Source organism: Nocardioides panacisoli (assembly GCF_019448235.1).
GTDB lineage: Bacteria > Actinomycetota > Actinomycetes > Propionibacteriales > Nocardioidaceae > Nocardioides > Nocardioides panacisoli_A.
In genome coordinates this window covers 511,699-565,931 of sequence record NZ_CP080409.1, presented here as the reverse complement: position 1 = coordinate 565,931, position 54,233 = coordinate 511,699, and the positions used below count along the sequence as shown (strand labels likewise).

Below are 54,233 nucleotides of genomic sequence, written 5' to 3'. Positions count from 1 at the left end.
TGACAGCTGTCCCAGTGGCGCCCGCCGTAGAGTCGGTCGCGGCCCGCGTGTCCCCGCAGCCAATCCTTGTCGGCGCCACCACGGAGCGTGTCATGGCCCTTGCCACCCCGGAGGTCGTCCTTGTCCTCGTGGCCCTTGAGCACATCGCGCCCCCGGCCGCCGATGAGGTCGTCACGGCCGCGATGGCCCTTCAGGACATCGTGCCCGTCGTCGCCGCGCAGGGTGTCGTGGCCGCCGTGACCAGTGATGCGGTCACGGCCGGCACCGCCCCGCAGCCGGTCGTTCCCGGCGTACCCGCGCAGCACGTCGTTGCCGGGGCCGCCACGCATGCGGTCCTCGTCGCGACCACCGATGATCGTGTCGTCGCCCGTGCCACCCTCACCGCGATCACCGTCGAAGGTGCCCGCCGGAGCTGAACCCAGCCGCAGGTGATCATCCCCTGCGTCGCCACAGACGCGGTCCTGACCGCCGCGGGAGCTGACCCGGTCGGCACCGCCGAGACCGACGACGACGTCGTCGGCGCCGGTGCCCGTGAGCACGTCAGGACCCGACGTGCCGATCAGGGTCGGCTGCAGGCCTTGGCAACGGCGGATCCGTGCCACGGGACGCCAGGAGACAGACATCGTTGCGGCGCGTGATCCGGCGAGGTGCCGCCAGCGCGCGCCATCGTTGGTGCCGATCGCCTTGACGGTGGGACCCCGGTGGTCCCACGTCTGGCTCACGACGACATCTGCGCCCGCGGGGGCCCACGCAAGGTCCGTGACCGCGCCGGGGCCGGCCACCTCCTTCACATGCCCGGAGGCGAGGTCGGCGATGCGGACCCCGCGTTCGTTCGTCACCCAAGCCAGTTCAGTTCCGTCCGGGGACCAGAACGGACCTGACGTCACGTAGCCGGCGAACTCCTCCACGACTGCTCCCTGCGGGTCGGTGACCACCACACCCTCGGCACCGACGCGGGCGATCCGGTCCGATGCGGGCGACCAGGTGGGCGACGATGCGCGGTCGCTGGTGCCCTCGACCCGTCGCACCTCGGTGCCGTCGACCCGCGCGGCGTAGAGACCGGTCTCGATCACGTCGCAGTTCCGATAGCAGGATCGGTTCCAAGCGATGCGGGAGCCGTCAGGCGACCACGTCGGTCCCAGATCGTTTGCGTCGCCCTGGATCACCGCACGGGCGTCGCCACCGTCGACGTCGGCGACCCAGAGGTCGCCTTCGCTCTGCCACACGACTCGGTCGCCACTCGGGGACCACGCGGGATCGCTGTCGGTGCGTGACCGGTCGCCGAGCTCCACGACGGTGGAGCCGTCAATCGCGGCGATGATGATCCTCGACCGCGCCTCGCCACCGTCGACCCAGAGCAGATGCCGCCCGTCGGGACTCCAGGACAACGACCCGTGGAGCACCTCGGCGTCGCGGAACTTGCTCCAGCCGCGGCCCTTCGGCTCGCCGAGGTAGATCGCGTCCTCACTCGCCCACGCGACCACTCCATCACGCATGCCGGGCGACGGGGCCGATGACGCGATCGCAGGAACTGCGGGCGAACCCAGCGTCGAGGTGAGGAGCAGCAGGACGAGAGCGCCGAGAACCGGCATCCGAGACAACACTGTGGCGGCCTTCCCCCCAGATCGATGGCCACGTGGTCGGTGGAGCTGAGGGGACTCGAACCCCTAACCCCCTGCATGCCATGCAGGTGCGCTACCAATTGCGCCACAGCCCCGAGTGGGACGTTGCCCCGTGGGCAACGCCGGAAATACTAGCGGCCGCCTCGATCTCGGGTGAAATCGGGGTGGCTCACGCCGTGCGGTTGTACGCCGCGAGCGTCCAGCCGCGCTCGGGGTGCTCGGAGAGCACCGCCCAGCCACAGTTGTCCATCCCGCGCAACGCCCCGATGCGACTCGCGTCCCAGCCGACGAGGCGTGCGATCGCGATGCGGATCGCTGCACCGTGGGCGACCGCCACGCCGGTCTCCCCCGGCCCCAGCTCGCCGGCCAGCTCTCCGAGCGCGGCACCGATCCGGTCGGCGACCTCCGTCGATGTCTCCGCGCCCGGGATCTCGTCCCATTCGCCGCGCAGGAAGCGCTGGAACTCCTCGGGTGCGTGGGCGGCGTACTCCTCGTGGGTCAGGCCCTGCCGCTCCCCCAGCATCGTCTCCCGCAGGCGGGCGTCGTGTCGGACGGCCAGGCCGGTGGCCGCCGCGACCTCGGCGGCGGTCCGACGGGCGCGGGCGAGGTCGCTGGCCCACAGCACGGTCGGCTCGAGCTTGGCGATCTCCGGCGCCACCTCGGCTGCCTGCGCCAGCCCCGCCTCGTCCAGCTCGGGGTCGAGCTGGCCCTGGATCCGCTTGGCGGCGTTCCAGGTGGTGCGACCGTGGCGCAGCAGGACCAGGGTGCGCGGCTGCGGCATGCTCAGGCCTCGGTGGCCGGGCCGTGGACCTCGGCGGGGAGCTCGACGGTCGGGCAGTCGCGCCACAACCGCTCCAGGGCGTAGAACTGGCGGTCCTCGGCGTGCTGGATGTGGACGACGACGTCGCCGTAGTCGATGAGTACCCAGCGGGCGTCGCGCTCGCCCTCGCGTCGCAGCGGCTTCTCACCGAGGTCGCGGAGGCGCTCCTCCACCGCGTCGACGATCGCCTTGACCTGGCGGTCCGAGCCGCCGGAGGCGAGGAGGAAGACGTCGGTGATCGCGAGCTGCTCGCTGACGTCGAAGGCGATGATGTCGCTGGCGAGCTTGTCCGAGGCGGCCAGGGCCGCCGCGTGGACGATCTCGAGTGCGTGGTCAGTGGCTGTCATGGTCTCCGTCACTGGGATAGAGGTCGTGCTTGGTGATGTACTGCACCACGCCGTCGGGCACGAGGTACCAGATCGGCTGGCCGGCCCGCTGCCGCTCGCGGCAGTCGGTGGAGGAGATCGCCAGCGCCGGCACCTCCACCAACGTCACGCGGTCCGACGGGATCTCCGCCACCGTCTCCGGGTCGATCTCCGCGCCCGGCCGAGTGCAGCCCACGAAGTGGGCATGGTCGAACATCTGGTGCGCGTCACGCCAACTGAAGATGTTGGTCAGCGCGTCGGCGCCGGTGATGAAGTACAGGTCGGCATCGGGCATCTCGTCGTTGAGGTCGCGCAACGTGTCGACGGTGTAGGTGGGGCCGTCCCGGTCGATGTCGACGCGGGAGACCCGGAACCGCGGGTTGGCCGCGGTTGCGATGACCGTCATCAGGTAGCGGTGCTCGGCGGCAGACACCGCGCGACCGGACTTCTGCCACGGGTTGCCCGTCGGCACGAAGACGACCTCGTCGAGGCCGAACCAGCCCTGGGCCTCCGACGCCGCCACGAGGTGGCCGTGGTGGATCGGGTCGAACGTGCCGCCCATCACCCCGACACGACGGCGAGGGGCGTCAGTCACAGGCGCCTCAGCTGTGGTCGCGGCCGCCACCGAACGCGACCAGACCCACCAGGAGCAGCAGCAGGAGCGCGAGGGTGCCACCCCCGACCAACCACGGGTTCAGGGCGTGCTCGCCGCCCTCCTCGGCGGCCCGGACCAGGGCCGTCATCGGCACGACGAGGGACTCACTGAACGACATGGCGCGATCCTATCCAACGCCGGCCGGGGCGCCGAAGCCACCGGTCAGTGCAGTGCGAAGTCCACGCCCAGGAAGAGGGCGGTGAAGCGCACCGTGCGGCCCACGAACACCGTCGGCACGAAGACCCACATCGGCATCTTGAGCAGTCCACCGACCGCCGCCATCACCAACAGCGGTGGTACGCCGACCGAGGCGGCGACGAACATCACGCCCGCGGCGTACCAGGGGCGGCCGTGGGTGCGCTCCACCCACCGCTCGTAGCCGGCGCGGACCTTGGGGCGGGAGAGCTTCTTCTGCGCCCAGGAGGACTCGACGCCACGACGGGCGGCCTCGTACCAGATGATCTTGCCGACGGTGGCGCCCGCGCCCGCGGCGACACCGAGGGCGACCGCGGTGCTCGTGCCCGCCGAGATCGCGCCGGCCCCGAGGATGTAGGCCTCGATGGGCAGGAACGGCACCAGCGCCGAGACCAGGCTCAGCGCGAAGGTCGTCAGCCACAGGATCATCCCGCCGCCGACTCCGCGCGCTCCGGCACCGGCAGGCCGAGGTCGAGCAGCCACTTCAGCGAGACGCACTTGAGCACCAGCAGCGCGATCGCGATCGCCAGGGCGACCCACACCCACCCGGTCACCAGCAGCAGCACCGCGAACAATCCCGAGTTCGCCGCCTTGCCGAGCCGGGACCAGTTCCAGGCGTAGATGCGCCGGTCGACGACGTAGAAGTAGTTGGGGCTGCGGATCGGCCACGCGAGGAACGCGAGCGAGAGATACATGTCGACGACCATGAACTCGAACAGGTAGACCGCGACCGGAATCCAGACCAGCGTCATCGGCTCCTCGCCCAGGAACGGCGCCGGCTGCAGCCAGGCCAGACCCACGTAGAAGGCGCCGCAGCTGAGGCGGTCGCAGATCATGTCGATCGTCCCACCCATGCGGGTCTCGCAGTCGAACCGTCGAGCCCACGCACCGTCCAGGGTGTCCCCCACCCAGTAGACGACCAGGCCCGCGACGAGGAACGCCAGGCTGGCGTCGTACGCCGCCCACGCGGTGAGCGCGAGTGTCGCCAGGGTGCGCACGAAGGTGATGACGGTCGCGCCCGTCGCCAACCGCTCCGCGGCGGCGTCGGCGTAGATCCGGTCCGGGCGCCCTGTCATGGGGGGAACCTATCCGCCACCGGCACGGCCGGCGCGACACACCCCGGCCGTGTCCGCACAGTTCACCTGCCGGCCACGCGTGCCGCCTAGCGTCCGCGGCGTGACCTGGGCGGTGATCTTCGCGCTGGCGAGCGCCACGACGACGGCACTGTCGACCGCGACCCAGCACCGCGCCGCCGACGCGGCGCCCCGGGAGACCGGCGTCGCCGCCCTGATGCGCCACCTCGCACAACGGCCCGACTGGGTGCTCGCCCTGTTGCTCGGGCCCGTCGGCTTCACCCTGCACGCCCTGGCGCTGCACTTCGGGCCGATCGCCCTGGTGCAGCCGTTGGCGATCACCGGCATCGTGCTCGCGGTGCCGATCCGGGCCGCCTGGGCACGCCGGTGGCCGCACGCGGCCGAGATGCGCGCGGTCACCGTCACCGCCGCGGCCATCGCGGTGCTGCTCCTCGCCTCACGGCCCGACGTCGGGCACCGCCCCGTCGACGGGCGGGTGCTGCTGGTCGCGGTGGTGGGGTGCGCGGCCGGTGCCGTGGTGCTGCTCGCCGCATCGGGCGGCGTACGCCGTCCCACCGGCCGGGCCTTCCTGCTCGGCAGTGCAGCCGGCATCCTCTTCGGGCTGATGGCCGTGTTGATGGCGGCCAGCGCCGAGCACGTGGCCGCCCACGGCGTCGTGTCACTCGCCCCCACCTGGCTCCCCTGGGCGCTGGTGGCGTGCGGGCTGAGTGGCGTCACGATCAATCAGGTCGCCTACCGGACCGCGCGCTTGTCGGCGTCGATGCCGGCCCTCAACGTGGTCAACTGCCTGCTCGCCCTCGGGTTCGGCTACCTGGTGCTGCACGAGACGCCGGGGCATCCGGCGCTCGCGGTGGCCGGAGCGGCCGTGGCCCTGCCCGCAATGGCGTGGGGCCTGTGGCAGCTCAGCCGCTGGGACGTGGCCGCGACGCAGCGGCGCGACCTTCAGCGGGTGTGACCGTCGCCGATGACGACGTACTTGGTCGACGTCATCTCGGGCAGGCCCATCGGTCCGCGCGCGTGCAGCTTCTGGGTGCTGATGCCGATCTCGGCGCCGAACCCGAACTCACCGCCGTCGGTGAAGCGGGTCGAGGCATTGACCAGCACCGCGGCCGAGTCCACCTCGGCGACGAACCGCCGCGCGGCGGCCTGGTCCTCGGTCACGATGGCGTCGGTGTGGCCGCTGGAGTGGCGGCGCACGTGGGCGACGGCCGCGGTGAGGTCCGGCACCACGGCGGCCGACATCTCCAGCGCGAGGTACTCGGTGTCGTGGTCCTCCTCGGTGGCGGGCTCGACACCGTCGTGGGCGGCGAAGGCCGGGTCCCCGTGCAGCGTGACCCCGGCGTCCTGCAGCGCGGCGACGACCCGCGGCACGAACTCGTCGGCGATCGCGGCGTGGACCAGCAGGGACTCCGCGGAGTTGCACACGCTGGTGCGGTGGGTCTTGGAGTTCAGGACGAGCGCGAGGGCCTTGTCCTGGTCGGCCGCGGCGTCAACGTAGACGTGGCAGTTGCCGACGCCGGTCTCGATGACGGGGACGACCGACTCGGTGACGACGGCGTTGATCAGGCCGGCGCCCCCGCGCGGGATGAGTACGTCGACCAGCCCGCGTGCCTGCATCAGTGCCTTCACCGAGTCGTGGCTCTCGGCGGGCACGAGCTGCACGGCGTCGGCGGGCAGACCGGACTGCTCGACGGCACCGCGCAGTGCCTCGACGACGGCCGCGTTGCTGCGGGCCGCGCTGGAGGAGCCGCGCAGGAGGACGGCGTTGCCCGACTTCAGGCAGATGCCGGCGGCGTCGGCGGTCACGTTGGGCCGGGCCTCGTAGATCATGCCGACGACACCGAACGGCACCCGCACCTGGCGCAGCTCGAGACCGTTGGCGAGTACGCCGCCCCGCACGACCTCGCCCACGGGGTCGGCGAGTCCGGCGACCTCGCGCAGGCCCTGCGCCATGCCGGCGAGCCGGTCGGGGTCGAGCCGGAGACGGTCGACCACACCGGCCGGCGTACCGGCTGCCTCGGCGGCTGCCACGTCCTGGGCGTTGGCGGCGAGGATCGGCTCCTGTGCTGCCCCGAGCCCCTCGGCCATCGCGTGCAGCGCGGCGTCCTTCTGGGCGCGGGTGGCCACCGCGAGGTCGTAGGACGCCTCGCGCGCCCGGATCGCCAGCTCCCTGACCTGCTCCGCGGTGCTCATGGCCCGATCCTAGGCCGCGGGTCGAGTGCTCACTTGTTGCCGGTTGAGTCGTGAGAAGTTCTCGCCGCGGCCCGCGCCCGCGGGTGGCGCGGCCGGGAAAAACGACGTCGGCGGCAGCGATCGCTCGCTGCCGCCGACGTGTGGTCGGAACCTCCGGTCAAGAAGTCACGACTCGACCGGAAAGAAGTGCCGACTCAACCCTTCACTTGCGCTTCTCGATCTCCTCGGTCGCGGCCGGGAGGACGGCGTGGAGGTCGCCCACGACGCCGAAGTCGACCAGCTCGAAGATCGGGGCCTCGTCGTCCTTGTTGACGGCCACGATGGTCTTCGAGGTCTGCATGCCCGCACGGTGCTGGATCGCACCGGAGATGCCGTTGGCGACGTAGAGCTGCGGCGAGACCGTCTTGCCGGTCTGGCCGACCTGGAAGCTGTGCGGCTTCCAGCCCGAGTCGACGGCGGCACGCGAGGCACCGACAGCCGCACCGAGCGCGTCGGCGAGGCCCTCGACCGCGTCGAAGTCGCCGCCGGTGCCACGACCACCGGAGACCACGATGGCGGCCTCGGTGAGCTCGGGACGGCCGGTGGACTGGCGCGGCTGCGAGGCCACGATCTGCGCCGCCTTGGCGGCGTCGGAGATCGTCGCGGAGAACTGCTCGACCGTGCCGGCACCCGCGCCCTCCTCCGGGGAGGCCGAGTTGGGCTTGACGGTGATGATCGGCGTGCCCTGCGTGACCTTGGACTTGGTGGTGTAGCTGCCGGCGAAGACCGACTGCGTGGTCGCGCCCTCGCCGTCGATGTCCACCGCGTCGGTGATCAGGCCCGACTCGATCTTGATCGCGAGCCGGCCCGCGATCTCCTTGCCCTCGGCCGAGGACGGCACGAGGATCGCGGCAGGCGAGGCCTTCTCGGCCAGCTGCTGCAGCACCTCGGCCTTGGGGGCCACGAGGTAGCCCTTGATGTCGGCGTCGTCGACGACGTAGACCTTCTCCGCGCCGTAGGCCTTGACCTTCTCGGCGGCGGCGTCGCCCTTGTCGCCGGGGCCGACGAACACCGCGGACGGCTCGCCCAGACGCTTGGCGAGCGCGAGGAGCTCGTAGGTCGGCTTCTTCACCTCTCCGTCGACGTGGTCGACGAGAACCAGAACTTCAGACATGTTCGAACGCTCCTCAGATGAACTTCTTCGAGGCGAGGAACTCCACGAGCGCCGGAGCGCCCGAGCCGTCCTCGTCCTTGACGATCTCGCCGGCCTCGCGCGGCGGCCGCTCGGCGGTCTCCTCGACGGTGGTCCACGCGGCGTCGAGGCCGACCTGGCCGGCGTCCACACCGAGGTCGGACAGCGCGTAGGTCTCCAGCGGCTTCTTCTTCGCCGCCATGATGCCCTTGAACGACGGGTAGCGCGCCTCGCCGGACTGGTCGGTGACCGAGAGCACCAGCGGCAGCGTGCCACCGACGACCTCGGTCGCGTCGTCACCGTCGCGCTTGATGCGGACCTGGTCGCCCTGGAGCTCCACGACCGAGGCCTGGGTGACCTGCGGCAGGCCGAGGCGCTCGGCGAGCATGGCCGGGACGACGCTCATCGCGGCGTCGGTGGAGGCCATGCCACACATCACGACGTCGGGCTGGCCGATCTTCTCCACGGCCTTGGCCAGCACCAGCGAGGTCGCGATCGCGTCCGAACCGGCGATCGCGTCGTCCTGGACGTGGACGCCCTCGTCGGCGCCCATCTGCAGGGCCTTGCGGACCGCGTCGACGGCGCCCTCGGGGCCGATGGTCAGCGCGGTGACCGTGACGTCCTCGGGGTTGTCGGCCTTCTCCTTGATCTGGAGGGCCTGCTCGACGGCGTACTCGTCGAGCTCGGACAGCAGACCGTCGACACCGACACGGTCCACGGTGTTGTCGGACTCGAAACGCCGGTCGGCGGTCGCGTCAGGAACGTGCTTCACACAGACGACAATGTTCATGGTTGTGGCCGGATCGGCCCCTTCCTGTGCTTCGTGGGTCCCCTGGACAGGGACGGATGTGGTCCTTGCGGACAGCGCTGGCAGGTTACCGCTCAGTTGGGAGCGGTTGAACCCCGGCTCCCGTGTGGTCCCTCACACCGAGACGACCGCCGCCGGGCAGCCGCTGGCGACGTGAGGAGCGTCACGGTCGGACGATGCGCTCCAGCAGGCGTCCGGCGACGATGTAGCACACCGCACCGAGGCCGTAGTTGGTCAACGCGGTCTTGGTCAGCGCCACCGAGGGCTCGTCCTCGTCGACGAAGGCCTTGATCGGGTTGTCCAGGTCGAAGATGCCCAGGTCCACCGCGTTGGCGAGGTCCCGCACGAAGCTCACCAGCGGGTTCTCGTCACGCAGCTCGAGGGCGTAGCTGAAGGCGGCGACCGCGAGCACGAGCGCGAGCACCGCGCAGACCGTCCAGACGATGCGTGCGGCGACGGTGCGTGCCTTCGCCACCGTGAGTGATCGGCTGTCGACGCCGTCGGTGTGGGTCCCCATGTCCTTCACTTCCCCTTGAACTCGGCCTTGCCCGGGCCGTTCTCCACGAACGATGCCATGCCCACGGCACGGTCCTCGGTGGCGAACACGCCGGCGAAGTGCTGCCGCTCGATGGCCAGGCCCGTCTCCAGGTCCGCCTCCAGCCCCCGGTCGACGGCGTCCTTGATCGCCCGGAGCGCGTACGGCGCGCCGGTCGCGAACTGCGCGGCCCAGGTCACGGCGGCGTCGTACACCTCGGCGGCAGGCACGACGCGGTCGACCAGGCCGATGGCCAGGGCCTCCTCGGCCTTGACGAAGCGGCCGGTGTACATCAGGTCCTTGGCCCGCGCCGGTCCCACGAGGCGCGCCAGCCGCTGGGTGCCGCCCGCGCCGGGGATGATGCCGAGCAGCGACTCCGGCTGCCCGAGAGCGGCGTCCTCGGCGGCGAACCGCACGTCGGCGGCGAGAGCCAGCTCGCACCCACCGCCGAGGGCATAGCCGTTGACGGCGGCCACGACCGGCTTGGGGATGCGCGCGACCGCGGTCACCGCACCCTGCAGCGCCTCGACGCGGTCGACCATGTCCGTGTAGGACATGTCGGCCATCTCCTTGACGTCGTTGCCGGCGGCGAAGACGCGCTCACCACCCCACACCACGACTGCTCGTACGTCGTCCCGCTCGGTGGCCTCGGCAGCGACCGCGGTCAGCTCGTCCTGCACCTGCAGGCTGATCGCGTTCATCTTCGGCCGGTCGAGCCGGATGGTGCCGACCCCGTCGGCGACCTCCAGGCGGACGTACTCGGCTGCCATGTGTCCTCTCCTAGTCCGTTGGTGGGTCCATCGATGGCCGCGCGGCGGTGCCGCGGCTCAGGTTTCCCGTCCGCATTCTCGCGCCACATGCGACACGTTGACAACGCGGGTGGGGCACCGTCTCACGGCTCGGAGGTCGCCGAGGACGCCGCATGTGACCGCCGCGTAACCCGGGGCCGGACAACAGCGTTGATCACCATGACGTGCGGCTCGGGCGGTTTTGGGGGCCGCCCGGGCCGTGCTCCGCCACCATTGCGGGGGGCATGCCCTCCTCGCCGGGACCTAGGCTGGTGCCGTGTCCGACCTGCGCACGGTGAGCGATCACCAACACCTCGTGGCCTCGCTCCTGGCCGTCACGGCCGCGGAGACCGTCGACCTCGACCACGCCCGCGGGCGCATCCTGGCCGAGCCCGTCACCGCACCCGAGGCACTGCCCTCCTTCGACAACTCCGGCATGGACGGGTACGCCGTCCGGTCGGCCGACATCGCCGGCGCCAGTGAGCAGCACCCGGTCCGGCTGCCGGTGGCGGCCGACATCCCCGCCGGTGCGCCCGTCGGCAACCTGGCGCCCGGCTCGGCGCACCGGATCATGACCGGCGCACCGGTGCCGGTCGGGGCGGACACGATCGTCGAGGTGGAGGCGACCGACGGCGGCACCGACACGGTGGGCATCCACGCCGAGCGCGAGCCGGGGCGGTTCGTGCGCACAGCCGGCGTCGACGTCGCCCCGGGCACCGTCGTCCTCTCCCCCGGTGCACGACTCGGCCCCGCACAGCTCGGTCTGCTGGTGGCGCTGGGGATCCGCGAGGTGGCGGTCCACGCCCGGCCCCGCGTGCTGGTGTGCTCCACCGGCTCCGAGCTGGCCGAGCACCCCGAGCCCGGGTCCGGACAGATCCGTGACGCCAACGGCCCGCTGCTCGCGGCCGCTGTGGAGGATGCGGGTGCCGAGGCGATCCGGCGGCTGTGGGTCGCCGACGAGGTCGACACCTTCCTCTCCCTCCTCGACGCCGAGCTGGACGGCATCGACCTGCTGATCACCTCCGGCGGTGTGAGCGCCGGGGCCTACGAGGTCGTCAAGGACGCCCTGGCGCCGCGCGGGGTCACCTTCACCAAGGTGGCCATGCAGCCCGGGATGCCCCAGGGCTTGGGCACCTACCGTGACGTGCCGGTCGTCTGCCTGCCCGGCAACCCGGTCAGCACGCTGGCCTCGTTCGAGGTGTTCGTCCGGCCGGCCCTGCGGCGGGCCGTCGGCCATCCGCGGCCGGACCGCCCCGTGGTCCGGGCACGCCTCACCGAGAACCTGACGTGCCCGCCGGGCAAGCGCCAGTTCCGCCGCGGCCGCCTCGACCCGGCCGCCGGCACGGTGGCGCCGTGCGGCCCCGCCGGCTCGGGATTCCTCGGCTGGTACGCCCGTGCCGACTGCCTCATCGACCTGCCCGCCGAGGTCACCGAGGTGCACGCCGGCGACCTCGTCGACGTGTGGGACCTAGGCTGACGGCGTGCCCGAGACCCTGTTGGACACCGTCGAGGACGGCGTCGCCCGCATCACCTGGACCGACGAACTGACCGCCCGCGGCTGGCAGGCCGCCGTGGACGTCGTACGCCGCGAGGTGGCCAACGCGCTGGTCGACCACGACCGCGTCGAGGCCAAGGTGGCCGCCGACGACACCGACGGGCAACGCATCGCGACCTGGTCGGGGCTGCGCCGCGAGGGCGTGCAGCGCGGCACGCACTCCAACGTGGTCGTCTACGCCCGCCTGGCCGGCGACACCCCGGTCAACGAGCCGGGCGGGTTCCGTGCGCTGCTCAACGCCTTCCTGCCCCGCAAGCGCGCGATCAGCCAGATGCTGATCCGCGACACGTCTGCCGAACCGCGCGTGCTGCTGTGCGAGCTCACCTACAAGGCCGACTGGGACCTGCCCGGCGGCGTGGTGGAGGTCGGCGAGTCCCCCCACGTCGCGGTCGCCCGGGAGGTGGCCGAGGAGCTCGCCCTGGAGATCGACACCGGTGCGCTGCTGCTCACGGACTGGCTGCCGCCGTGGAGCGGGTGGGACGACGCGCTGTGCCTGGTCTTCGACGGTGGCGCGCATCCCCCCGAGCTCGTCGACCGGATCGTGAAGCAGCAGCGCGAGATCGCCTCCGCGGCGTTCTGCACGCTCGGTGAGGTCGAGGAGCGGGCGGCTCCCTTCACCGCCCGTCGGGTGCGGTCGGCGCTGGCCAACCTCGCTGGAGGCGGCCCGTCCTACACCGAGTCCGGTCGCTGAACCGCGCCTGCGGCCGACCGGTCCAGCACCTCGCGAGCGAGCATCGTCGCTCCGGCCACGGCGGCCGGCATCATCAGCACCGCACCGAAGGGCACCAGGAAGCACAGCTGCACGGCCGCCCCGAAGCCCAGCGTGGCGCCCCGGTGGTCGGCCAGCAGGGCCCCCTGCTCCCGGCGGTCCAGGCCGCGGGCGCCCAAGGGGCGCGAGAGCAGCTCGCGGGCAACGAGCCGGCCGGCGAGGAGTACGCCGATGACCGGCCCGGCCACGGTGCCCACCAACGGCACCAGGCCGACCACGAAGACGACCACCGTGGTGGCCAGGCCGAGGAGCACCAGCACGAGCCCGTCGGCGACCGAGCGCCACCACCCCGGCCCCGCGTCGGGCACCGGACCGCCCAGGTCGGTCTCGGTGGCACGCCAGATCCGTTCGTAGACCGGGTCGCCGACGGTGAGGGTGATCGCGGTGAAGCTCACCACGGCGAGGACCCCGGCGCCGAGCACGACCACCAGGCCGAGGGCCACGCGCAGCGCCTGCCGTGCGGTGTCGACCCAGCCGTCGGCGAAGGGCGTCGCCCACCCGACGAGGTCGTCGATGCGCACCAGCAGGACCACGAACGCCGCGGCCAGCACGAGCAGCACCAGCAGCGCCGGGAGGATCCCGCCGAGCATGCGGCGCGGGTGGGCCCGCCACTCCGCGACGCCGCGGAGGAAGCAGGCGACTCCGTCGCCGGCACCCATCGGTGTCCTCAGAACAGCGCGGACGCGAGGGACTGGCGTCCCTTGATGACCCGCTCGTCCTCGTTGCCCACCGCGGCGAAGAGGCCCAGCAGGTGCTCGCGCACGCGGTTGCGGTCGTCGTCGGTGGTGCGCTTGACCAGGTCGATCAGCCGCACGAACGCGTCCTCGACGTGGCCGCCGACCATGTCGAGGTCGGCGACCATGACCTGGGCGTCGATGTCGTCGGGTGCCGACGCCGCCGCCTCCCGCGCCCGGGTGAGGTCGACGCCCTGGGTGCGCTGCAGGACCTTGGCCATCGCGAGGCCGGCGGCCGCCTCCCCGTCAGCAGGGTTGCCGTCGACGAGCTTCTGGTACTCCGCGACCGCGGCGTCGATGTCACCCGCGGCGAGCGCGTCCTGGGCCGGGGCGTAGCGGGGGTCCAGCTCGGGCTCGTCCTCGCCGTCGGCAGGAGCAGCCCCCTGGGGCTGGTGGCGCCCGGAGATGCCCTGGGCGGTCAGCTGCTGCGCGAGCTGGTCGAAGACCGTGGTGAGCTCCTCGCGGCTCAGCGCACCGGGGATCGGCTGCGTGGCCGGGCGGCCGTCGAGGAAGACCATCATCAACGGCACGGGCAGCTGCTGCATCTGCGAGGCCTGGGCGATCGCCTGCGCGATCTGGGGCGAGGCGTCCACGTCGACGAGACCGGCCAGGAACCGGCCGTCGTACCCCTCGACGACCGCCGCCACGTCGTCGGCCATGGTCTGGCTCTCCGGCGCCTGCGCGGCAGAGTGGAAGACGAGCACCACCGGCGCCGTCGTCGAGGCCTGCAGGACGGTCTGGAAGCTCTCCTCGGTGACCGTGACCGCGTAGGAACCAGCGGGGGCACCACCGCCCGCGCCACCGGGCGCGGGAGCGCCGCCACCGGCGGCCGGTGGCTGCTGCGCCAGTCCGGAGAGGTCGATCGCACCGGGACGGGAGAACGGCTGCTGCGTCATGGCGCCATCGTAGGCGGGACGGCTCACGCCGACCGGCGGGGCCCGTCGGCCCGGGGCCACCGGCGCCGGGGACGTCAGTCGTCGAAGTCGCCGGCGCCCGCGCGCACCGGCTGCAGCAGTGCCGAGAGCTCGCGCAGCTGGGCCTCGTCCAGGTGGCCGATCGCGAAGTCCGCGCCGACGAGGTCGGCGGTGGCGACCTCGACGAGCTCACGGCCCTCGGGGGTGATCTCGGCGAGCACGGCCCGGCCGTCCTCGGGGTGGGGCACCCGGCGGACCAGTCCCGTCTCCTCCAGGCGGCGCACGATCGAGGTGACCGAGGTGGGGTGCACCTGCAGCCGCTCCCCCATCTTGCCCAGCGGCAAGGAGCCCCGGGAGGAGAAGGTCAGCAGGACGAGCGCCTCGTAGCGGGCAAAGGTGAGCCCGTGCGGCCGCAGGATCGCGTCCAACCGTCCCAGGACCAGTTGGTGCACCCGCATCAGTGAGGTGACGGCGTGCATCGCCGGCACCGCCTCCCAGCGTTCGCCCCACTGCCGGGCGGCCTCGTCGATCGGGTCGAAGGGGAGCATCAGTTCGGGATCCTCGGGCCACGCAGGCCGGAACGCTGGACCACGCGCTGGATCGACAGGTCCCGCTCGTCGGCGCGGCCGACGTAGCGGATGTCGCGCAGGCCCTGCTCCTGGGCGGCCGACTCGAAGCAGAAGTGGCCGAACCCGAAGACCCGGCCCAGCAGCGGCTTCTGCACCGAGATGTCGAGGATGCGCGCGAGCGGCATGGTGGCGTGGTGCTGGTTGAGCACGCCGTGGACGCGGAAGACCCGCATGTTGGTGATCACGAACCGGTCGCGGCGCTCACGGACCGCGCACCAGAGCGCGTGCACGGCCAACAAGAACGCGGCGAGGAGCAGCAGCCACGCGATGGTGACCGAGACGACCGCACTGGCGACCAGCAGCCCCACCGCGAGGCAGGCCTCCAGGGCAGGCCGGACGTAGACGATCCAGTGGTGGCAGACCTCGTCCACCACCACCTCGCCCTCCTCGCGCAGCAGGTGGCGACCGATGCCCGGGTCACCGACCCATCGCCAGAAGCCCACGGTGAGCCGCTCAGAAGGAGGTGACGAAGTCGATGATCCCGGCGAAGAGCTGGGTGGTGAGGTCCCACCCCTGGTCGCCGGTGGTCTTCGCGATGTCGGCGAGCCCGGACGGGTCGTTGAACATCCAGTAGCCCAGGAACACGACGATCGCGATCACGGCGATCTTCTTGACGTCCATGGGTATCTCCATCCTGACCGACGGCGCGCACCGGATCGTGGCCGACCGCGTGGGCATGACTCCCCACATTGGTACCAGCCTCGCCCCAGTTCGCGTGGGAGGCACGCGGGCCCCGACACCGACGCCTAGGCTCGGTGCCGTGCAGCACACCCGTGGGCAGGTCGTCGTCGTGGAGTCACTCGCCGAACTGGACCGGCGCCTCGCCGCCGGCGCGCGCCACCTGACGGGGTGGCGGCTGACCGGCGTGGACCTGCGAGAGCGTTCGCGCGAACTGGCCAACTGCGACACCACACGCACGACCTTCGCCGGCTGCACCTTCGCCCCGGGCGACGACCACCTCCACAGGGTCCGCGGGGCCCTCGTGCTGCCCGCGGTGCACCAGGCGCCGATCGACCCCCACCGCAGCGAGCTCTACGGCGTCGCCGAGCTCTACGACGCCCCGGCGTGGCGCGACAGCCTCGACGGCCGCGCCTACGCGTGGCTCCAGACCGCGCACGAGCGCGACGCCGTGCTCGCCCGGGTGCTGCACGACCAGGGCATCGACACCGCGTTGCGGCGGTGGACCGACGGGCGTGACGTCGTGGGCGTCATGGGCGGGCACGCCTGGGCGCGGGACCGGGCGGCGTACGCCGACGCCGCGCGGCTGGGCAGGTTGCTCGGCCGGACCCACACCGTGGCCACCGGCGGCGGACCCGGCGCGATGGAGGCGGCGAACCTCGGTGCACGGCTGGGCACGGCACCCGAGGGTGCGCTCGCGGACGCGCTCGCCACGCTGGCGCGGGTGCCGTCCTTCCACCCCGACGTCGACGCCTGGGTGGCGAGCGCCGCAGCGGTCCGGGACGGCCTCGACGCCACCGCCGAGACCCTCGGGGTGCCCACCTGGCACTACGGCCACGAGCCGCCGAACCTGTTCGCCACGTCGGTGGCGAAGTACTTCCGCAACGCGCTGCGCGAGTCGATCCTGCTGCAGGTCTGCAACGCCGGCATCGTCTTCCTGCCCGGGGCAGCGGGCACCGTGCAGGAGGTGTTCCAGGACGCCTGCGAGAACTACTACGCCTCCGAGGACGCGGTCGCTCCCATGGTGCTCGTAGGTCGGGCCCACTGGACCGAGGAGCTGCCCGCGTGGCCACTGCTGGAGTCACTGGCACGCGGGCGGGCGATGGCCGACCACGTCCACCTCGTCGACACCGTCGAGGAGGCCGCGGCGCTGTTCGAGTGATCGCGGGCGGCGGTCTCAGGCGGCGAGCAGCGCCGACTCGCGGGCGATGACCTCGCGGTAGTGGGCGACGAGCAGGTCGTTCAGCGCCCCCCAGGAGCGGTCCTGCACGCTGGCGACCGCGGCGTCGGCCATCGCCGCACGCCGCTGCCGATCGCGCGCGAGCGCGTCCACGTGGGCCGCCATCTCGCCCCCGTCGCCGGGCCGGTAGAGCAGCCCCGCGACGCCGTCGTCGACCACGTCGACCGGTCCTCCCTGCCGGGGGGCCACGACGGGGACCCCGGATGCGAGCGCCTCCTGCGCTGACTGGCAGTAGGTCTCGTGGCGCCCCGTGTGCACGAACAGGTCGAGCGAGGCGTAGGCACTGCTCAGGTCGGCGCCGTGCTGCACCCCGAGGAAGTGCGCCCGCGGCAACAGGGAGCGGAGCCGCTGCTCCTCCGGACCGCCGCCCACCAGCACGAGCGCATAGCGGGGGTCGTCGTGGAGGTGGCTGAGCAGGTCCAGCTCCTTCTCCGCGGCGAGGCGACCGACGTAGCCGACGAGCAGCTGTCCCTGCGGCGCGAGCCGTCGCCGCAGCTGCTCGTCGCGGTGCCGCGGGTGGAACGACGCGAGGTCCACGCCGCGCCCCCACCGGGCGAGACCGGGTACGCCGAGGCCCCGGAGCTGCTCCAGGCTCGCCGTGGACGGCGCGAGCGTGCGGTCGACGTGGGTGTGGATCCGGCGCGTCATCCGGGCCGCGGCGCGCACGCCGCCGGGGACGTCGTACCGCTCGGCGAAGCCGATCAGGTCGGTCTGGTAGATCGCGACCGTGGGGATCTGCAGCTCGCGGGCCGCCCGCGCCGCCTGGTGGCCGAGCAGCGCGGGCGAGGCGAGGTGGACCACGTCGGGACGGAACCGGGCCATCGCGGACCGCAGGCGGCGGCGGGACTCCAGGCCGATCCGGAAGTCGCGGTAGAACGGCAGCGCCGCGCCGCGGGCGTGGCGGACGCGGTGGCCGGCGTAGATGTCGGGTCCGGTGGGAGCGATCAGTTCGGCGCGGTGGCCCTGGTCGGCGAGGTGCTCCAGGACGCGGCGCACCGAGTTGGTGACACCGTTGACCTGGGGAAGGAAGGACTCGGCCACGACCTGCACCCGGAGAGCATCCATGCCACGGACGCTAGGGAGGCGTCCGGAACGGACTCCGACCGACACGAGAGCCCAACGTGTCGGGCCAGTGAACGATGGCGACGCCGCGCCTCAGCCGCCGTCCGGGGAGGCTGCCAGTTGGCCACAGGCGCCGTCGATGTCCTGGCCCCGGGTGTCACGCACGGTCGTCGGGACACCCTTGGCCTCGAGGCGGCGTACGAACTCGCGCTCGTCCTCCGGGTCCGACGCGGTCCACTTCGAACCCGGCGTCGGGTTGAGCGGGATCAGGTTGACGTGCACCCAGCCCCAGTCGCCGTAGGAGGTGAGGACGTCGGCCAGCAGGTCGGCGCGCCACGCCTGGTCGTTGATGTCGCGCATCATGGCGTACTCGATCGAGACGCGACGCTTGGTGCGCTCGGCGTAGTGCCAGGCCGCCTCGACGGATTCGTGCACCGAGTAGCGGGTGTTGATCGGCACCAGCTCGTCGCGCAGCTCGTCGTCGGGGGCGTGCAGGCTCAGTGCCAGCGTGACCGGGATGCCCTCCTCGGTCAGCTGGTTGATGCGCGGCACGAGGCCGACCGTGGAGACGGTGATGCCGCGAGCGGACATGCCAAGGCCGTCGGGCGTGGGGTCGGTGAGGCGGCGTACGGCGCCCATGACGGCCTTGTAGTTCGCCAACGGCTCGCCCATGCCCATGAAGACCACGTTGGAGACGCGACCCTCACCGCCGGCGACGTCGCCGCGGGCGAGGGCCCGGGCGCCGGCGACGACCTGCTCCACGATCTCCCCGGCCGACATGTTGCGCTGCAGGCCGCCCTGGCCGGTCGCGCAGAAGGGACAGGCCATGCCGCAGCCGGCCTGGCTGGAGACGCACATGGTCACGCGGCCCGGATAGCGCATCAGGACCGACTCGACCATCGCACCGTCGAACAGCTTCCACAGCGTCTTGACCGTGGCGCCCTTGTCGGCCTCGAGCGTGCGCAGCGGCGTCATCAGCTCCGGCAGCAGCGCCCGCACGAGGTCGGCGCGCTGCCCCGCCGGCAGGTCGGTCATCTGCTCGGGGTCGTCCACGAGCCGCGCGAAGTAGTGGGCGGAGAGCTGGTTGGCCCGGAACCCGGGGACGCCGAGCTCGGCCGCGCGCTCCTTGCGCTCGGCCGGCGTGAGGTCCGCGAGGTGGCGGGGCGGCTTCTTGCGCCCTCGGGGTTCGTCGAAGACGAGCGGCAGCGGGGATCGATCGGTCATGACGTGGCCCAGTGTCCCATCCGCCCGGCCGGGGCGACTAACCGTCGCGCTTGAGCAGGATCCACAGCACGATCGCCGCGACCCCGCCGGCGACGACCAGGGTCATCACGGTGCCGAAAAGCATGTAGCGCCCGAACCGTCGGGTCCGCGTGGGGACGAGCAGGCCGATGGGCACCGCGAGGGCGATCACGACGAAGGGGAAGAGCTCCTCGGCCCGCTCGTCACTGACCAGCGCCGACACGATCGCGGTGTAGATGCCCGGCACGATGATGATGTAGAGCATCCCGGTGAAGAACCCGGCGAGCGGGAAGAAGACGGGGTGCTCGCGGTGGAACCAGTCGGGTCGTCGCGTGGACGGCTCGACCTGCGAGGTCTCCGCTCCCGACTGCATGCCCGGATCGTAGCCGCCAGCGGTCCATCGAGGTGAAGCCGTGTCTGCCACAGTGACCCCATGGCCGAGCAGCACCCCGCCCTCACCTACCGCAGCTATCTGGCACTGGACGAGGTGCTGACCGCACAGCACCCGCGGTCCTCCGAGCACGACGAGATGCTCTTCATCGTGATCCACCAAGTCTACGAGCTGTGGTTCAAGGAACTGCTCCACGAGTTCGCCCACCTCCAACGACGGTTGGAACAGGGCGAGTCCGCGCCCGCCCTGCACACGTTGCGGCGCATCCTGACGGTGCTGAAGGTGGCCGTGGCGCAGGTGGACGTGCTGGAGACGATGACGCCGCGCCAGTTCACCAGCTTCCGCGGTCGGCTGGACTCCAGCAGTGGTTTCCAGTCCGAGCAGTTCCGCGAGCTGGAGGCGGTCCTCGGGCGGCGCGACGGCGGGATGACGAGGCACTACCCCACCCAGAGTCCCGGTCGCGCACGGATCGAGGATGCGATGGCGCGCCCGTCGGTCCACGACTCCTTCGTGCGCTACCTCCGCGCCAGCGGGTACGACGTCTCCGACGCCGACCTGCACCGCGACGTGACGCGGCCGCTGCACCCGTCCGCGGACCTGCAGCGCGTGCTGCTCGAGGTCTACGCCGACGACGCCCAGCCCGCGCACGTCGCCGAGCGCCTCATCGACGTCGACGAGGGACTCCAGGAGTGGCGCTACCGCCACGTGAAGATGGTCGAGCGAACCATCGGCAGCAAGCCCGGCACCGGCGGCTCCGAGGGAGCCGGTTACCTCCACACCACGCTGCACCGACAGGTCTTCCCCGACCTGTGGGCGATCCGGAGCCAGATGTGAACGCCGTGGCATCGGCGACCGACCTCGCCGCCTCCCCCAACCCGCTCGCCCGGCACTACTCCCGCTTCGGCGTCGCCGACCGGCTGCTGCTCAGCGGGCACTCGCACCAGGCGTGGCCGGACGTCGCACGCGAGGGCCTGGTGGCGGCGTACGACGACGCGGCAGCGGACGTGGACCAGAAGTGGGAGCGCGCCTTCGCGCAGGCCGAGGCCGTCCGCGCCGGCCTGCGCACCTGGCTCGACGAGCCCGACGGGCAGCTCGCACTCGGCGCCAGCACCCATGACCTGCTGCTGCGGTTCCTCTCCGCGGTCGACCTGCCGGCACGTCCTCGGCTGGTGACCACCGACGGCGAGTTCCACGCGCTGCGCCGTCAGCTCGACCGCCTCGGCGAGGAGGGCGTGACGGTCGTGCGGGTGCCGGTCGAACCGCTCGACACGCTCACGGCGCGCATGGCCGATGAGCTCCGGACCCCGACCGCCGCCGCGTTGGTGTCATCGGTGCTCTTCGAGACCTCCCGCATCGTCCCTCACCTGGATCACCTCGCCACCGCGTGCGCCGCGGCCGGCAGCGAGCTGCTGGTCGACGCCTACCACCAGCTGGGCGTGATGCCGCTGCCGATCGAGCGGACCGGACTGGCCGACGCCTGGGTCGTCGGGGGCGGCTACAAGTACCTCCAGCTCGGCGAGGGCAACTGCTTCCTCCGGCTGCCCGCCCACGCCGCGGACCTCCGCCCGGTCGTCACCGGCTGGTTCGCCGAGTTCGGGGACCTCGCCGAGGACACCACGCCTGACCGGGTCGCGTACGCCGCCGGCGCCGACCGGTTCGCAGGTGCGACCTACGACCCCAGCAGCCACTACCGGGGCGCCCGTGTGCTGCGATTCTTCGCCGACCAGGGACTGACGCCGACGCTGCTGGAGGCCTCCTACGCGCGGCAGCGCTCGGTGCTCGCCCGTGCGTTCGACGCCCTGGACGCGCCCCCGCAGCTGATCACGCGCGACCGTGCCACCCCCGACGCGGCACACGCCGGCTTCCTCGCGCTGACCAGCCCCCACGCGGCCGACCTCGCCAGCGGGCTGAGCGCCCGCGGGGTCCGGGTCGACAGTCGCGGCGACCACCTCCGGTTCGGCCCGGCCCCCTACCTCTCCGACGCGCAGCTCGAGACCGCGATCGGCGTGCTCGGCGCGGTCGTGGCCGAGATCCCCTGACGGTGCCCCCTTCGTCCTCGTTCTGCGGGGCTCGCCTCCGCTGGCGACCCCGCAAGCTCGTCGCCACCGACGGCTCACTCCTCAGACGAAGACGGTGCCCCCTTCGTCCTCGTCCTGCGGGGCTCGCCTCCGGTGGCGACCTCGCAAGCTCGTCGCCCCCGACGGCTCACTCCTCAGACGAAGACGGCGTAGTGCAGCAGGAGCCAGATCGGGGCGATCGTCGCCAGCAATGAGTCGAGCCGGTCCATCAGGCCGCCGTGGCCCGGGATCACCTGGCTCATGTCCTTGATGCCGAGGTCGCGCTTCATCACCGACTCGCACAGGTCGCCGAGCGTGGCCATCACCACGGCGATGAGACCGAGCACCACACCGACCCACCACTCGCCCTCGAGCAGGTGGACCACCAGCACCCATCCGGCCGCGACCGTCGCCACGGTGGATCCGGCGAAGCCCTCCCAGGACTTCTTCGGCGAGATCACCGGCGCCATCGGGTGCTTGCCGAAGAGCACGCCGGCGGCGTACCCACCGATGTCGGAGGCGATGGTCACCAGGATGAAGGTGAGGATCCCTCGCACCCCGAAGTCATCCAGCCCTCCCCCGGTGCGACCGCCCTCGGCGAGCATGAGCGCGACGAAGGATCCCAGGAACGGGACGTAGACGAGCGTGAACACCGAGGCGGTCGCGTTGCCGACGTAGCCGTCGACGCCGCGCCGCAGCAGCCACAGCATGATGATCAGCGCCGTCACCGCTGTCGCGGTGACCAGCGCCTCGGCGCCCCACAGGTACGCGACGACCACCATCGTGACGCCGCCGACCATCAGTGGCTGCTCAGGCAGGTCGATGCCGCGGGCCTGCATCCCCTGGTGCAGCTCCCAGATCGCCACGACGACGGCCGCCGCGACGATCAGCATGAAGGCCGGCTTCCAGAACAGCAGCGACGCACCGATCGCTGCCAGGAGCACCACCGCCGATCCGACGGCCGCCTTCAGGTCTCGTCCCGCACGCCCATGGTCAGTCGGCGGCTGCGCGTCCTCCGGGGAGGTGTTCGCTTCCGTCATGTCGTGGGGTTCCGGCGCCTCACAGCTCGAGGAGCTCGGTCTCCTTCTTCTTCAGCATCTCGTCGATCTCGTCGGTGTGCTTCTTGGTGATGCCGTCGAGGCGCTTCTCCCCGCCGGCGACGTCGTCCTTGCCGACCTCGCCGTCCTTCTCCAGCTTCTCCAGGCCCTGCTTCGCCTTCTGACGGACCTGGCGCACCGCGACGCGACCGTCCTCGGCCTTGGACCTGGCCAGCTTGATGAACTCCTTGCGGCGCTCCTCGGTGAGCTCGGGGAAGACACACCGCAGCACCTTGCCGTCGTTCGCCGGGTTCACGCCCAGGTCGGAGTCGCGGATCGCCCGCTCGACGTCGCCGATCGCGTTGATGTCGAAGGGCTGCACCATGATGATGCGCGGCTCGGGCGAGGTGAAGGACGCCAGTTGCTGCAGCGGCGTCGACGAGCCGTAGTAGTCGACCATGATCTTGTTGAACATCGCCGGGTTGGCGCGCCCGGCCCGGATCGTCGCGAACTCCTCACGGGTGGCGCCGACCGACTTGTCCATCTTGTCATCGGCCTCGTCGAGGATCTCGTTGATCACACCTGGTCCCTTCGTCTGGTCCGTCCGGAGCCCCGGACGACTGCGCTGATCATGGGGCCGTCACCCGGCGGTGACGAGCGTCCCGATTCTCTCACCCTGCACGACGCGGAGGATGTTGCCCTCGGGCTGGAGTCCGAACACGACCATGGGCAGCTTGTTCTCGCCCGAGAGGGAGAACGCCGTCTGGTCCATGATCCTCAGGTCCCGCGCCATGGCCTCGTCGTAGGTGATGGCGTCGATCTTCTCGGCGGTGTCGTCCTTGCGCGGGTCGGCGGTGTACATCCCGTCGACGCCGTTCTTGGTCACCAGCACGGCGTCGCACCGGGTCTCGAGTGCCCGCTGCACCGAGACGGTGTCGGTGGTGAAGAACGGCAGGCCCATGCCCGCTCCGAAGATCACCACGCGTCCCTTCTCCATGTGGCGGATGGCGCGCAGGGGGATGTAGGGCTCGGCGACCTGACCCATCGTGATGGCGGTCTGGACCCGGGTCTCCACGCCGGCGCGCTCGATGAAGTCCTGCAGTGCCAGGCAGTTCATGACCGTGCCGAGCATGCCCATGTAGTCGGCACGCACGCCGTCCATCCCACGCTGCCGCAGCTCGGCGCCACGGAAGAAGTTGCCGCCGCCGGTCACGATGCAGATCTGGACACCTGCGCGCGCGACCTCGACGATCTCGTTGGCGATCATCTGGACCACGTCGGGATCGATGCCGACCTTGCCGCCACCGAACTCCTCACCGGACAGCTTCAGCAGAACTCGCTCGTAACCCGTCACGGGGAGGACACTACCGGTCAGCGCAGTCGCTGCACGCGTCGCCGGTGGTGGCCGCTGTTGTCACCGGAGATCCCGGACTTGCGGGTCTTCGCGATGTGACCGGTCCGCTCCTCGCTGCCGCGCACCGGATCCGCCTCGATGATCGTGTCGCGTTCGTAGGCGTGGGACTTGTCGGTGTTGCGGTAGTAGCGATGGATCAGCCAGTACGTCGCCGCGCCACCGATCGGACCGCCCAGCAGGAGCACCCACGGGGAGTCGTCCTCGCTCGCGGCGACCATCAGCTCGAGCATCATGCGCTGGCCACCAGGATCGCGCCGGCGATGCCCTCGAGGAAGGTGCCGACCGTGAGCGCTGCGAGGAAGAGCCGGGGGTGGGACACCGGCACGCTGCCCATCGTCTCCCCGGTGCGGGCGTTGACCGCGATGTAGTGGAGCAGCTGCTTGTCCTCCTGGAAGTAGGAGTAGAGCCACACCGGGAGGTACATCGCGACCCACCGGGACCCACCCACGTCCACGCCCTCGGCCTCCCAGCGCACCCCACGGTCGAACTGGCGCAGCGATGCCTGCACCTCCGAACGGCCGATCGAGAGCAGTTGGTCCTCCAGCACCGGGTGCAGGTCGGCGACGTTGAGGTCGCGCTTCTCGCTGCTGAAGCCGGTGAGGTAGCTGGCGTTCCACTGCACCGCGTTCTTCGTGTCGAACGGCAGGATGGTGTTGACGATGTTGTTGGTGTTGCCGGGCCCCATCGTCGCCCGCTCGGAGGACCCCTCGAGCGTCAGGTCGTCGACGACGAAGGACACCTCCCGGTCGACCCGGTAGACGTCGGCGGCGTAGTAGGTGACGCTGTCGTCCCCGCGCTTCTCGGTCCACCGACGCGTCTGGACCTCGCCCTCCCCGCGGTAGGTCGCGTCGGCGTGCGCGTCCACCACGAGGTAGGGCAGGTAGACGCCCATCACGTTCTCGGGGACGAACTCCTCCTTGAACCGGGGATGGGCGAACAACCGGCGACGACCGGCGAACTCACGGATCCTCGCGACCCCCTCGTCCTTGGTCAGCTTGAAGGGGAGGACGGCGTCGGGCACGGCACCGTTGGGGATCTGGCTGTTGACGTTGAGCGTGTGCCGGCACCAGTGGCAGCGCGCGTTCAGGGACTCGGCGGTGTCGACGACGACCTCGGCGCCACAGCCCTCGCACTTGAACGTCACCGTGTCCTGGGCGTCAGCGGCGATGTCCTCGGCACCGCTGGCGATGACCGTGCCGTCCAGGTCCCGGATCCCCTCCCCCAGCCCGAACCTCTCCTCGACCCGGGTCTCCTGCCACTCGTTGCGGCAGAACAGGCACATCAGCATGCCGCTGGACCCGCGGAGGCGGACATCGGTCGACCCGCACTTGGGGCAACGGTTGATGCCGTCCCGCAGGGACTCGTTGACGGTCTCGATGCTCGGTGGCGACTCGGGCTCGGCCCGGGCAGCCTCGAGCTCCTCGGCCAGCGACGGTGCCGGCTCCTCCGGCGACGGCGGCGGTGGCAGCTCCTGGGTCATCTCAGAGCCCGAGCGCCTTCGCCTTCGCCGCGTCGTAGTCCTCCTGGCTGATGAGGCCGGCGTCGAGCATCTTCTTCGCCCGGGTCAGGACCGCGACCGGGTCCTCCGCCGCGCCGCCTCCACCGGCCGCTGCCGGCGCGGGAGCCGCCGGCTGCGCAGGTGGCGCGGGCTGCTGTGCGGGCGCACCCGTGGGCTGCTGGAGGCCGCCGAGGCCGGTGGTGCCGGCGGCCATGCCCATGCCCAGCATGCCGCCCGGTCCCGCGTTCTCGCCGGCCGACTCGAACCCGGCGGCCACCGAGGCCTGCAGGTTGGAGTTGCCCCGCGAACCCGAGAGCGCGTCGGCGCGCTGCACGTTCTTCAGCAGCTCACGGGTGGTGGCGTCGTACTCGATGGAGACGATCGCGGTCTTCACGATCTCCAGCCCACGGTCCGAGCGCCACTGGTAGTTCTCCTCGACCGCGGCGGAGAGCGACTGGGCGAATCCGATCGAGTCCTGCTGGATCCGGCTGATCCGGTTCCCCTTGGCGGGGTCGTTGGTGTACTTGGAGAACGCCGGCGCGAGCGAGCCGACGACCTCGTTGAACAGCTGCTCCCCCGCGGGGTTGTCCATGTCGGTGAAGTCGAAGACGCCACCGCCGCCGATCACCTCGGCGGGCACGAAGTTCCGCACGAAGATCAGCGGGTCGTGGATCCGGAGGGTGTACGTGCCGCGCGTGATGGCGCCGACCTGGGTGTTGAGGAACGCGTCGTCCCAGTAGATCTCCGACTGGGTCCCGAACTTGTTGTTGGGCAGCTCCTTGAGCGCCACGAACACCGCGTTCTGCTGGGTGCCGGGTCGCCCGCCGAACTTGAAGCGCTCCCAGCTCTGCTTCAGGACCGACTCGACCAGGCCCCCGCCGGTGAAGACCGACTGGGATGCGGAGTCCTCGGAGTCCCAGACGTAGGCTCCCGGCTCCGCCACGAGACCGGTGAAACCGCCGTCCTGGAGCAGCACGAGCCCGTACCCCTCGGGAACGACGAACTTCGAGCCGTTGGTGATGACAGCACTCGAGCCCGAGGTGTTCGCACCGCGGCCGGCGTTCTGGCCCCGCGGCACCGCCGGGAAGAGCGCCGCCGTGGGCGGCAGACCGTCCGGGACGGTGTAGAAGTCGCGCCACTGGTCGCCGAGCGTGCCGCCGACGGCACCGGTCGCAGCCTGAATGAACCCCATCTACCGCTCTCCTCCATCCGCACCCACGGTCCCCGTGTACGCACGGAGCACCGGCCACGCCAGTCCCGAGATCGGCAGGCTCAACATACAACAGGCGGTGGGTGGTGCAGCCGGCTTCGACGGACCGTCCCACGTACGGTGCCCGACGGATGCCCGAGCACCGCGTGTGCGCAGACCACCAGAACGTCGCGGCGGCCCCCGCCCCTGTTGTGAGGGACGAGGGCCGCCGCGTGTGGTCGGACCGGACGGTGCCTCAGGCACCCACCTCGAACCGCTCGAACCGGCTCAGCGACGTGCCGGCCTCGTCGAGCAGCTGCTTGACGGTCTTCTTGTTCTCCATGACCGAGGGCTGCTCGAGCAGCACGTGATCCTTGAAGTAGGCGTTGACGCGCCCCTCGGCGATCTTGCCCACGACCTGGTCGGGCTTGCCCTCCTCGCGCGCGGTCGCCTCGGCGATCTCCCGCTCCTTCGCGACGACGTCCTCGGGGACCTCGTCACGGGTGAGGAAGTTCGGACGCATCGCGGCGGCCTGCATCGCTGCGCCGCGGGCGGCCTCCTGGTCGCCGTCGTACTGCACCATGACACCGACCGCAGGCGGCAGGTCCGCCGCACGGCGGTGCAGGTAGGTGACGATCTGGCCGTCGAAGTAGGTCGCGCGACCGAGCTCGATCTTCTCACCGATGGTGATGGCCAGGCCCTCGACGAACTCCGCAACGGTCTTGCCGTCGACCTCGGCCGACTTCAGCGCCTCGGCGTCCGCCGCGCGGGCGGTCTCGGCCGCCTCGGCGATCTTCTGGGCCGCAGCGACGAAGTCGTCGTTCTTGGCCACGAAGTCGGTCTCGCACTTGAGCTCGACCATGGCGCCGCCGGAAGTGGCGACGAGGCCGTTGGCGGCCTCCCGCTCGGCGCCGCGCTTGGCTGCCTTGGCGGCACCCTTGACGCGAAGTACCTCGACCGCGGCGTCGATGTCGCCGTCGGACTCCTCGAGCGCCTTCTTGCAGTCCATCATCCCGGCACCGGTGAGCTCACGGAGCTTCTTCACGTCGGCAGCGGTGAATGCCATCGATCCTCCTGGATCTTCGAAAGTGGATGGGGTGGTGGTCGCCGGGGCGACTCAGGCCTCGGTGGTGGCGTCGGCGGTGTCGCCGGCCGGCTGCTCCGACGACTCGTCGCCCTCGGCCTCGCCAGCAGCCGCGGCCGGAGTGCCAGCGGCGGCCTTCTCGGCGGCGATCTCGCCGTCCTCGGCCTTCGCCACCAGGGGGTCCTCGGCGGCGGCCCGCTCGGTCTTGGCCTCCTGGCTCTCCGACGGGTCGGGGGCGCCCTCGGGCTTGGCGGCGTCGAGCTTGTCGGCGTCCGCGTCACCCTTCTCGAGCAGCTCGCGCTCCCACTCGGCCAGCGGCTCCTCGGCCCCGGCGTCCTCGCCCTTGCCGCCGGAGCGCTCGATGAGGCCCTCGGCGACCGCGTCGGCGACGACGCGCGTCAGCAGGCCGACGGCGCGGATCGCGTCGTCGTTGCCCGGGATCGGGAAGTCGACCTGGTCGGGGTCGCAGTTGGAGTCCAGGATGCCGATGATCGGGATCCGCAGCTTGCGGGCCTCCTCGACGGCGAGGTGCTCCTTGTTGGTGTCGACGATCCACATCGCGGCCGGGGTACGGCCCATCTCGCGGATACCGCCGAGGGTCTTCTGGAGCTTGTCGCGCTCACGCTTGAGCTGCAGCAGCTCCTTCTTGGTCCGACCCGAACCCGCGACGTCGTCGTAGTCGATCTCGTCGAGTTCCTTCAGGCGGTTGATCCGCTGGTGCACGGTGGCGAAGTTCGTGAGCATGCCGCCCAGCCAGCGCTGGTTGACGTAGGGCATCCCGACGCGGGTCGCCTGCTCGGCGATGGCCTCCTGGGCCTGCTTCTTGGTGCCGACGAAGAGCACCGACCCGCCCTTGGCCACGGTCTCCTTGATGAAGGCGTAACTGCGGTCGATGTAGGCCAGCGACTGCTGCAGGTCGATGATGTAGATGCCGTTGCGATCGGTGAGGATGAACCGCCGCATCTTGGGGTTCCAGCGCCGGGTCTGGTGCCCGAAGTGGACGCCGCTCTCGAGGAGCTGGCGCATGGTCACGACTGCCATGATGTCTCCTTGTGGAGCCGCCGTCGTACCGCGCGCCCTTGCAGGTGAGAGCGCGCCCGACGGTGGATCTCCGGTTGTGTTGTCAGTTGCTGTGACGCCGCGCACGGGACGAGGTGCCACCCTGATGCCCACGCGGGACCCCACCGTCCGGCGAGCCGGACGGACCGAGGATCCGCGCCCACGGGCGGTCGGTGCCGGAGCGACACCGTCGTGGTCTGTGGGCATGCGAATTCCGGCTCCTGGGAGCCGGTCGTCACAGAATACGTCGTCCTCGGTCCCGCCGCGAATCACCGCGTGCGGTCACCTGCGCCGCGTCAGGGGCCCGGTCGCCTCCACAGCCCCGCCCGGCCGTCCACCAACACCGCTCGCGCGCCACGACCGTCGCGGCGCGAGACGGCCCGCCCCGGCAGGCTCCTCGCATGCGACGCCTGCTGCTCCTCACCATGCTCCTGGCCCTGGTGCTCGCGACCGGGACCGCACCGGCCCGTGCCGAGGTCGACCCGACCGGACGGTGGCCGCTGCGGCCCCGTCCCACCGTGGTCGGCGACTTCGCGCCGCCGGCATCGACCTACGGATCCGGGCATCGCGGCGTGGACGTCCTCGGCCGCGTCGGGCAGCCCGTCGGGGCCGCGCTGCCCGGGCGGGTGACCTTTGCCGCTCCCCTCGCCGGGCGAGGCGTCGTGGTGGTGTCCCACGGCGACACGCGCACCACCTACGAGCCGGTCTCCGCCACGGTGGACGTCGGGGACCGCGTGGCTGCCGGCGACCTGCTCGGCCGGCTGCAGCGGCCGGGTTCGCACTGCTTCCCCGACGCGTGCCTCCACTGGGGGTGGCGCCGTGGCGAGACCTACCTGGACCCCCTGCGCCTGGTCGGGGCGGACCGTCCGGTGCGACTGCTCCCGTTGTGGCGGGAGCCAGCGAGGTCAGGCTCTGGGGTGGGCCTGCTGGTAGGCGCGGCGCAACCGGTCGGACGTGACGTGGGTGTAGCGCTGCGTGGTCGCGAGCGAGGCGTGGCCCAGCAGTTCCTGGACCGACCGCAGGTCCGCCCCACCCTCGAGCAGGTGGGTCGCAGCAGTGTGCCGTAGGCCGTGCGGGCCGAGGTCCGGTGCTCCCGGCACCTCGGCGAGCCGGCGATGGACCATCGTGCGCACGGCGCGCTGGTCGAGCCGGCCGCCACGGGCCCCCAGGAACAGGGCCGGTCCGGACCCCGCACGCGCCAACTGCGGTCGCCCCCGACCCAACCAGTCGTCCAACGCCCGAGCGGCGGGGACACCGAAGGGCACCGTGCGCTCCTTGCGTCCCTTGCCGAACACCCGGACGACGTTCCGGTCCCGATCGAGGTCGTCGACGTCGATGCCGACCAACTCCCCCACCCGCATCCCGGTCGCGTAGAGCAGCTCCAGGCACGCCACGTCCCGCAGGCCCACAGCGCTGCCGTCGTCGGCGGCCTCGGCTGCCGCGGCAATGACCGCACGGGCCTCGGGCACTCGCAACACCTCGGGCAGCACCTGGTGGGGACGCGGTGACCCCAGCGCGGAGCCGGCGTCATGGGACGCGCGCCCGGTGCGGGCCAGCCATCCGGTGAAGACCCGCGCGGCGGTGGCACGCCGCGCGATGGTGGTGCGTGACTTCCCCAGGGACTGCTGTTGGGCCAGCCAGCTGCGCAGCGTCCGCAGGTCGAGCTGCTGCGGGTCGGTGAGTCCCAGCCGGTGGGCGTGTTCGAGCAGGCCGGCGACATCGGCGAGATAGGCACGCACCGTCGACGGCGCCAGGTCGCGTTCGCGCGCGAGGTGTCGCTCGTAGTCGGCGAGCACGACCGCGAACGCCTCGGGAGGCTCCCGCTCGGGCTCGACATCGTCCACGTTCGCGATCACGTGACGACTCTAGGAGTGGCGGGCGTCATCTCCGGGGAGGTCGCGCGTGGTGGCGCCGGCGGGGACGGCCCGTCACACGCCCAGGACCGCCGAGAGGTACACATCACCGAAGTGGTGGGCTCCCAGGATCGAGGTCCACGCCCCCAGCACCAGGAACGGTCCGAACGGCACCGCACTCCGTCGGTCGGCACGACCACCGGCGAGCAACATCACGCCGGCCAGGGCGCCGAGCAGGAATCCGCCGAAGACGCCGACGAGGAGCGTCCCCCAGGACAGGTACGCCGTCATGCCCCCGATCAGCCCCGCCAGCTTCACGTCGCCGAAGCCGAGTCCGCCCGGAACCAGCATCGCGAGGAGGAAGAACGCAGCGAACACACCCCCGGCCCCCAGGAGCGCCCGTAGCAGGGCATCGCTGTCCCAGCCGACCGCGAGCAGCACCGCCAACGCCGGATAGGTCGGCAGCACGATCACGTTCGGGAGCCGGCGCACGTCCAGGTCGATGGCGGTCAGGACGATGCCGACCGCAGCGAAGTCCAGGAACGCCGGCAGCACCGCGAGGTCGTCGCGGAACCGGAGCGCGACGACGACGAAGGCCGCGGCGGTCCCCACTTCCACCAGCGGGTAGCGCACGCTGATGGGGGTGGCACAGTCGGCACAGGCGCCGCGGAGCAGCAGCCATCCGAGGACGGGGATGTTGTGCCGGGCACGGATCACGGTGCCGCACTCCGGACAGGCCGACGGCGGCCGCACGACCGACTCCCCTGCCGGCACACGGTGGATGACCACGTTGAGGAACGACCCGATCACCAACCCGACGACCGCGGCGAGTGGGACGAGGGCGGCCGATGGGACGTCGTTCAGCGCTGCTGGCTCCAACTCAGCACCTTCATCCGTCGTCGGCCGGGCTCGGCCGGCTGGTCGGTCGGATCGGTGATCAGCACCCGCGAGGTGAGTGCGGGCTCCCCCGTTGCGCTCGAACAGGTCGCCTGATCCGCACAGACGTAGACCCTCAGGTCCACGGCCGTGACGTTGCTGCCGAAGCCGGGCCCGTCTTCCGGGATCGACACCACCGGATGCGCGAAGGGGTACTGCGGAAGGCCGCGGATCACGGCTTCGCGCGCCACCAGCCCCCACCGGAAGCCGACCACCGCGTTCTGGTTGCCGATGTCGAGGTCGATCCCACCCTCGGGGACGTAGGTGCTCCCCTGGACGACGAAGGATCCCTTCCAGCTCGAGCCGCTGGACCCGGTCAGGAACGTGATGTCCGCTGCCTGGGCGCGCAACGACGGCGGACGGTACTCGAGTTCCAGCTCGACGGCATCGATGTCGACGACGGCGTCGCTCCCCGCGGCGGTGACCTCCACGGTCGGCAGGTCCCCTCCCACGCCCCCGTCGTGGACTGCGGGCGCCAGCAGCTCAGTCACGTCCAGCTCGTCCTCGCGCCACGTGTCGCTCGTGGCCCAGGTCTGCTCGGAACTGGCCGAGTCCACGGTGACCTCCACGGCGAGGTCCTCGACGTCGTCACCGTCCTCCCGGTGGCGCACGACCAGCGTGGCGTCGGTCAGCAGCGCGCCATCCGGCACGGCATCTGACGGGGCGAACCCGGTAAGTGTCACGACGCCCGCGCCGTCGGAGCTCCCGCCACCGCCGTTGCCGTTCCCGTTGCCATTCCCGTTGCCGTTGCCATTCCCGTTGCCGTTGCCATTCCCGTTGCCGTTGCCGTCGTCGGCGTCGGTGTCCTCGATCGTCCAGGTGATGACCTGGCCATCGACCTCGTCGAGTTGTCCCGTCGCCGTGGCGGGACTGAAGCCGGCGCCCGGGCCGCTGCTCTCCAGGTCGACGACGTCGGCGGTCAGGGTCGCCTGCTCCGGCGGTGCGGCGTCGCCGTCGCGCAGGCCGAACAGGACGACGGGGGCGGTTCCCCCGAGATGGTCGCCGCACAACTCCACCTCGGCGTCCTTGCCGAGCACGATGCGGCTGTCGTGGCCGAACACGAACTGGACGCCTTCGGCGCTGGCGGAGTCGATCGGGCTGACGCAGGCCCCCGGTGGCGTGGCGGTGTCTCCGAGCTGACCACCGACCACCGTGGTGTTGATGGTCCACTCGTTGGGGCCGTCGGGCATTGCCCCGTTGTTGTCGGGGTCATCGTTGCGGAAGTCGAAGTAGTAGTCGCCGGGCAGGAAGTGGGTCGTGCTGCAGGCGTTGGTCGCGGAGGTCAGCGCCACGGCATCGTCGTAGTGGCCCGGCTGGAAGGTGCAGCCGGTCGGCTTCCGGAGGGCAGGGACGTCGACCAGGTTCGCTGCCACGCCAGCAGCGGGGTCGGGGACGGGCGGATGGCTGCACTGCACGTCACCGACCTCGCTGACGATGTCGCCGGGGTGGCAGCTGGTGCTCCACACGTAGCTGTTGGTGTAGAGGTTCCCGTGCGTCACGGCGATCCCACCGTTGGCAGCGATCCCACCGCGGACCAGGAAGTCGTTGTCGTTACCCCCGCCCAGCGGATCGACGGTGAGTCCGTCCTGGAGAACGGTGAGCGCTCGCCCATCACCTTCCGCGCCGACGCCGACGCCGGTGCCGAAGATGCCCGTCCCCGCAACGCGATCGCACGTGACGGCTGCCGACACACGTACCGCGTTGGCGTCGCCGTCCGGGTCGATGTCGCTGAGCTGGATCTCGTCGCGCGGGCTGCCGTCACCGTCGATGCCGAAGCAGCCCGCGCCGTCGAGACTGTCGTTGAAGACCCACGGGGAGGGCGGGTAGGACGCACCCGGGTCGTGGGCGTCGGACCCCTGTTCGAGGTGGTTGATCGCCACGTTCGCCGCCGCGTCCGCCGCGTACGAGGTCGAGGCCACATCGCGCAGCTTGGTGGTGGCGATGAAGTTCCCTCCGCTCTGGCTGAGGACGGCGCCGGTAACGAGGGCAACCGTGGTGACCACGATGATTGCGATCACCAGGATGGCGCCGTCGTCGCGGCGCCAGGCGTTGAGAGCCACGCGCCTCATCCCTGCCTCCGTTCCGCCGTCAGGGTGGTGCTGTAGGTCGTCGTTCCGGGCCCGTCCTGCACGCCGACGTCGATGGTGAGCGTGACCGTGGCCGGCAACGGACTGGCCGAGGTGCAGGGGGTGAGGGCCCCCACGGAGTCGTGGCACGCCACGGTCGGCGCCGCCGTCAGGTGACGGGCCACAACGTGGGTGTCGGTCACCGAGCCGCCGAGGCACCGCACACGGGTCAGCCGGGTCTGGCCGTCGGTCGTGGTGGCGACGTACTTCGCCACGTGGCTGACCGTCGCGGTCCACGCCTGGTCCGGGTCGTTCTCGGCGGAGGGGTAGTCCTGCCATCCGAAGCCGATGACCACCGTGCCCACCGGCCCGCCGCACCCCGGAGGCGAGGACCCCACCCAGACCGAGGACTGACTCGGGAACGGATCGGCAGCAGCCGGCGCGTAGCCACGGCGACCGAGGCTGCTCACGTCCTGCTGCCAGTAGGTGGAGACGAACTGCTGGTCGACGGACTCGGTGAGCCGCGCCTGGGTGGTTCCGGCGGTCTTGAGGTACTGGATGACCACGCCGGAGAGTCCTGCGACGACGATGCCGAGAATCGCCACGGTCATGACCAGTTCCACGAGCGTGAATCCGTCCTCGGCCCGCATGCGCTCGCGCCCCCGCGTCAACACGGGTTCCCGACCGGTCCGTCGCAGGGTCGACGGAGGACGACGTACATCGTTTCCGCTGCGCTGTGCTGCGCATCGCCGGGGCTGGTGACCGAGAGCCGTACCCGCTGAATGCCGTCGTCGCCGCCGCTGCAGCCGACCCACGCCGTGCCGTTCCAGCTCTGCGCCGCCGACTGGCTCGTGGTGTAGCCGGCCGGGAGCGTGCCGAGCGACACCTGGCCGGTGTAGTGGTCAGCACCGGCGCAGTCCTGGTAGTGACCGGACCCGACGTGGTCCTGCACGGCCTCCGCCAGGCTTCGGACGTAGGCACCGCCGGTGGCCTGCTTGCGGTGGACGTCGGAGGACCTGATGCTGAACTCGATGCCCCCCAGGATCGCCACGGCGGCGAGTCCTAGGATCGTCAGCGCCACGACCGTCTCGACGAGGGTCGCGCCGGCGTCGTCGCGCACCGCTCTGCTGCGCATCGTCAGATCTCCACGGCGTTGAAGATCCCGTACATGGCCGAGATCAGGGCCACGGCCACGAACCCGACGATGAGGCCCATGGTCACGATGACGATCGGTTCGAACAGCGCGGTCAGCTTGTTGATCTTGTAGTCCAGCTCGACCTCGTAGTACTGCGCCGTCACGTCGAGTTGCCCGTCCAGCGACCCGGTCTCCTCACCGACGCGCAGCATCTGCGTCGCGGTGCCGGGGAACAGCTCGGTGCGCGCGAGCGGGGTGGCGATGCCGTCGCCCTCCAGCATCGCCTCTGCGACACCGTGGAGCCGCCGGACGTAGACCCGGTTGCGGAGCGACTCCGTGGTGACGGCGAGCGCCTCCGGAAGGTTGACACCCGCACTGACCATGGATCCGAGGACCCGGCAGAACCGCTCGACCAGGGCGTACTGGATGGCCTCGCCGAGCACCGGGATCCTCAGCAACAGCGCGTCGCGTGCGTACTTGCCCCGCCGGAAGCGCAGCGCGACGACTCCGACCACGACGGCCCCTCCGAGGCACGCCAGGATCGCCCACCACCACTCACCCAGGAAGCCGGTGAAGCCCATGAGCATCCGCGTGGCCAGCGGCAGTTCGGCGTCCAGGCTGGCGAAGAAGTCGGAGAACTTGGGCAGCACGTAGACCGCCAGCACGAGGACCGTGACGATGGACATCGCCGCCACCACCGCCGGGTACATCAGTGCCGACTTGATCTTGCGCCGGGCCTCCAGATCGCGCTCGAGGTAGAGCGCCAACCGTGCGAGGACGTCGTCGAGCTCGCCGGTCAGCTCGGCCGACCGCACGATCCCTCGATAGAACGCGGGAAAGACCTTCGGGTAGCGCTCCAGGGTGTCGGAGAACCGCTCACCGGCGCGCAGGCCGTCCTCGATGTCGTTCATCATCCGTCGCACCGAGGAGTTGTCACTTTCGACTCCGATGGAGTGCACGGCGTCGAGGATCGGCAGCCCGGCACGCAGGAAGGCAGCGACCTGGCGTGAGAGGTGCATGACCTCCTCACGCTTGATCCGCGGCCCGGAGATCTCGTACTGGAGGAGGCTCTTCTTCTCGTGGACGCGGAGGTCGCGGACGTGGAGCCCGTGGAGCGCGATCTCCGCCTCCACCCGGCTCACCGCCCGGTGGGTCCCCTTGACCGGTTCCCCGTCGACGTCGACGCCGACGTAGGCGAACTTGGGCATCGCTCACACCCCCGCTACGTAGATGGATCGCATGACCTCGGCGACCGTCGTGGTGCCGTCCTCGACGAGGCGGACCGCCTGCTCCTGCAGCGTCCGCATGCCCTGGGTCCGCGCCAGCTTCCGCACCTGGTCGTGCGGCGCGCGGTCGATGATGAGCTCGCGGACCTCGTCGGTGACCGCGAGCATCTCGTAGACGCCGATCCGTTCGAGGTACCCGGTGTGGGCGCAGAACCGACAACCGGCGCCGCGGACGAAGCCGCCGCTTGGTTGGGTGCCGCCGTACGCCGCGAAGAAACCGCGCTCCTCGGGTGAGGGGTCGTAGGGCGCCAGGCAGGACACGCAACTGCGACGCACCAGGCGTTGCGCGACGACGGCGGTGACCGACGAGGCGATCAGGAACGCCTCGATGCCCATGTCCAGCAGCCGGTAGAGCGCCGAGACCGCCTCGGTGGCGTGCAGAGAAGACAGCACGAAGTGCCCGGTCAGGGCGGACTGGACGGCGATGCGGGCCGTGTCGACGTCGCGGACCTCGCCGACGAGGATGACGTCGGGGTCCTGCCGGAGGATGGACTTCAATCCGCCGGCGAAGGTGATGCCGGCCGGTTCGTTGATCTGGATCTGGTTGATCGAGTCGAAGGTGTACTCGACCGGGTCCTCGATGGTCATCAGGTTGCGCTCGGGCGTGTTGAGTTCCCCGAGGGAGGCGTACAGCGTGGTGGTCTTCCCACCTCCGGTGGGACCCGCACAGATCACCATCCCGAACGGCGACTGGAGCAGCGCGGAGTACCGCTCGACAGTGTCCGGGGGCATGCCGAGCTGGGCGAGCCGGAAGAGCGGGCGACTCTTGTCCAGCAGCCGCATCACGACCTTCTCACCGCCGACCACCGCGGTGGTGGAGACCCGGATGTCGACGTCGCGGCCCTCCACGTCCATGCTGATCTGCCCGTCCTGCGGGCGGCGGCGCTCGACGATGTTCATGCCGCCCAGGATCTTCACGCGGCTGACCAGCGCGGGGCCGATGGACCCCGGCAGGTCGAGGACGTCGACCAGGGCGCCGTCGATGCGGTACCGCACCCGCACCCGGTCGCCGATGGGCTCGATGTGGATGTCCGAGGCGCGATCGCGCAAGCCCTGCGTAATGACCTTCTGCACGACCCGCACCACCGGTGCGTCGTCGCTGGCGCTGACGGCCTCGAGGTCGGCGGCCTCCTGGCGCAGCGAGTCGCGCGCCTCGAAGGATTCGACGTGGCTGCCGATGTCCCGGGTGGCGCGGTAGGCATCGTCGAGGGCCAGCCCGAGGTCACGATGGGTCGCCACCACGGGGGTGACGGTGCGGCCGAGCATGTCGGCCAGGACGAGCATCCGCTCCGGTGCCGGGTCGAGGACGGCGACGGTGACGTCGTCCTCGGTGGCGGCGAGGGGCACGGCGCGCATCCTCCGGGCCTCGTCGGCGTCGAGGAGGTCGAGCGCGTGCCGGTCCAGTTCCACCGCACTGAGGTCCACGACCGGCGCGCCGTGGTGTGCCGCCACCAGCGACGCGAGTCGGTCATCGGCCACGACGTCCGAGGCGATCAGCTGCTCGGCGAGGGAACGCGGCCCCCGGGCGGACCGAGCAGCGTCGAGGTGGTGCGGCTCGACGGTGCGAGAGGTGATGAGCAGGCGGGCGAGCCGATCATCGTCCTCCTCCGCCGCGGGGACGGGGAGTGGCTCGGACTCGCGCTCCTTGCGTCGGGTGAGCTTCATGACGCGACCTCAGGTCGTCATCGGGACGGGCCGGCGGGCAAAGGGGTCGATGTCCCTCGGATGGAGACTGCGCGCCACCGCGTCCTCCTCGCTGATGACCCCCTGCTGCACCAGCTGGGACAGCGATTGCTCGAGAGTCACCATGCCTTCTCGCGATCCGGTCACGATCGAGTTGCGCAACTGGTGGGTCTTGCCCTCCTTGATGAGGTTGCGCACGGCGGAGTTGGCGACCAGCACCTCGTAGACGCCGACCATGCCGCCCCCGATGCGCGGGACCAAGCGCTGGTAGACGACACAGCTCAGCGCCGCCGCGAGCTGGACGCGGATCTGCGCCTGCTGCTCGGCCGGGAACACGTCGATCATCCGCCCCAGCGACTGGGCGGTGTCGTTGGTGTGGAGTGTCGCGAACACCAGGTGTCCGGTCTCGGCCACGGTGAGGGCGAAGGCGATCGACTCCAGGTCCCGCATCTCTCCCACCAGCAGCACGTCGGGATCCTCGCGGAGGACCGATCGCAACGCCTCGTGGAAGGTGCCGGTGTCGGTGCCGACCTCCCGTTGGTTCACCGCGGCCAGCTTGTGGTCGTGGACGTACTCGATCGGATCCTCGACGGTGATGATGTGGCAGCCGCGATTCGTGTTGATCACGTCAACCAAGGACGCCAGTGTGGTCGACTTGCCCGAGCCCGTCGGACCGGTCATCAGGATCAGGCCCTGGTGGCGCAGCGAGAGCTCCCGCAGCACCGGCGGCAGGCCCAGCGCGTCCGGGGACGGGATCGCGCGCGGGATCATCCGCAGCGCCACCGCGGTCATCCCGCGTTGGGTGAAGGCATTGCCCCGGACGCGGGCGTGGTCGCGCCAGGAGAAGGAGAAGTCGTACTCGTGACTGCGTTGCCAGGCGTGACGCTGCTCATTGGTGAGCACCTCCGACAGCAGCGCAGTGGTGTCGTCGGCCGTCAGGGCAGCACGCCCGGGCAGCGGGGCGAGCGTGCCGTCGACGCGGACCATCGGCGGCAGCCCGACCGTCAGCATCAGGTCGGTGCCGCCGGCCCGCCAGAGCGCGTCGAGCAACCCGTCGATGCGGTCACCGATGCAACGGTGTGCGTGGGACATGGGACCCTCCCGGTCACTGGTGCAGGTGGGGCCGCCGACGAGCGACGGCCCCACTCGCACCGATCGCAGATCAGCCAGCAGCGCAGGGCGCGCCGGCGACCATCGTCAGGCTTCCGTCGCCGGCGGAGGCCGACGCGACGTACTCGGTGTCCGCGTCCCGCAGGAAGCCGTTCGTGGCCAGGTCCGAGAGCGAGCCGTAGCTCCCCCGGTCCGCGTAGTGCGCCTCCTCGGCCGTGGCCACGGTCTGGACCTCGGCCTCGCAGGCGGCGGTGTCACCGGTGTCGGTGATGCCGCTGACCGAGAAGACGACGATCGCGGCGAGCACCCCGAGGATGACGATGACGATGAGCAGCTCGATGAGCGTGAAGCCGGCGTCGTCGCGACGGACACGACGGGCGCGGGTGATGGCGTTGTGCAACATGTTTCCCCCGTGAGGTCTGGTGTCGGGGCAACATGACCAGCAGAGCTCGGTCCGCGACATCCGCCGACAGTCGACGAACACCGCCCCCCAATGAACGGAACCTTTGCGTGAAACTGCCGCCTCGGGGACCCGGACACCTCGTGCGGCCGAGAGCAACGGTAGAGCGGTCCCGGCCGCGGGGGCGTCCCCCAAAATGGTGAGGTTCGCGCCTCGGACGTGCCGCCCTTCAGGCGCGGCCGGCGTCGGTCAGCCACCAGCCGGTCGGGGATCTGTCGACGAGCCCGTGACCCTGGAGCGCCTGCAGGATGCGTCCCACCTGGACCACCGCGAGACCTGCGACGGAGGCGATCGAGGCCGTGCCGGCGGTGCCACCGACGGGCACGGCGTCGAGGACCTGCCGCTGCCGCACCGGGAGTAGGTCACGGGCGTGCTCGGGGCCCCGCGGCTCCTCGATCAGGTGCTCGCCCGCGGCACCGATCACCTCCAGCACGTCCTCTCCCCCGGTAACCAGCATCGCCGCGCCGGTGCGGACCTGGTGGTGCACGCCCACCGATGCGGCACTGGTGACGGGGCCGGGTACGCCCATCACGGGGCGGTGCAACCGCTGGGCCCAGTTGGCGGTGTTGAGGGCGCCGCTGCGCGCGGCTGCCTCGACCACGACGGTCCCCCGGCTCAGCGCCGCGATGATGCGATTGCGCGCAAGGAACCGGACCCGGTGCGGCGCCGCCCCGATCGGCGCCTCGGAGATGACGGCGTGCTCGCGGGCGAGGTAGTCCAGCAGGTCACGATGGGCGGTGGGATAGACGCGGTCGGCGCCGCAGGCGAGGACCGCCGCCGTGGGCGCTCCGGCGCTGACCGATCCGCGGTGGGCGGCACGGTCGATGCCGAACGCGGCGCCGGAGATCACCGGCACCCCCTCCTGCCCGAGCCGCGCGCTGATCTCGCCCGCCACGTGGTCGCCGTACGTCGTGGCCGACCGCGAGCCGACCACGGCGACCGATGCCGTCAGTCGGTCCAGTCGCATCGGGCCCCGCACCCACAACCCGACCGGCGGGCCGCCGCGTTCCTGCACCGCTCCGGCCGCGGCCAGGTCCTCGAGCGGCGCCGGCCACTCCTCGTCCCCCGGCATCACGAAACGGACGCCGAGTCGTGCGGCCTGGTCCAGTGCCCGGTCCGGGTCGACCTCGGTCAGTCGGGCGGAGGCCGCGGCGAGCTCCTCGTGGCGGTCGGCGTCCTCCCGCAGGGCCGCCAGGAACACCGCACCGCCGAGCTCGTGGGTGAGCCCTGCGAAGACCGGGTCCCCCGGCTCGGCCACCAGACTGATCGTGACGCGGGCCAGCCGCTCCGCATCCTCGCGCCGCGCGACGGACCCCGTCCCGTCACCCGGCGTCATCCCGCGTCCTCCAAGGGGCGCGCCATCGCCCGTAGGTCCACGGGGTCGCCGGACCTCAGCCGCAGGGCGGTCCGCACCTCGTCCTCACCGGGGACGAGGTCGCTCCCGGTCACGCCGGCCCGCAGGTCGGCGATCGTCCACGCCAGCCGGAGCACGCGGACCGCTCCGCGGGCACTGAGGCGACCCTGGTGGGTCTCGTCGTCGACCAACCGTTGCGCCTCCTGGGTCGGTGGCCACTCGCGCTTGAGCTGCGGCCCCGGCAGATGGGCGTTGAGCCGCCAGCTGCGCCCGGCGAACCGGTCCCGCTGTCGCGCTCGAGCGGCCGCAACGCGGGCGCGGACGGTCGCGGAGGCCTCGGGCGGCGCGAACGGATCGATCTCGCAGGCGCGCGCCGGATGGACGTGGCGGGTGATGTCGATCCGGTCGGCGATCGGGCCCGACATCTTGCGGCGGTACTCCCGGCGGAGCCGTTCCAGACAACGGCACCGATCGGCTCCCGGGTCGTTGCTGTACTCCCCGCACGGACAGGGGTTGCAGGCCAGCACGAGCATGCCGCGCGCCGGGAGCGTGACCGACTCCTCGCGACGCGCCACGGTGATGTCACCGCTCTCCAGCGGTTGGCGCAGTGCTTCGATGATGTCGCTGCGGAACAGCGGGAACTCGTCGAGGAAGAGCACGCCGGCATGGGCCCGACTGACCTCGCCGGGCCGCACCTGGCCCTGTCCACCACCGATCAGGCTCGCCTTGCTGGCGTCGTGGTGGGGCGCGGCGAACGGCGGGCGGCTGAGCATGCCCACGGAGGGGTCGAGGACGCCGGCCAGGGAGTGCACGGCCGTGAGCTCCAGGGACTCCTCCCGCTCGAGGTCGGGCAGGAGCGTGGGGATCCGCTCGGCGATGCTCGTCTTGCCGGCGCCCTTGGGACCGCTGAGCAGGATCGGGTGACCACCTGCCGCCGCGACCTCCACGGCGTACTTGGTGTCGGCGAGCCCGTGCAGGTCGGCCAGGTCGAGCTCCTCCAGCCGTTCCTCGCCGCGCCAGGACACCAGCGAGGAGCCGGACGCCGCGGCGACCGGCGGCGCCTCGGGGATCTCCTCCCCCCGGATCTGGGCCACCACCTGGGCCAGGGACCGGACGCCGTACACCGCCACGCCGGGCACCAAGGATGCCTCCTCGACCTGCGGCTCGGGCACGAACACCGTGGTGATGCCACGGTCGGCGGCGGCGAGGACCATCGGGAGGACGCCGGTCGCCGGGCGCAGGCCACCGGCGAGCGTCAGCTCACCGACGAACACGACCCGCTCCCCGACCTCGGCCGGGAGCGCGCCGTTGGCCGCCAGGATCGCAATGGCGAGCCCGAGGTCGAAGTGCGTGCCCGACTTGTGCACGTCGGCCGGGGAGAGCAGCACGGTGATCCGCTTCGTGGCCGGCCACCCGAGTCGGCTGTTGTGGATGGCCATGCGCACCCGGTCGACACCTTCCCGGACCCCGGTGTCGGCGCGGCCGACGACGGCCGTGCCGACCTGTCCCGGCGACACGTCGGCCTGGACGTCGATGAGGTGGCCGACCGCCCCGTTGAGCGCGAGCGTGTGGGTCGTCGCGACCGGCATCTACACCAGCCCCCGGACGTGGTCGACCGCCGCCGGGCCACGTCGCGGCTTCACCACCGCCACGAGGTCGATGCGCATCTCCGGGGGCCGTACGCCGCGTTCCCGGGTCCATCGCTCCCCCAGGCGCACGAGACGGGCGAGCTTGTCCTCATCGATGGCCTCGTGCGGCGTGCCGCCGGTGTCGCCGGTGCGGGTCTTGACCTCGCACACCACCAGGGTCGGTCCCTCGCGCAGCAGCAGGTCCACCTCCCCCTCGTCGCAGGACCAGTTGCGTTCCAGCACGGCCATGCCCTGTCGCACCAGGTGGCGCTCGGCGACGTGCTCGCCGTAGGTGCCGAGTGCCTGTCGCTGCGCGGCGGTCGTGCCGCTCGTCGTTGTCTGAGTCATGTCCAACCTCCTGCCAGCAGCGTCGGGGCGGGAGGCGACATCGACGACCCGGGACGTCACCGGGTGTGGACAAGTGACCCCGGAGACGTGGCTGTGGATCGGGAGTGGGCCGGAGCGTGGCGGCCGTGGCGCCGGTTCAGCCGCGCAGCGCGGGCTGCTGGCAGGTCGGCGTCGGGAGGCCGAAGAAGTCCGCTCCGGCGGTGGAGAGCCCGATGCCGGTGCTCAGCGGACCGACGATGCCGTTGAGCTTGTCGATGAGCGGGTTCACGATGACGAACTCGGACCGGATCGTGCCCATCAGCCCGTCCAGGACCCCATCGACCAGCGGCTCGAGCACGTCCACGGGGATGCTGATCGGTCCCACCTTCACCGGGTCCAGGTCGAGGCTCCCGTCGACGCGATTGACCGTGACGTAGGGCAGGGCGAGGTCCTCGCCACCGACCTTCACGGGGTCGCCCCAGGCCTGCGGTGGATAGCTCACCGGGCCCACGTGGGCGGGAGTGCCGGCGGCCCGGCTGCCGTCGGCCTCCAGATCGAGCTCGAAGCGCACGGGGACCTCGACCAGCTTCGGCAGACCCAGGACGCTGACCGACACCCCACCCTCGACCACGACGTTCCCCGAGAGCCGCAACGTGACCAGGTCACGCCACACGTCCGCCTCGAACGTGGCGGGGTCGCAGGAGTAGTCGGTCAGGGTGCCCTGGGCACCGGCCAGGTCGATGTCGATCGCGAGGTCGATGGTGTTGTCGACCAGCTTCAGGTCGACCAGCTTGTTGATCTTCAACAGGCTGGTGCTCATGGCCAGCTTGGCGAGCGCGTCGAGCTTGACCTGGGCGGTCTCCGCGGTGTCCTGGTTGCAGGCGCGGCGCGGGTTCTCGATGATCGAGAGCTCGGCGGAGGTGACACCGACGTGCGGGATCGCCGCCTGGAGCGGCTTGAGCGCGAAGAAGTTCTCCCCGTTGGCGAGGAAGGCCGTGCCGATGAGGAGGTCGAGCGCGTTGAACTCGGTCGCGAGCGCGGCGTCGGTGGCGGTGGACAACGCGAACAGCTCGCCGGCGTCGATCACCACGTCGCCGATGGCGCTGACCGCCGCCGCGTCGAGGACGTCTGCCTGGGCGATCGCGCCGTCGGCCCGGAGGACGTCGGCCATCGCCAGGTAGACCTCGCCGGCCGTCAGGCCGGGCAGGGACAACAGGCCGTCGACGGTGCCGACCGAGATCGAGTCCGCGGCGATGATGTCGGCCAGTGCGAGGTTCGAGGTCGCGAGACCGTCCCATCCGCCCGCCTTCACCACCGACTTGCCGAGCACCTGCCCGAGGAGGTCCTCGAACAGCGGCGCTGCCCCCGGTTCGAGGGTCGCCGCCCAGGATCCCAACTGGAAGCAGGCGGCCGAGTCCGAGACACCGACGGCCGACCGGGACGCCGTCCCGGATCCCTGACCGGTCATGCCCGCGAACGCGAAGTCGACCCCGGTGTCCGCGACCACCTGCACCGCGGTCGGGATACCGCTGGCCATGGGGCTGAAGTCCCCGTCCGCGTCGAGTGCCCCCAGCCGGACGTCGAGCACGGGTGTGTGGTCGTCGCCGCCGACGACCGAGCCGTTGCGGGCCAGGGAGACGGCGGCTGCGGCCTCCATGGCGGACTGGTACGCCGGGCTGATCTCACGGCCGTCGAGCTCGCGGGCGAGGTCCAGCGCGACGATGTCGGCCAGTGCCTGGGCGTCCGCGCGCGCCACACGCTGCAGCCCCAGGTCCACGACGAAGGCGCACGCCAGCAGCAGGACAGGGAGCAGGAACGCCGTCATCACCGCGACAGCTCCCCGCTCGTCCCGCTCTCGGGATGCTGGGCCCGTGCCCTTCACGCGTACTCCTATCGCCACAGCCGCCCTCGCCCGAGAGCACGACGACCGTCACGGTAGCGGCAGCACCGCCCGGGAGGATCGGGCATCGGGTGCGCGCTCCTGGTCCCAACGGACCAGTCGACGTGGCCCAGCGCCTACCGGTCGGGCGGCTCGAAGTCCTGAGATGCGAGCTCCTCCACGTTGACGTCCTTGAACGTCAGCACCTTGATGTTCTTCGCGAATCGCGCGGGACGATAGATGTCCCACACCCACGCGTCGGTGATGGTGACCTCGAAGAACACCTCACCGGCCTCGGTGCGTGCCTTCACGTCGACGGAGTTGCACAGGTAGAAGCGCCGGTCGGTCTCGACGACGTACTTGAAGATCCCGACGACGTCGCGGTACTCCCGGTAGAGCCGCAACTCCTGCTCGGTCTCGTACTTCTCGAGATCCTCCGCACTCATCCGCACTCCTCACTGGCGCTGGCCGACTCAGGGGCGTCTCGACACGCTCGACGAACGCCCTCCGACTCTAACCCTGCGGCCCGCCGGACGTTGATGAACCGCATGCGGTGGATCGGTGTCGGCCCCCGCTCGGCGAGGACCTGCCGGTGCGTGGGGGTGATGTAGCCCTTGTGGGTGGCGAAGTCGTACGCCGGCCACTCACCGTGGAGCTCGGTCATGATCCGGTCGCGGGTCACCTTCGCGATGACCGACGCGGCCGCCACGCACGCCGCCACGCGGTCGCCCTTCCACACCGCCAGGCCCGGGACGCCGAGGCCGTCGACGCCGAACCCGTCGGTGAGCACGTAGGCGGGGGGCACGTCGAGCTTGGCCACGGCGCGCCGCAGCGCCTCGACGTTGGCCACGTGCATCCCGAGCCGGTCGCACTCCCCCGCCTCGATGACGACCACGGACCAGGCGAGTGCCTTGCGGACGATCCGGTCGTAACAGCGCTCCCGGGCGGCGGCGGTCAGCAGCTTGGAGTCGGCGAGCTCGGGGATGATGCCCGGGCGCCCCGCAGGCAGGATCGCCGCCCCGGCGACCAGCGGCCCCGCACAGGCACCGCGTCCGGCCTCGTCGACGCCGGCGATGGGGTCCAGCCCTCGGCGACGCAGGGCCCGTTCGTAGCCGTACAGACCGGCATCGCGGCGGATGGTCGCACCCTTGGGAAACGTGGACATGGCGCGGCTACTGGGCGGCGGGAGCGCCGTCCGGGACGTCGGCGAACGGTGCCGGTCGGCTGACCCACGACCACCGGTCGGTGGGCCACACCAGGGCGAACACCTTGCCGACGACGCGGTCCTGGTCCACCCAAGGGCTCTCGGTGCACGGGTCGGCGTTGACCGCACACAGGTGGGCCCGGGAGTCGGCGGAGTGCTGGCGGTTGTCGCCGAGCACGAAGAGCTTCCCGGGCGCGACGGTGATCGTCCAGTCGCACCGCCGGTGGAAGTCGGTGCCGCGTTCGGTGATCGACCCGTCGACCGGGGCGTTGCACTGGTCCTGGGTGGTGGTGAGGTAGTCCGACTCGTCGATCGGCTCCCCGTTGACCTTCAGGCGCCCCTGGCCGTCACAGCACTCGATGACGTCGCCGGGCGTGCCGATCACCCGCTTCACCAGGTGCCCACCGGTGGGGTAGAGACCCACGTAGGACAGGCCCTTGGCCAGGCCGGTGGGGCCGGGGGTGTCCGCGGTGGACAGCCAGCCGCCGGGGTCCTCGAAGACGACGACGTCGCCGCGCTCCGGCTCGCCGCCGAACCAGTAGGAGACCTTCTGGACCAGGATCCGGTCGTTGCGGATCAGGCCCGGCTCCATCGACTCCGAGGGGATGTAGAACGCCTGGAGCAGGACGGCCTTGATGACCACGGCGAGGCCGAGGGCCAGCACCAACAGCAGCAGGGTTTCCTGCCAGACCGGCAGGTGCTTGCGTTCGCGCTGGCGCGATCCGTCCGCGTCACGCCCCCCGTCCGGGGACTGCGGGTTCCCGGCGTCGGAGGAGTCGGCTGTCACGGCTGCGAGTGTAGGAGGTGGGTCGGAACGACCTGCCTCAGGACTCGCGGCGCTCCGGGATCTTGGCGGCCTTGCCGCGCAGGTTGCGCAGGTAGTACAGCTTGGCGCGACGCACGTCACCGCGCACGGCGACCTCGATCTTCTCAAAGATCGGCGAGTGCATCGGGAAGGTCCGCTCCACGCCGACACCGAAGGAGATCTTGCGGACGGTGAAGGTGCGGCCGATGCCGCTGCCCTGGATGCCGATCACGACGCCCTGGAAGACCTGGACACGGCTCCGGTTGCCCTCGGTGACCTTGACGTGCACCTTGACGGTGTCGCCGGCACGGAACTCGGGGATGTCGTCACGCTTGTGGGCGTTGCCGATCTCGGCGACGACGCCGGGGTGGGCCTGGGAGGACACGGTCTTGCTCATGGTTTCTCCTCGCGAGTGCCACAGGTCATCCGCGGTATCGGGGGTCGTGATCTCGAGCGCGCGTCGGACGACGGTTCCCCTGTGGCAGAAGCGTCCACGGCACGCGACGAAGAATCTTCCCACATCGGCCACCCGGGCGAGAAATCAACGACCGGGTGGGCAAGGATGGTCGGGTGGCCGAGCCGACCGTCGACTGGGAACCCCACCGCAGCGAGGTGCGGCCCTGGCGCCAGCGTATCCGCCGCGGACCGCGGGCGGATCGTCAGTTGCGCGAGGTCACGGTCTCGCTCCCCCCGATGATCCGCGACCTCGACTATCCGCTGGACCGCACGCTCTCGGCGATGACGACGGCGACCGCCGGCGGCCTGAGCCATCTGGACCTGGTGCACGGCCGCACCCTGGAGGCGCTCAACCACCTCCAACTGCGCACCGAGTCGGTGGACTCGTCCAAGATCGAGAACGTCGACGCCAGCCTCGCCGACTACGGACGTGCGCTGCTCGGCGTCGGCGCCAACGCCTCGGCGACCTCGATGGCATCGGCGACGGCGGCCCTGACCCGCATGGTCGAGGACGCCGAACGGACCCGGTCGATTCGGCGCGAGGCGATCAGTCGTGCCCACCACGACCTGTTCCGCCGCAATCCCGACGAGTCGCACCGCGCCGGGCACTTCCGCAGCACGCAGAACTGGGTCGGCGGCAGCGACTGGTCGCCCCGGGACGCCCTCCACGTCCCGCCGCCACCGGAGACGGTGTCCGCCTATCTCGACGACCTGTTCGCCTTCGCCGACCGCCTCGACGTCCCGCCGGTCGTGCAAGCCGCCGTCGTGCACGCGCAGTTCGAGTCCATCCACCCCTTCATCGACGGCAACGGCCGGATCGGCCGCACGCTGATCCACGCCGTGCTGCGTCGACGGCGGGTCACCCGACACCTCACGGTGCCGATCGCCTCCGGGCTGGTCACGCACCGGGACAGCTACTTCGACGCCCTCAACGACTACCGCGCCGGCCACGCGAGGAGCATCATCGCGCTGCTCTCCGCGGCGATCGGGAGCGCGACGACGGAGTCCTGGCGCACGGCGACCACGCTCGGCGAGATCCGGAGCCGTTGGCACGACGCCGTCGGTGGCACTCGCCCCGGTACGCCGCTGCACCGACTGCTGGACCTGCTCACCGAGGAGCCGATCGTCAACGTCGAGCTGGTTGCCCGTCACGTCGGCGGCACCACCGAGGAGGTCGAGGCGGCCATGGCGACCGCCGTGGCCGCCGGGGTGCTCGACCGGGCGCCCCGATCCCGCCGAGCGCCGGTGTGGCTGGCCTCGGACATCCTCGCCGAGGTGCACGACCTCAGCCAGCGCATCCGCGCCGCGACCCACCGCCACCGCGACTGAGCCCCCCCCCCCCCCAGGCGGTACGCACGCGACAGGCCCGCCCCGGGAGACCGGGACGGGCCTGTCGACGACCAGCGGAGGGATCAGTCGAGGGCGTAGCCCTCGCTGCCGTGGAGGACCTGGTCGATACCGGCGACCTCGTCCTCCTCCTTGGCCCGCAGGCCGATGGTCTTCTCGATCACCGTGCCGGCGACGTACGCCACGGCGAACGCCCAGGCGATCATGATGACCGACGAGGAGAACTGCGACCACAACTGGCCGGCGCCACCGCCGTAGAAGAGACCCTCGGCGTCGTACTTGGCGATGAAGCCGAGCGAGATGCAGCCGACGAAGCCGGCGACCAGGTGGATGCCCACCACGTCGAGGGTGTCGTCGAAGCCCCACTTGAACTTCAGGTCGACCGCGAAGGCGCAGATGGCACCGGCGATCGCGCCCAGGCCGATGGCCCACAGCGGGGTGATGTGCGCACAGGCCGGGGTGATGGCCACGAGGCCGGCCACGATGCCCGAGGCACCGCCCACGGCGGTCGCCTTGCCCTCCTTGAAGTGCTCGACCACGAGCCATCCGAGCATGGCGGCGGCGGGAGCGATCAAGGTGTTGATGAAGATGAGGCTGGTCTGCGCCTCGTCAGCGCCGTAGGCACCGGTGTTGAAGCCGAACCAACCGAACCACAGGATCGACGCGCCGATGAGCACCAGCGGGACGTTGTGCGGAGCGGACTCCTCCTTGGAGAAGCCGACCTTGCGGCGACCGAGCACCAGCGCGAGCGCCAGGGCAGCAGCACCGGAGGCCTGGTGCACCACGGTGCCGCCGGCCCAGTCGAGGGCGGGGACGCCGTTGAGGATGCCGTCACCGCTGCCGATCCAGCCGCCGCCCCACACCCAGGCCTGGCCGGGGAAGTAGACCAGCGTCGCCCAGATGCCCGCGAAGAGCAGCCACGGGAAGAACCGGGCGCGGTCGGCGATGGCGCCGGAGATCAGCGCGACGGTGATGATCGCGAAGGAGGCACCGAACGCGATGCCGCCCAGCGTGCCGTCGTCGGCGGTCACCGATTCGGTGAGGCCGAAGTCCTGGAACGGGTTGCCGAAGAACTGGCTGATCGGACCGTCACCCAGGGCGCCGATGCCGGTGGCGCCGTAGAGCACCCACAGGACAGTGACCAGGCCGAGCGACCCGAAGCTCAGCATCATCATCGAGACTACGGACTTGGACTTCACCAGCCCGCCGTAGAAGAAGGCCAGGCCCGGCGTCATGAAGATCACCAGTGCCGTGCACAGCAACAGCCATGCGAGATCGAGAGACATACGTACCTCATTTGCTCGGGAGTTGGGTCGCGGGCCGCGGCACTGCGGCCATCACGTTCGACCGAGATCTTGCTGTCGAGGTGTTGCGGGCAGCCCCTCGTGAGGTTTCGGCCAGGTAACAGGTGGCCGGTTCGTGTTTCGATCTCGTGCTCCCGCGTCCAGATGGCGGGAGTGCGGCGCAGCGGTGCCGGTGGACTAGTCCGGCGGCAGCAGGTCCGGGCGCCGCTCGGCGGTACGCCGTCGCGCCTGGTCGGTGCGCCACTGCGCGATGCGGCCGTGGTCACCGGAGAGCAGCACCTCGGGGACGTCGCGACCCCGCCAGGTGGCCGGCTTGGTGTAGGTGGGGTACTCCAGGAGGCCGGTCGCGTGGGACTCCTCCACCAACGAGTCGGCGTTGCCCATGAAGCCGGGCAGCAGCCGCACCACCGCCTCGGTCATGGCCAGCGCCGCGACCTCGCCGCCGTTGAGGACGTAGTCACCCAGCGACAGCTCCTCGACGTGGGCGATCTCGCGGGCATGCTCCACCACGCGCTGGTCGATGCCCTCGTAGCGGCCGCAGGCGAAGACCAGGCGGGGACGGGCCGAGAGTTCCTCCGCCTTGCGCTGGTCGAAACGCTCGCCGGCCGGCGTCGGGAAGACGATCGTGTCCTGCTCCGCGATCGCGAGGTCATCGAGCGCCTCGCCCCACGGCTCGGGCTTCATGACCATGCCGGCGCCACCGCCGTAGGGAGTGTCGTCGACCGTGCGATGGCGGTCGTGGGTCCAGTCGCGCAGGTCGTGGACCGCGACCTCCAGCAGGCCGCCGGCGACCGCGCGTCCCGGCAGGCTCAGCTGCAGCGGGGCGAGGTAGTCGGGAAAGATCGTGACGTAGTCGAGTCTCACTGGTCGTCCTCGAACCGGGACACCAGTCCCGGCCGGTCCGCGACCACGAGCCGACCGCCGGCGACGTCGACCTCGGGCACCAGCGCCGCCACGAACGGCACGAGTGCGCGGCGACGGTCGGGGGTGGTCACCTCGAGGAGGTCCTGGGCACCCTGCAGCAGCCCGGTCACCTCGCCCAGGCGGGTGCCGTCGGTGTCGTGCACGGTGAGACCGACCAGCTCGTGCAGGTAGAACTCGTCGGGGTCCTGGGGCGTCTCGGCTGCGGGGACGCTCGCGGAGAGCACCACGCCGCGAGCTGTCTCGGCGGCGGTGCGGTCGCCGATCTCGGCGAAGGTGAGCAGCAACCTGGTCTGGTGCCACCGCGCCCCCGTGACGGTGAGGGTCGCGTGGGCGAACTCCCCGTCACGGGGGGCAGCGGCATCGAGTCGAGCGCCGACGGCGAGCCGGCGGTCGGGCTCGTCGGTGCGCACCTCGACGGTCACCTCACCGCGGATGCCGTGGGGTTTCCCGATCCGGGCGACCACGACCTCGAGGTGCTCGGCGCCGTCGCTCACGACCTAGCGCTGGCCCTGACGGTCGACGTCGACGAAGTCGATGCGGGCGTTGTTGCCGCCGTCGAGCGCCGAGATGACGGTGCGGAACGCGGTGGCCGTGCGGCCACCGCGACCGATCACCTTGCCGAGGTCGTCGGGGTGGACCCGGACCTCGAGCAGCGACCCCCGGCGCAACTGCTTGTCGCGCACGGTGACCTCGTCGGGGTTGTCGACGATGCCCCGCACCAGGTGGTCGAGCGCGTCGGCGAGCATCAGGACTTGTCCTCGGCCTCGGCGACCGGCTCGTCAGCGACCTCGGGCTCGGCGGCCTTGTCCTCGACCTTCGCCTCGACCTCGGTGTCGGCCTTCTCGGCGTCGGTCTCGGCGGCGGGCTCCTGCTCGGTCTTGGTGGCCTTCGGCTCGTCCTTCTTCTTCGGAGCGGTCACGGCCTCGGCCTTGGGCTCGCTCTCGGCCTCCTTGAGGGCCTCGTTGAAGATGTCGAGCTTGTCGCGCCGCGCAGCAGCGGACTTCACGGTGCTCTCGGCGCCGTCGATGCCCTTGAACTTCTGCCAGTCGCCGGTGAGCTCCAGGATGCGGGTCACGGTCTCGGACGGCTGTGCGCCGACACCGAGCCAGTACTGCGCGCGCTCGGAGAGCACGTCGATGTGCGACGGCTCCTCCTTGGGGCGGTAGTGACCGATCTCCTCGATCACCTGGCCGTCGCGCTTCTTGCGCGAGTCGACGACGACGATGCGGTACTGCGGCACCCGGACCTTGCCCAGGCGCTTGAGACGAATCTTGACGGCCACGTTTGTGGTGTCTCCTCGAAAATCGTGGTGGGTGGAGGTGAACCGACCGGAGTGGGGACCGGCTGGTCACATCGGTGGGCGCTGTGGCGGACGGTTGAGAGGGTCCGACCGACACAGAACTCAGCGGCAGAGTCTGCCAGAGATCGGCACGCGTCGAAAATCGGGCCGGTGACCACCGCATGGCGCCAGACTGTGGCCATGAGCCAGCCCCCAGCCCACGACGCTCCGCCACCGCCGCCCCGGCCTGCTCGCCCGCGTCCCGGCCTGCGCGGGGTGTGGCTGGGCGTCCTCCTCATGGTGCTCGGCGTCGTGGTGCTGGTGGTCGGGATGGTCGCGACCTGGAAGCCCCTCTTCGACGCCGACGCCGTCGTCGCGGCCGACGGCCGCGAGCACGTGGTGTCGTTGCCCGCCGGTGAGGAGCGCGGCCTGTGGCTGCGCGAGGGCGAGCCCGCCACCTGCACCGCCGTGGACGCCGACGGTGACGCCGTCCGCTTCGAGCGACCCGGTGGTGAGTACACGGTCAACGAGTGGCGGGCGAGCAACCGATTCGGCACCGGCGCCGGCGACGTGGTCCTGACCTGCGACTCCCCCGTCCCGGGGACCGAGGTCCGGATCAGCGCCCTGCCCGGCGTCGCCACCGTGATCGTCGCGATGCTGCTCTCCTGCGGCATCGGCATCGCGCTGGGGCTCGGCGGCCTGGTGCTGCTGGTGGTCACCCTGGTCCGGCGCAGCCGCACCTGACCCCCGGAGGGCCTCAGGCGACCACTCGGCCGCGCAGGACGACGTACGACGGGTCGGCCAGGACCGACAGGTCCTCCAGCGGGTTGCGGGGGTAGACCACGAAGTCGGCCGGGTCGCCCTCCTCCAGTCCGGCGTTCCAGCCCAGCCACGCGCGGCCCAGCCAGGAGGCGGCACCGAGGACGTACTCCGGCGTCAGGCCCATGTCGACCATCGCGCGGATCTCCTCGTGGAGGCAGCCGTGGCGGGCCGAGCCGCCGCCGTCACTGCCGACGTAGAGCGGGACGCCGGCCTCGTGGGCGGCCATGAGGACGTCGCGCCGCTGGCGGTGGAGTCGCTCCATCGTGGCGGCGTAGTCGGGGAACTTCTCGCGCCCCGCCTCGACGTACTCGGTGAACTTGTCGGTCTGCTGCACCGTTGGCACCAGCGCGACCCCCTGGGACACCATCTGCTCGATGTGCGCCTCGGTGAGGCCGGTGCCGTGCTCGATGCAGTCGATGCCGGCGTCGAGCAGCGGAGAGAGCGACTCGCTGCCGAAGCAGTGTGCGGTGACCTTGGCGCCCCGCGCGTGCGCGGTCGCCACGGCGCTGGCCGCCGCCTCGGCGGGGAAGGACGGCGCGAGGTCCCCCTCCTCACGCGAGATCCAGTCCCCCACGAGCTTGACCCACCCGTCGCCGGAATCGGCCTGCTCGGCCACGGTGGCGTCCAGGTCCTCGGGCTCGACCTCGACGCCGTAGTTGCGGAGGTAGCGCTTGGTGCGGGCCACGTGCCGCCCGCACCGGATCAGCCGCGGCAGGTCCTCGCGCGCCTGCGTCCAACGCGTGTCGACCGGGGACCCGCAGTCGCGGGTCAGCAGTACGCCGGTGTCGCGGTCGGCGACGGCCTGGGCCTCCACCTCGGCCGGATCCTCGACAGCACCGCCGTCCTCCAGGCCCAGGTGGTTGTGGGCGTCGACCAGGCCCGGGACGATCCAGCCCTCGGCGTGGGTCTCCGCACCAGCGGGGCGCTCGTAGGTGATGTACCCGTTGACGACGTACACCTCACGGGGCTCACCATCGGGCAACACCGGTCCGGAGAAACGAAGTGGCGTCATGGGCCGACGGTATCCGAGCCGAGCGCGCCACGCTCGCGTGACGCGCGTCCGGCGAGGAGGTCGAGCAGCCGCGCCGGCGCGAGCCCGCGGGGGGCGGCGACCGGCTCGTCGAGACCGGGGACCCTCAGATGCGATCGAGCAACCACGACGGCGTGACCGTCGTGGCACCGGCGCCGTGGCACCGGGCGTCGAGGGCACGATCGGCGGTCACCACGACCACGCGGTCGCCGCGGTCGGCCGCCTTGCGCGCCTCCGCGACGATCGTGGCGTCACCGTCCCGCGGCGCGTGCACCGTCCGCACATGGGCGTCCCTACCGGCGCGGACCCCGCCCTTGGCCTGCCCCTCGAGGACCAGGACGACGACGTCGTGCTCGAGGTCCGCGACCAGCAGCGACTCGTGCAGGCGCTGTGCCGCCCCCGCACGGTCCTTCCACCACCCGTCGGGGCGCGCCCCGACGACGTTGGCACCATCGACCACCAGAACGCTCGTCATCTTCGGGCTCCCAACTCACGTGGTCTCGACACGCCCGGTCCCGGGCTCGCAAGCTCACCCGGGCGGGCTGCT

60 protein-coding genes, 1 tRNA gene and 1 pseudogene (1 of these 62 running past the window's edge) are annotated in these 54,233 nt (G+C 71.2%); 9 read left to right on the top strand and 53 right to left on the bottom strand.

Translation table 11 applies throughout. From position 1 onward, the window contains the following. The 8 genes from KUV85_RS02815 to KUV85_RS02780 all read right to left on the bottom strand — a co-directional run. Positions 1–1,496, bottom strand: the 5' portion of a protein-coding gene (locus tag KUV85_RS02815; RefSeq protein ID WP_219961701.1) for a hypothetical protein. 58 nt of this gene lie to the left of the window's left edge; the window shows 1,496 of its 1,554 coding nt (coding positions 1–1,496); its start codon is at positions 1,494–1,496; the stop codon falls past the left edge of the window. Between the two features lie 148 nt (positions 1,497–1,644). Further along, positions 1,645–1,717, bottom strand: a tRNA-Ala gene (locus tag KUV85_RS02810). Positions 1,718–1,791: 74 nt separating this feature from the next. Then, positions 1,792–2,403, bottom strand: a complete 612-nt coding sequence (locus KUV85_RS02805) for a histidine phosphatase family protein (protein WP_219961700.1) — start codon at positions 2,401–2,403, stop codon at positions 1,792–1,794. Between the two features lie 2 nt (positions 2,404–2,405). Next, a complete protein-coding gene (gene rsfS / locus KUV85_RS02800; protein ID WP_219961699.1) occupies positions 2,406–2,789 on the bottom strand; it encodes a ribosome silencing factor in 384 nt (127 codons plus the stop codon). Continuing rightward, positions 2,776–3,402 carry a nicotinate-nucleotide adenylyltransferase gene (gene nadD / locus KUV85_RS02795; RefSeq protein ID WP_425299381.1) on the bottom strand — a complete coding sequence of 209 codons (627 nt, stop codon included), beginning with the start codon at positions 3,400–3,402 and terminating at the stop codon, positions 2,776–2,778. The genes rsfS and nadD overlap by 14 nt, the downstream gene beginning before the upstream one ends. Positions 3,403–3,409: 7 nt before the next feature. Further along, positions 3,410–3,580, bottom strand: coding sequence for a hypothetical protein (locus KUV85_RS02790; protein ID WP_219961697.1), 171 nt, complete (start codon positions 3,578–3,580; stop codon positions 3,410–3,412). Positions 3,581–3,624: 44 nt separating this feature from the next. After that, a complete protein-coding gene (locus tag KUV85_RS02785; protein ID WP_219961696.1) occupies positions 3,625–4,086 on the bottom strand; it encodes a VTT domain-containing protein in 462 nt (153 codons plus the stop codon). After that, the gene (locus tag KUV85_RS02780) at positions 4,083–4,733 is read right to left on the bottom strand and encodes a CDP-alcohol phosphatidyltransferase family protein (protein ID WP_219961695.1); all 651 of its coding nucleotides are present in this window, start codon (positions 4,731–4,733) and stop codon (positions 4,083–4,085) included. Before KUV85_RS02780 ends, KUV85_RS02785 begins: the two co-directional genes overlap by 4 nt. Positions 4,734–4,833: 100 nt before the next feature. On the opposite strand from KUV85_RS02780, the gene KUV85_RS02775 reads away from it, so the two are divergent. Further along, positions 4,834–5,706, top strand: a complete 873-nt coding sequence (locus tag KUV85_RS02775) for a DMT family transporter (RefSeq protein ID WP_219961694.1) — start codon at positions 4,834–4,836, stop codon at positions 5,704–5,706. Here the strand turns inward: KUV85_RS02775 and KUV85_RS02770 are convergent. The 5 genes from KUV85_RS02770 to KUV85_RS02750 all read right to left on the bottom strand — a co-directional run bounded on the left by KUV85_RS02770 (position 5,694) and on the right by KUV85_RS02750 (position 10,228). Continuing rightward, positions 5,694–6,944 carry a glutamate-5-semialdehyde dehydrogenase gene (locus KUV85_RS02770; protein ID WP_219961693.1) on the bottom strand — a complete coding sequence of 417 codons (1,251 nt, stop codon included), beginning with the start codon at positions 6,942–6,944 and terminating at the stop codon, positions 5,694–5,696. The genes KUV85_RS02775 and KUV85_RS02770 overlap by 13 nt on opposite strands. Positions 6,945–7,146: 202 nt before the next feature. Beyond that, positions 7,147–8,097: an electron transfer flavoprotein subunit alpha/FixB family protein gene (locus tag KUV85_RS02765; RefSeq protein ID WP_219961692.1), complete on the bottom strand. Its 951-nt coding sequence runs from the start codon at positions 8,095–8,097 to the stop codon at positions 7,147–7,149. A gap of 13 nt (positions 8,098–8,110) precedes the next feature. Next, positions 8,111–8,887, bottom strand: a complete 777-nt coding sequence (locus tag KUV85_RS02760; protein WP_219961691.1) for an electron transfer flavoprotein subunit beta/FixA family protein — start codon at positions 8,885–8,887, stop codon at positions 8,111–8,113. Positions 8,888–9,086: 199 nt separating this feature from the next. Continuing rightward, on the bottom strand, positions 9,087–9,440 hold the full coding sequence (locus KUV85_RS02755) for a hypothetical protein (protein WP_219961690.1): 354 nt from the start codon (positions 9,438–9,440) through the stop codon (positions 9,087–9,089). Positions 9,441–9,445: 5 nt separating this feature from the next. Then, a complete protein-coding gene (locus KUV85_RS02750; RefSeq protein WP_219961689.1) occupies positions 9,446–10,228 on the bottom strand; it encodes an enoyl-CoA hydratase/isomerase family protein in 783 nt (260 codons plus the stop codon). A 295-nt stretch (positions 10,229–10,523) separates the two neighbouring features. Between KUV85_RS02750 and glp the strand changes: the two genes are divergently transcribed. Then, positions 10,524–11,723, top strand: coding sequence for a gephyrin-like molybdotransferase Glp (glp, locus tag KUV85_RS02745; protein WP_219961688.1), 1,200 nt, complete (start codon positions 10,524–10,526; stop codon positions 11,721–11,723). A 4-nt stretch (positions 11,724–11,727) separates the two neighbouring features. Further along, positions 11,728–12,492 (top strand): NUDIX domain-containing protein, encoded by a 765-nt coding sequence (locus KUV85_RS02740; protein ID WP_219961687.1) that lies wholly within the window; start codon positions 11,728–11,730, stop codon positions 12,490–12,492. On the opposite strand, the gene KUV85_RS02735 is transcribed toward KUV85_RS02740, so the two are convergent. The 5 genes from KUV85_RS02735 to KUV85_RS02715 all read right to left on the bottom strand — a co-directional run bounded on the left by KUV85_RS02735 (position 12,471) and on the right by KUV85_RS02715 (position 15,468). Next, positions 12,471–13,229, bottom strand: a complete 759-nt coding sequence (locus KUV85_RS02735; protein ID WP_219961686.1) for an EI24 domain-containing protein — start codon at positions 13,227–13,229, stop codon at positions 12,471–12,473. The two genes, KUV85_RS02740 and KUV85_RS02735, sit on opposite strands and share 22 nt — an antisense overlap. Positions 13,230–13,237: 8 nt before the next feature. Then, complete coding sequence (locus KUV85_RS02730; protein ID WP_219961685.1) at positions 13,238–14,200, bottom strand: tetratricopeptide repeat protein; 963 nt, start codon at positions 14,198–14,200, stop codon at positions 13,238–13,240. 74 nt (positions 14,201–14,274) lie between these two features. After that, a complete protein-coding gene (locus KUV85_RS02725) occupies positions 14,275–14,766 on the bottom strand; it encodes a MarR family winged helix-turn-helix transcriptional regulator (protein WP_219961684.1) in 492 nt (163 codons plus the stop codon). Beyond that, complete coding sequence (locus tag KUV85_RS02720; RefSeq protein ID WP_219961683.1) at positions 14,766–15,290, bottom strand: PH domain-containing protein; 525 nt, start codon at positions 15,288–15,290, stop codon at positions 14,766–14,768. The genes KUV85_RS02725 and KUV85_RS02720 overlap by 1 nt, the downstream gene beginning before the upstream one ends. Positions 15,291–15,300: 10 nt before the next feature. Then, positions 15,301–15,468 carry a hypothetical protein gene (locus KUV85_RS02715; protein WP_219961682.1) on the bottom strand — a complete coding sequence of 56 codons (168 nt, stop codon included), beginning with the start codon at positions 15,466–15,468 and terminating at the stop codon, positions 15,301–15,303. A 139-nt stretch (positions 15,469–15,607) separates the two neighbouring features. Between KUV85_RS02715 and KUV85_RS02710 the strand changes: the two genes are divergently transcribed. Continuing rightward, the gene (locus tag KUV85_RS02710) at positions 15,608–16,687 is read left to right on the top strand and encodes an LOG family protein (RefSeq protein WP_219961681.1); all 1,080 of its coding nucleotides are present in this window, start codon (positions 15,608–15,610) and stop codon (positions 16,685–16,687) included. A gap of 15 nt (positions 16,688–16,702) precedes the next feature. Here KUV85_RS02710 and KUV85_RS02705 read toward each other — a convergent pair whose 3' ends face one another. The 3 genes from KUV85_RS02705 to KUV85_RS02695 all read right to left on the bottom strand — a co-directional run bounded on the left by KUV85_RS02705 (position 16,703) and on the right by KUV85_RS02695 (position 19,442). After that, entirely contained in the window at positions 16,703–17,830 is a 1,128-nt protein-coding gene (locus KUV85_RS02705) for a glycosyltransferase family 4 protein (RefSeq protein WP_219961680.1), read from the bottom strand. Positions 17,831–17,920: 90 nt separating this feature from the next. Continuing rightward, the gene (gene rlmN / locus KUV85_RS02700; protein ID WP_219961679.1) at positions 17,921–19,051 is read right to left on the bottom strand and encodes a 23S rRNA (adenine(2503)-C(2))-methyltransferase RlmN; all 1,131 of its coding nucleotides are present in this window, start codon (positions 19,049–19,051) and stop codon (positions 17,921–17,923) included. A gap of 37 nt (positions 19,052–19,088) precedes the next feature. After that, on the bottom strand, positions 19,089–19,442 hold the full coding sequence (locus KUV85_RS02695; RefSeq protein WP_219961678.1) for a hypothetical protein: 354 nt from the start codon (positions 19,440–19,442) through the stop codon (positions 19,089–19,091). 60 nt (positions 19,443–19,502) lie between these two features. Between KUV85_RS02695 and KUV85_RS02690 the strand changes: the two genes are divergently transcribed. Both KUV85_RS02690 and KUV85_RS02685 read left to right on the top strand, forming a co-directional pair. After that, positions 19,503–20,294, top strand: coding sequence for a tryptophan 2,3-dioxygenase (locus tag KUV85_RS02690; protein WP_219961677.1), 792 nt, complete (start codon positions 19,503–19,505; stop codon positions 20,292–20,294). A 5-nt stretch (positions 20,295–20,299) separates the two neighbouring features. Continuing rightward, on the top strand, positions 20,300–21,499 hold the full coding sequence (locus KUV85_RS02685) for a kynureninase (RefSeq protein WP_219961676.1): 1,200 nt from the start codon (positions 20,300–20,302) through the stop codon (positions 21,497–21,499). 173 nt (positions 21,500–21,672) lie between these two features. Here KUV85_RS02685 and KUV85_RS02680 read toward each other — a convergent pair whose 3' ends face one another. The 8 genes from KUV85_RS02680 to rpsB form a co-directional block, all read right to left on the bottom strand. Next, the gene (locus tag KUV85_RS02680; RefSeq protein ID WP_219961675.1) at positions 21,673–22,557 is read right to left on the bottom strand and encodes a phosphatidate cytidylyltransferase; all 885 of its coding nucleotides are present in this window, start codon (positions 22,555–22,557) and stop codon (positions 21,673–21,675) included. 19 nt (positions 22,558–22,576) lie between these two features. Continuing rightward, positions 22,577–23,131 carry a ribosome recycling factor gene (gene frr / locus KUV85_RS02675; RefSeq protein WP_237690237.1) on the bottom strand — a complete coding sequence of 185 codons (555 nt, stop codon included), beginning with the start codon at positions 23,129–23,131 and terminating at the stop codon, positions 22,577–22,579. 63 nt (positions 23,132–23,194) lie between these two features. Continuing rightward, positions 23,195–23,908 carry a UMP kinase gene (gene pyrH / locus KUV85_RS02670; RefSeq protein ID WP_237690187.1) on the bottom strand — a complete coding sequence of 238 codons (714 nt, stop codon included), beginning with the start codon at positions 23,906–23,908 and terminating at the stop codon, positions 23,195–23,197. A gap of 17 nt (positions 23,909–23,925) precedes the next feature. Next, positions 23,926–24,201, bottom strand: coding sequence for a hypothetical protein (locus KUV85_RS02665; protein ID WP_219961673.1), 276 nt, complete (start codon positions 24,199–24,201; stop codon positions 23,926–23,928). Beyond that, complete coding sequence (locus tag KUV85_RS02660) at positions 24,198–25,448, bottom strand: hypothetical protein (protein ID WP_219961672.1); 1,251 nt, start codon at positions 25,446–25,448, stop codon at positions 24,198–24,200. The genes KUV85_RS02665 and KUV85_RS02660 overlap by 4 nt, the downstream gene beginning before the upstream one ends. Position 25,449: 1 nt before the next feature. Further along, on the bottom strand, positions 25,450–26,658 hold the full coding sequence (locus KUV85_RS02655) for an SPFH domain-containing protein (protein ID WP_219961671.1): 1,209 nt from the start codon (positions 26,656–26,658) through the stop codon (positions 25,450–25,452). 253 nt (positions 26,659–26,911) lie between these two features. Next, the gene (gene tsf / locus KUV85_RS02650; protein ID WP_219961670.1) at positions 26,912–27,721 is read right to left on the bottom strand and encodes a translation elongation factor Ts; all 810 of its coding nucleotides are present in this window, start codon (positions 27,719–27,721) and stop codon (positions 26,912–26,914) included. 51 nt (positions 27,722–27,772) lie between these two features. After that, the gene (gene rpsB, locus KUV85_RS02645; RefSeq protein WP_219961669.1) at positions 27,773–28,780 is read right to left on the bottom strand and encodes a 30S ribosomal protein S2; all 1,008 of its coding nucleotides are present in this window, start codon (positions 28,778–28,780) and stop codon (positions 27,773–27,775) included. 419 nt (positions 28,781–29,199) lie between these two features. Between rpsB and KUV85_RS17520 the strand changes: the two are divergent. Beyond that, positions 29,200–29,628 (top strand): annotated as a pseudogene (locus tag KUV85_RS17520) (peptidoglycan DD-metalloendopeptidase family protein); the annotation flags it as partial. A 75-nt stretch (positions 29,629–29,703) separates the two neighbouring features. Here KUV85_RS17520 and KUV85_RS02640 read toward each other — a convergent pair. From KUV85_RS02640 to rplS, 17 genes are all read right to left on the bottom strand, one after another. Beyond that, positions 29,704–30,654 (bottom strand): tyrosine recombinase XerC, encoded by a 951-nt coding sequence (locus tag KUV85_RS02640; protein ID WP_219961668.1) that lies wholly within the window; start codon positions 30,652–30,654, stop codon positions 29,704–29,706. Positions 30,655–30,726: 72 nt separating this feature from the next. Continuing rightward, positions 30,727–31,530, bottom strand: a complete 804-nt coding sequence (locus KUV85_RS02635) for a prepilin peptidase (RefSeq protein ID WP_219961667.1) — start codon at positions 31,528–31,530, stop codon at positions 30,727–30,729. Next, positions 31,512–33,656 (bottom strand): hypothetical protein, encoded by a 2,145-nt coding sequence (locus tag KUV85_RS02630; protein WP_219961666.1) that lies wholly within the window; start codon positions 33,654–33,656, stop codon positions 31,512–31,514. Before KUV85_RS02630 ends, KUV85_RS02635 begins: the two co-directional genes overlap by 19 nt. Continuing rightward, on the bottom strand, positions 33,653–34,303 hold the full coding sequence (locus KUV85_RS02625) for a PilW family protein (RefSeq protein WP_219961665.1): 651 nt from the start codon (positions 34,301–34,303) through the stop codon (positions 33,653–33,655). The genes KUV85_RS02630 and KUV85_RS02625 overlap by 4 nt, the downstream gene beginning before the upstream one ends. Positions 34,304–34,320: 17 nt before the next feature. Beyond that, complete coding sequence (locus KUV85_RS02620; RefSeq protein WP_219961664.1) at positions 34,321–34,788, bottom strand: type IV pilus modification PilV family protein; 468 nt, start codon at positions 34,786–34,788, stop codon at positions 34,321–34,323. Between the two features lie 2 nt (positions 34,789–34,790). Beyond that, entirely contained in the window at positions 34,791–35,996 is a 1,206-nt protein-coding gene (locus tag KUV85_RS02615; protein ID WP_219961663.1) for a type II secretion system F family protein, read from the bottom strand. A gap of 3 nt (positions 35,997–35,999) precedes the next feature. After that, positions 36,000–37,739 (bottom strand): GspE/PulE family protein, encoded by a 1,740-nt coding sequence (locus KUV85_RS02610; RefSeq protein ID WP_219961662.1) that lies wholly within the window; start codon positions 37,737–37,739, stop codon positions 36,000–36,002. 9 nt (positions 37,740–37,748) lie between these two features. Continuing rightward, positions 37,749–38,849, bottom strand: a complete 1,101-nt coding sequence (locus KUV85_RS02605; RefSeq protein WP_219961661.1) for a type IV pilus twitching motility protein PilT — start codon at positions 38,847–38,849, stop codon at positions 37,749–37,751. 70 nt (positions 38,850–38,919) lie between these two features. Next, on the bottom strand, positions 38,920–39,270 hold the full coding sequence (locus tag KUV85_RS02600) for a competence type IV pilus major pilin ComGC (RefSeq protein ID WP_219961660.1): 351 nt from the start codon (positions 39,268–39,270) through the stop codon (positions 38,920–38,922). Between the two features lie 226 nt (positions 39,271–39,496). Continuing rightward, positions 39,497–40,663, bottom strand: a complete 1,167-nt coding sequence (gene dprA / locus KUV85_RS02595) for a DNA-processing protein DprA (RefSeq protein WP_219961659.1) — start codon at positions 40,661–40,663, stop codon at positions 39,497–39,499. Next, the gene (locus KUV85_RS02590) at positions 40,660–42,270 is read right to left on the bottom strand and encodes a YifB family Mg chelatase-like AAA ATPase (RefSeq protein WP_219961658.1); all 1,611 of its coding nucleotides are present in this window, start codon (positions 42,268–42,270) and stop codon (positions 40,660–40,662) included. Before KUV85_RS02590 ends, dprA begins: the two co-directional genes overlap by 4 nt. Continuing rightward, the gene (locus tag KUV85_RS02585) at positions 42,271–42,657 is read right to left on the bottom strand and encodes a YraN family protein (protein ID WP_219961657.1); all 387 of its coding nucleotides are present in this window, start codon (positions 42,655–42,657) and stop codon (positions 42,271–42,273) included. Positions 42,658–42,793: 136 nt separating this feature from the next. Further along, on the bottom strand, positions 42,794–44,464 hold the full coding sequence (locus KUV85_RS02580; RefSeq protein ID WP_425299379.1) for a hypothetical protein: 1,671 nt from the start codon (positions 44,462–44,464) through the stop codon (positions 42,794–42,796). A 188-nt stretch (positions 44,465–44,652) separates the two neighbouring features. Continuing rightward, a complete protein-coding gene (locus tag KUV85_RS02575; RefSeq protein ID WP_219961655.1) occupies positions 44,653–44,961 on the bottom strand; it encodes a DUF2469 domain-containing protein in 309 nt (102 codons plus the stop codon). Further along, positions 44,958–45,680 carry a ribonuclease HII gene (locus tag KUV85_RS02570; protein ID WP_219961654.1) on the bottom strand — a complete coding sequence of 241 codons (723 nt, stop codon included), beginning with the start codon at positions 45,678–45,680 and terminating at the stop codon, positions 44,958–44,960. The genes KUV85_RS02575 and KUV85_RS02570 overlap by 4 nt, the downstream gene beginning before the upstream one ends. 7 nt (positions 45,681–45,687) lie before the next feature. Further along, on the bottom strand, positions 45,688–46,506 hold the full coding sequence (gene lepB, locus KUV85_RS02565) for a signal peptidase I (RefSeq protein WP_219961653.1): 819 nt from the start codon (positions 46,504–46,506) through the stop codon (positions 45,688–45,690). A 37-nt stretch (positions 46,507–46,543) separates the two neighbouring features. Beyond that, entirely contained in the window at positions 46,544–46,921 is a 378-nt protein-coding gene (gene rplS / locus KUV85_RS02560) for a 50S ribosomal protein L19 (RefSeq protein ID WP_219961652.1), read from the bottom strand. 173 nt (positions 46,922–47,094) lie between these two features. Between rplS and KUV85_RS02555 the strand changes: the two genes are divergently transcribed. Beyond that, complete coding sequence (locus tag KUV85_RS02555) at positions 47,095–48,309, top strand: Fic family protein (RefSeq protein ID WP_219961651.1); 1,215 nt, start codon at positions 47,095–47,097, stop codon at positions 48,307–48,309. Positions 48,310–48,392: 83 nt separating this feature from the next. On the opposite strand, the gene KUV85_RS02550 is transcribed toward KUV85_RS02555, so the two are convergent. From KUV85_RS02550 to rpsP, 5 genes are all read right to left on the bottom strand, one after another. Then, positions 48,393–49,613 carry an ammonium transporter gene (locus KUV85_RS02550; RefSeq protein WP_219961650.1) on the bottom strand — a complete coding sequence of 407 codons (1,221 nt, stop codon included), beginning with the start codon at positions 49,611–49,613 and terminating at the stop codon, positions 48,393–48,395. Positions 49,614–49,808: 195 nt separating this feature from the next. Continuing rightward, entirely contained in the window at positions 49,809–50,495 is a 687-nt protein-coding gene (trmD, locus tag KUV85_RS02545; protein ID WP_219961649.1) for a tRNA (guanosine(37)-N1)-methyltransferase TrmD, read from the bottom strand. After that, entirely contained in the window at positions 50,492–51,049 is a 558-nt protein-coding gene (gene rimM / locus KUV85_RS02540) for a ribosome maturation factor RimM (protein ID WP_219961648.1), read from the bottom strand. Before rimM ends, trmD begins: the two co-directional genes overlap by 4 nt. A gap of 3 nt (positions 51,050–51,052) precedes the next feature. Continuing rightward, positions 51,053–51,301, bottom strand: coding sequence for an RNA-binding protein (locus tag KUV85_RS02535; RefSeq protein WP_219961647.1), 249 nt, complete (start codon positions 51,299–51,301; stop codon positions 51,053–51,055). After that, positions 51,301–51,837 (bottom strand): 30S ribosomal protein S16, encoded by a 537-nt coding sequence (gene rpsP, locus KUV85_RS02530; RefSeq protein WP_219961646.1) that lies wholly within the window; start codon positions 51,835–51,837, stop codon positions 51,301–51,303. The genes KUV85_RS02535 and rpsP overlap by 1 nt, the downstream gene beginning before the upstream one ends. A gap of 198 nt (positions 51,838–52,035) precedes the next feature. On the opposite strand from rpsP, the gene KUV85_RS02525 reads away from it, so the two are divergent. Next, the gene (locus KUV85_RS02525; RefSeq protein WP_219961645.1) at positions 52,036–52,578 is read left to right on the top strand and encodes a hypothetical protein; all 543 of its coding nucleotides are present in this window, start codon (positions 52,036–52,038) and stop codon (positions 52,576–52,578) included. Positions 52,579–52,591: 13 nt separating this feature from the next. Here KUV85_RS02525 and KUV85_RS02520 read toward each other — a convergent pair whose 3' ends face one another. After that, positions 52,592–53,668, bottom strand: coding sequence for an amidohydrolase family protein (locus KUV85_RS02520; RefSeq protein ID WP_219961644.1), 1,077 nt, complete (start codon positions 53,666–53,668; stop codon positions 52,592–52,594). Between the two features lie 124 nt (positions 53,669–53,792). Next, positions 53,793–54,161, bottom strand: coding sequence for an NYN domain-containing protein (locus KUV85_RS02515; RefSeq protein WP_219961643.1), 369 nt, complete (start codon positions 54,159–54,161; stop codon positions 53,793–53,795). Between the last annotated feature and the right edge of the window lie 72 nt (positions 54,162–54,233).

Coding starts and splice junctions, on each gene's coding strand:
- KUV85_RS02570 (WP_219961654.1), bottom strand. CDS start 45,680: ATGTCCACGTTTCCCAAGGGTGCGACCATCCGCCGCGATGCCGGTCTG.
- KUV85_RS02715 (WP_219961682.1), bottom strand. CDS start 15,468: ATGGACGTCAAGAAGATCGCCGTGATCGCGATCGTCGTGTTCCTGGGC.
- KUV85_RS02730 (WP_219961685.1), bottom strand. CDS start 14,200: ATGACGCAGCAGCCGTTCTCCCGTCCCGGTGCGATCGACCTCTCCGGA.
- KUV85_RS02790 (WP_219961697.1), bottom strand. CDS start 3,580: ATGTCGTTCAGTGAGTCCCTCGTCGTGCCGATGACGGCCCTGGTCCGG.
- rlmN (WP_219961679.1), bottom strand. CDS start 19,051: ATGACCGATCGATCCCCGCTGCCGCTCGTCTTCGACGAACCCCGAGGG.
- KUV85_RS02680 (WP_219961675.1), bottom strand. CDS start 22,557: ATGACGGAAGCGAACACCTCCCCGGAGGACGCGCAGCCGCCGACTGAC.
- KUV85_RS02770 (WP_219961693.1), bottom strand. CDS start 6,944: ATGAGCACCGCGGAGCAGGTCAGGGAGCTGGCGATCCGGGCGCGCGAG.
- rpsB (WP_219961669.1), bottom strand. CDS start 28,780: ATGGCAGTCGTGACCATGCGCCAGCTCCTCGAGAGCGGCGTCCACTTC.
- dprA (WP_219961659.1), bottom strand. CDS start 40,663: ATGACGCCGGGTGACGGGACGGGGTCCGTCGCGCGGCGCGAGGATGCG.
- KUV85_RS02600 (WP_219961660.1), bottom strand. CDS start 39,270: ATGTTGCACAACGCCATCACCCGCGCCCGTCGTGTCCGTCGCGACGAC.
- rsfS (WP_219961699.1), bottom strand. CDS start 2,789: ATGACAGCCACTGACCACGCACTCGAGATCGTCCACGCGGCGGCCCTG.
- KUV85_RS02750 (WP_219961689.1), bottom strand. CDS start 10,228: ATGGCAGCCGAGTACGTCCGCCTGGAGGTCGCCGACGGGGTCGGCACC.
- KUV85_RS02725 (WP_219961684.1), bottom strand. CDS start 14,766: ATGCTCCCCTTCGACCCGATCGACGAGGCCGCCCGGCAGTGGGGCGAA.
- KUV85_RS02575 (WP_219961655.1), bottom strand. CDS start 44,961: ATGAGTGCGGAGGATCTCGAGAAGTACGAGACCGAGCAGGAGTTGCGG.
- KUV85_RS02660 (WP_219961672.1), bottom strand. CDS start 25,448: ATGACCCAGGAGCTGCCACCGCCGCCGTCGCCGGAGGAGCCGGCACCG.
- rplS (WP_219961652.1), bottom strand. CDS start 46,921: ATGAGCAAGACCGTGTCCTCCCAGGCCCACCCCGGCGTCGTCGCCGAG.
- KUV85_RS02785 (WP_219961696.1), bottom strand. CDS start 4,086: ATGATCCTGTGGCTGACGACCTTCGCGCTGAGCCTGGTCTCGGCGCTG.
- KUV85_RS02765 (WP_219961692.1), bottom strand. CDS start 8,097: ATGTCTGAAGTTCTGGTTCTCGTCGACCACGTCGACGGAGAGGTGAAG.
- KUV85_RS02585 (WP_219961657.1), bottom strand. CDS start 42,657: ATGACTCAGACAACGACGAGCGGCACGACCGCCGCGCAGCGACAGGCA.
- KUV85_RS02550 (WP_219961650.1), bottom strand. CDS start 49,613: ATGTCTCTCGATCTCGCATGGCTGTTGCTGTGCACGGCACTGGTGATC.
- KUV85_RS02525 (WP_219961645.1), top strand. CDS start 52,036: ATGAGCCAGCCCCCAGCCCACGACGCTCCGCCACCGCCGCCCCGGCCT.
- KUV85_RS02615 (WP_219961663.1), bottom strand. CDS start 35,996: ATGCCCAAGTTCGCCTACGTCGGCGTCGACGTCGACGGGGAACCGGTC.
- KUV85_RS02805 (WP_219961700.1), bottom strand. CDS start 2,403: ATGCCGCAGCCGCGCACCCTGGTCCTGCTGCGCCACGGTCGCACCACC.
- KUV85_RS02665 (WP_219961673.1), bottom strand. CDS start 24,201: ATGATGCTCGAGCTGATGGTCGCCGCGAGCGAGGACGACTCCCCGTGG.
- tsf (WP_219961670.1), bottom strand. CDS start 27,721: ATGGCATTCACCGCTGCCGACGTGAAGAAGCTCCGTGAGCTCACCGGT.
- KUV85_RS02690 (WP_219961677.1), top strand. CDS start 19,503: ATGGCCGAGCAGCACCCCGCCCTCACCTACCGCAGCTATCTGGCACTG.
- KUV85_RS02780 (WP_219961695.1), bottom strand. CDS start 4,733: ATGACAGGGCGCCCGGACCGGATCTACGCCGACGCCGCCGCGGAGCGG.
- KUV85_RS02755 (WP_219961690.1), bottom strand. CDS start 9,440: ATGGGGACCCACACCGACGGCGTCGACAGCCGATCACTCACGGTGGCG.
- KUV85_RS02610 (WP_219961662.1), bottom strand. CDS start 37,739: ATGAAGCTCACCCGACGCAAGGAGCGCGAGTCCGAGCCACTCCCCGTC.
- KUV85_RS02705 (WP_219961680.1), bottom strand. CDS start 17,830: ATGGATGCTCTCCGGGTGCAGGTCGTGGCCGAGTCCTTCCTTCCCCAG.
- KUV85_RS02590 (WP_219961658.1), bottom strand. CDS start 42,270: ATGCCGGTCGCGACGACCCACACGCTCGCGCTCAACGGGGCGGTCGGC.
- KUV85_RS02535 (WP_219961647.1), bottom strand. CDS start 51,301: ATGCTCGCCGACGCGCTCGACCACCTGGTGCGGGGCATCGTCGACAAC.
- KUV85_RS02520 (WP_219961644.1), bottom strand. CDS start 53,668: ATGACGCCACTTCGTTTCTCCGGACCGGTGTTGCCCGATGGTGAGCCC.
- KUV85_RS02655 (WP_219961671.1), bottom strand. CDS start 26,658: ATGGGGTTCATTCAGGCTGCGACCGGTGCCGTCGGCGGCACGCTCGGC.
- KUV85_RS02625 (WP_219961665.1), bottom strand. CDS start 34,303: ATGCGGGCCGAGGACGGATTCACGCTCGTGGAACTGGTCATGACCGTG.
- KUV85_RS02515 (WP_219961643.1), bottom strand. CDS start 54,161: ATGACGAGCGTTCTGGTGGTCGATGGTGCCAACGTCGTCGGGGCGCGC.
- KUV85_RS02620 (WP_219961664.1), bottom strand. CDS start 34,788: ATGCGCAGCAGAGCGGTGCGCGACGACGCCGGCGCGACCCTCGTCGAG.
- KUV85_RS02695 (WP_219961678.1), bottom strand. CDS start 19,442: ATGCAGTCGGGAGCGGAGACCTCGCAGGTCGAGCCGTCCACGCGACGA.
- KUV85_RS02630 (WP_219961666.1), bottom strand. CDS start 33,656: ATGAGGCGCGTGGCTCTCAACGCCTGGCGCCGCGACGACGGCGCCATC.
- KUV85_RS02605 (WP_219961661.1), bottom strand. CDS start 38,849: ATGTCCCACGCACACCGTTGCATCGGTGACCGCATCGACGGGTTGCTC.
- KUV85_RS02735 (WP_219961686.1), bottom strand. CDS start 13,229: ATGGGTGCCGGCGACGGAGTCGCCTGCTTCCTCCGCGGCGTCGCGGAG.